The 55,423-nt window shown below is 67.2% G+C and carries 51 protein-coding genes, 1 tRNA gene and 1 other RNA gene (2 of these 53 running past the window's edge); 24 read left to right on the forward strand and 29 right to left on the reverse strand.

All coding sequences use genetic code 11. The features are described 5' to 3' along the window. Positions 1-231: the 3' portion of a photosystem I iron-sulfur center protein PsaC gene (gene psaC / locus ACLNEE_RS07710; protein WP_006850103.1), read on the forward strand. Its footprint begins 15 nt before the window's first position; the window shows 231 of its 246 coding nt (coding positions 16-246); its start codon lies beyond the left edge, outside the window; the stop codon is at positions 229-231. Positions 232-451: 220 nt separating this feature from the next. Next, the gene (glmS, locus tag ACLNEE_RS07715; protein WP_411423247.1) at positions 452-2,386 is read left to right on the forward strand and encodes a glutamine--fructose-6-phosphate transaminase (isomerizing); all 1,935 of its coding nucleotides are present in this window, start codon (positions 452-454) and stop codon (positions 2,384-2,386) included. Between the two features lie 31 nt (positions 2,387-2,417). Here glmS and ACLNEE_RS07720 read toward each other — a convergent pair whose 3' ends face one another. Beyond that, the gene (locus ACLNEE_RS07720) at positions 2,418-3,881 is read right to left on the reverse strand and encodes a mannose-1-phosphate guanylyltransferase/mannose-6-phosphate isomerase (RefSeq protein WP_411423246.1); all 1,464 of its coding nucleotides are present in this window, start codon (positions 3,879-3,881) and stop codon (positions 2,418-2,420) included. A 96-nt stretch (positions 3,882-3,977) separates the two neighbouring features. Then, on the reverse strand, positions 3,978-4,577 hold the full coding sequence (rimM, locus tag ACLNEE_RS07725; RefSeq protein ID WP_411423245.1) for a ribosome maturation factor RimM: 600 nt from the start codon (positions 4,575-4,577) through the stop codon (positions 3,978-3,980). 50 nt (positions 4,578-4,627) lie between these two features. On the opposite strand from rimM, the gene ACLNEE_RS07730 reads away from it, so the two are divergent. Further along, positions 4,628-4,807 (forward strand): NAD(P)H dehydrogenase subunit NdhS, encoded by a 180-nt coding sequence (locus ACLNEE_RS07730; protein WP_412006955.1) that lies wholly within the window; start codon positions 4,628-4,630, stop codon positions 4,805-4,807. Here ACLNEE_RS07730 and ACLNEE_RS07735 read toward each other — a convergent pair. From ACLNEE_RS07735 to rnpB, 4 genes are all read right to left on the reverse strand, one after another. Then, entirely contained in the window at positions 4,785-5,570 is a 786-nt protein-coding gene (locus ACLNEE_RS07735; protein ID WP_411423243.1) for a ribonuclease III domain-containing protein, read from the reverse strand. The two genes, ACLNEE_RS07730 and ACLNEE_RS07735, sit on opposite strands and share 23 nt — an antisense overlap. 317 nt (positions 5,571-5,887) lie before the next feature. Beyond that, entirely contained in the window at positions 5,888-6,313 is a 426-nt protein-coding gene (locus ACLNEE_RS07740) for a hypothetical protein (protein ID WP_411423242.1), read from the reverse strand. 239 nt (positions 6,314-6,552) lie between these two features. Beyond that, positions 6,553-7,296 (reverse strand): MBL fold metallo-hydrolase, encoded by a 744-nt coding sequence (locus ACLNEE_RS07745; protein ID WP_411423241.1) that lies wholly within the window; start codon positions 7,294-7,296, stop codon positions 6,553-6,555. 522 nt (positions 7,297-7,818) lie between these two features. Next, positions 7,819-8,226, reverse strand: an RNA gene (gene rnpB / locus ACLNEE_RS07750) — RNase P RNA component class A. A gap of 188 nt (positions 8,227-8,414) precedes the next feature. On the opposite strand from rnpB, the gene ACLNEE_RS07755 reads away from it, so the two are divergent. The 3 genes from ACLNEE_RS07755 (at position 8,415) to ACLNEE_RS07765 (ending at position 9,519) form a co-directional block, all read left to right on the forward strand. Next, positions 8,415-8,488: transfer RNA gene (locus ACLNEE_RS07755), tRNA-Arg, on the forward strand. Positions 8,489-8,644: 156 nt separating this feature from the next. After that, positions 8,645-8,974 carry a hypothetical protein gene (locus ACLNEE_RS07760; protein ID WP_411423240.1) on the forward strand — a complete coding sequence of 110 codons (330 nt, stop codon included), beginning with the start codon at positions 8,645-8,647 and terminating at the stop codon, positions 8,972-8,974. Positions 8,975-9,039: 65 nt separating this feature from the next. Further along, positions 9,040-9,519 carry a hypothetical protein gene (locus tag ACLNEE_RS07765; RefSeq protein WP_411423239.1) on the forward strand — a complete coding sequence of 160 codons (480 nt, stop codon included), beginning with the start codon at positions 9,040-9,042 and terminating at the stop codon, positions 9,517-9,519. 12 nt (positions 9,520-9,531) lie between these two features. On the opposite strand, the gene ACLNEE_RS07770 is transcribed toward ACLNEE_RS07765, so the two are convergent. Both ACLNEE_RS07770 and ACLNEE_RS07775 read right to left on the reverse strand, forming a co-directional pair. Beyond that, on the reverse strand, positions 9,532-12,066 hold the full coding sequence (locus ACLNEE_RS07770) for a glycogen/starch/alpha-glucan phosphorylase (protein ID WP_411423238.1): 2,535 nt from the start codon (positions 12,064-12,066) through the stop codon (positions 9,532-9,534). Further along, positions 12,063-14,492 carry a phosphoketolase family protein gene (locus tag ACLNEE_RS07775; protein ID WP_411423237.1) on the reverse strand — a complete coding sequence of 810 codons (2,430 nt, stop codon included), beginning with the start codon at positions 14,490-14,492 and terminating at the stop codon, positions 12,063-12,065. The genes ACLNEE_RS07770 and ACLNEE_RS07775 overlap by 4 nt, the downstream gene beginning before the upstream one ends. 132 nt (positions 14,493-14,624) lie before the next feature. Between ACLNEE_RS07775 and ACLNEE_RS07780 the strand changes: the two genes are divergently transcribed. Both ACLNEE_RS07780 and ACLNEE_RS07785 read left to right on the forward strand, forming a co-directional pair. Further along, complete coding sequence (locus ACLNEE_RS07780; protein WP_411423236.1) at positions 14,625-15,980, forward strand: cation:proton antiporter; 1,356 nt, start codon at positions 14,625-14,627, stop codon at positions 15,978-15,980. Then, a complete protein-coding gene (locus ACLNEE_RS07785) occupies positions 15,961-16,542 on the forward strand; it encodes a methyltransferase family protein (protein ID WP_412006956.1) in 582 nt (193 codons plus the stop codon). The genes ACLNEE_RS07780 and ACLNEE_RS07785 overlap by 20 nt, the downstream gene beginning before the upstream one ends. On the opposite strand, the gene ACLNEE_RS07790 is transcribed toward ACLNEE_RS07785, so the two are convergent. Further along, positions 16,502-16,816: a hypothetical protein gene (locus ACLNEE_RS07790; protein WP_411423234.1), complete on the reverse strand. Its 315-nt coding sequence runs from the start codon at positions 16,814-16,816 to the stop codon at positions 16,502-16,504. The genes ACLNEE_RS07785 and ACLNEE_RS07790 overlap by 41 nt on opposite strands. A gap of 50 nt (positions 16,817-16,866) precedes the next feature. On the opposite strand from ACLNEE_RS07790, the gene ACLNEE_RS07795 reads away from it, so the two are divergent. Continuing rightward, the gene (locus tag ACLNEE_RS07795; RefSeq protein ID WP_411423233.1) at positions 16,867-17,853 is read left to right on the forward strand and encodes an alpha/beta fold hydrolase; all 987 of its coding nucleotides are present in this window, start codon (positions 16,867-16,869) and stop codon (positions 17,851-17,853) included. On the opposite strand, the gene ACLNEE_RS07800 is transcribed toward ACLNEE_RS07795, so the two are convergent. Continuing rightward, on the reverse strand, positions 17,783-18,958 hold the full coding sequence (locus ACLNEE_RS07800) for an FAD-binding oxidoreductase (RefSeq protein ID WP_411423232.1): 1,176 nt from the start codon (positions 18,956-18,958) through the stop codon (positions 17,783-17,785). The genes ACLNEE_RS07795 and ACLNEE_RS07800 overlap by 71 nt on opposite strands. A gap of 17 nt (positions 18,959-18,975) precedes the next feature. On the opposite strand from ACLNEE_RS07800, the gene ACLNEE_RS07805 reads away from it, so the two are divergent. Further along, positions 18,976-20,406, forward strand: a complete 1,431-nt coding sequence (locus ACLNEE_RS07805; RefSeq protein WP_411423231.1) for a four-carbon acid sugar kinase family protein — start codon at positions 18,976-18,978, stop codon at positions 20,404-20,406. Here the strand turns inward: ACLNEE_RS07805 and ACLNEE_RS07810 are convergent. After that, on the reverse strand, positions 20,315-21,712 hold the full coding sequence (locus tag ACLNEE_RS07810) for an APC family permease (RefSeq protein ID WP_411423230.1): 1,398 nt from the start codon (positions 21,710-21,712) through the stop codon (positions 20,315-20,317). The genes ACLNEE_RS07805 and ACLNEE_RS07810 overlap by 92 nt on opposite strands. Before the next feature lie 49 nt (positions 21,713-21,761). Between ACLNEE_RS07810 and ACLNEE_RS07815 the strand changes: the two genes are divergently transcribed. After that, entirely contained in the window at positions 21,762-22,469 is a 708-nt protein-coding gene (locus tag ACLNEE_RS07815) for a GAP family protein (RefSeq protein ID WP_411423229.1), read from the forward strand. Positions 22,470-22,496: 27 nt separating this feature from the next. On the opposite strand, the gene ACLNEE_RS07820 is transcribed toward ACLNEE_RS07815, so the two are convergent. Continuing rightward, entirely contained in the window at positions 22,497-22,799 is a 303-nt protein-coding gene (locus tag ACLNEE_RS07820) for a hypothetical protein (RefSeq protein ID WP_411423228.1), read from the reverse strand. A gap of 103 nt (positions 22,800-22,902) precedes the next feature. Between ACLNEE_RS07820 and htpX the strand changes: the two genes are divergently transcribed. Beyond that, entirely contained in the window at positions 22,903-23,832 is a 930-nt protein-coding gene (gene htpX, locus ACLNEE_RS07825; RefSeq protein ID WP_411423227.1) for a protease HtpX, read from the forward strand. Between the two features lie 53 nt (positions 23,833-23,885). Here the strand turns inward: htpX and ACLNEE_RS07830 are convergent, their stop codons facing one another. The 6 genes from ACLNEE_RS07830 to ACLNEE_RS07855 form a co-directional block, all read right to left on the reverse strand. Further along, the gene (locus ACLNEE_RS07830; RefSeq protein WP_412006957.1) at positions 23,886-24,899 is read right to left on the reverse strand and encodes a methyltransferase; all 1,014 of its coding nucleotides are present in this window, start codon (positions 24,897-24,899) and stop codon (positions 23,886-23,888) included. A 97-nt stretch (positions 24,900-24,996) separates the two neighbouring features. Next, positions 24,997-25,722 (reverse strand): oxygen-binding di-iron domain-containing protein, encoded by a 726-nt coding sequence (locus ACLNEE_RS07835; RefSeq protein ID WP_411424590.1) that lies wholly within the window; start codon positions 25,720-25,722, stop codon positions 24,997-24,999. A gap of 85 nt (positions 25,723-25,807) precedes the next feature. Beyond that, positions 25,808-26,542 (reverse strand): NYN domain-containing protein, encoded by a 735-nt coding sequence (locus ACLNEE_RS07840; protein WP_411424589.1) that lies wholly within the window; start codon positions 26,540-26,542, stop codon positions 25,808-25,810. Continuing rightward, positions 26,539-27,912, reverse strand: a complete 1,374-nt coding sequence (locus ACLNEE_RS07845) for a (Fe-S)-binding protein (RefSeq protein WP_411424588.1) — start codon at positions 27,910-27,912, stop codon at positions 26,539-26,541. Before ACLNEE_RS07845 ends, ACLNEE_RS07840 begins: the two co-directional genes overlap by 4 nt. A 34-nt stretch (positions 27,913-27,946) precedes the next feature. Further along, complete coding sequence (locus ACLNEE_RS07850; RefSeq protein WP_411424587.1) at positions 27,947-28,951, reverse strand: NAD(P)-dependent alcohol dehydrogenase; 1,005 nt, start codon at positions 28,949-28,951, stop codon at positions 27,947-27,949. A gap of 4 nt (positions 28,952-28,955) precedes the next feature. Then, positions 28,956-29,333, reverse strand: coding sequence for a nuclear transport factor 2 family protein (locus ACLNEE_RS07855; RefSeq protein WP_411424586.1), 378 nt, complete (start codon positions 29,331-29,333; stop codon positions 28,956-28,958). A 658-nt stretch (positions 29,334-29,991) separates the two neighbouring features. Between ACLNEE_RS07855 and ACLNEE_RS07860 the strand changes: the two genes are divergently transcribed. From ACLNEE_RS07860 to ACLNEE_RS07885, 6 genes are all read left to right on the forward strand, one after another. Further along, complete coding sequence (locus tag ACLNEE_RS07860) at positions 29,992-30,627, forward strand: NADPH-dependent F420 reductase (RefSeq protein WP_411424585.1); 636 nt, start codon at positions 29,992-29,994, stop codon at positions 30,625-30,627. Between the two features lie 42 nt (positions 30,628-30,669). After that, complete coding sequence (locus tag ACLNEE_RS07865; protein ID WP_411424584.1) at positions 30,670-31,260, forward strand: short chain dehydrogenase; 591 nt, start codon at positions 30,670-30,672, stop codon at positions 31,258-31,260. Positions 31,261-31,528: 268 nt separating this feature from the next. Then, the gene (locus tag ACLNEE_RS07870; protein ID WP_412006958.1) at positions 31,529-31,918 is read left to right on the forward strand and encodes a hypothetical protein; all 390 of its coding nucleotides are present in this window, start codon (positions 31,529-31,531) and stop codon (positions 31,916-31,918) included. Between the two features lie 374 nt (positions 31,919-32,292). Continuing rightward, positions 32,293-34,329 carry a carbohydrate porin gene (locus ACLNEE_RS07875; RefSeq protein WP_411424360.1) on the forward strand — a complete coding sequence of 679 codons (2,037 nt, stop codon included), beginning with the start codon at positions 32,293-32,295 and terminating at the stop codon, positions 34,327-34,329. A 378-nt stretch (positions 34,330-34,707) separates the two neighbouring features. Next, the gene (locus tag ACLNEE_RS07880) at positions 34,708-36,510 is read left to right on the forward strand and encodes a carbohydrate porin (protein WP_411424361.1); all 1,803 of its coding nucleotides are present in this window, start codon (positions 34,708-34,710) and stop codon (positions 36,508-36,510) included. 139 nt (positions 36,511-36,649) lie between these two features. Beyond that, complete coding sequence (locus ACLNEE_RS07885; protein ID WP_412006970.1) at positions 36,650-37,105, forward strand: nuclear transport factor 2 family protein; 456 nt, start codon at positions 36,650-36,652, stop codon at positions 37,103-37,105. Here the strand turns inward: ACLNEE_RS07885 and ACLNEE_RS07890 are convergent. The 3 genes from ACLNEE_RS07890 to ACLNEE_RS07900 all read right to left on the reverse strand — a co-directional run bounded on the left by ACLNEE_RS07890 (position 37,084) and on the right by ACLNEE_RS07900 (position 39,988). Beyond that, a complete protein-coding gene (locus ACLNEE_RS07890; RefSeq protein ID WP_411424358.1) occupies positions 37,084-37,515 on the reverse strand; it encodes a hypothetical protein in 432 nt (143 codons plus the stop codon). The two genes, ACLNEE_RS07885 and ACLNEE_RS07890, sit on opposite strands and share 22 nt — an antisense overlap. Before the next feature lie 7 nt (positions 37,516-37,522). After that, complete coding sequence (locus ACLNEE_RS07895; RefSeq protein ID WP_412006959.1) at positions 37,523-38,344, reverse strand: hypothetical protein; 822 nt, start codon at positions 38,342-38,344, stop codon at positions 37,523-37,525. Between the two features lie 201 nt (positions 38,345-38,545). After that, positions 38,546-39,988 (reverse strand): NADP-dependent isocitrate dehydrogenase, encoded by a 1,443-nt coding sequence (locus tag ACLNEE_RS07900; protein ID WP_411424356.1) that lies wholly within the window; start codon positions 39,986-39,988, stop codon positions 38,546-38,548. A gap of 69 nt (positions 39,989-40,057) precedes the next feature. Between ACLNEE_RS07900 and ACLNEE_RS07905 the strand changes: the two genes are divergently transcribed. The 5 genes from ACLNEE_RS07905 (at position 40,058) to ACLNEE_RS07925 (ending at position 46,097) form a co-directional block, all read left to right on the forward strand. Next, positions 40,058-40,516 (forward strand): hypothetical protein, encoded by a 459-nt coding sequence (locus ACLNEE_RS07905; RefSeq protein WP_411424355.1) that lies wholly within the window; start codon positions 40,058-40,060, stop codon positions 40,514-40,516. 79 nt (positions 40,517-40,595) lie between these two features. Continuing rightward, entirely contained in the window at positions 40,596-41,309 is a 714-nt protein-coding gene (locus ACLNEE_RS07910; protein ID WP_411424354.1) for a biliverdin-producing heme oxygenase, read from the forward strand. 75 nt (positions 41,310-41,384) lie between these two features. Continuing rightward, positions 41,385-42,425 carry a glycosyltransferase family 1 protein gene (locus ACLNEE_RS07915; protein ID WP_411424353.1) on the forward strand — a complete coding sequence of 347 codons (1,041 nt, stop codon included), beginning with the start codon at positions 41,385-41,387 and terminating at the stop codon, positions 42,423-42,425. Positions 42,426-42,452: 27 nt separating this feature from the next. Further along, entirely contained in the window at positions 42,453-44,855 is a 2,403-nt protein-coding gene (locus ACLNEE_RS07920; RefSeq protein ID WP_412006960.1) for a UvrD-helicase domain-containing protein, read from the forward strand. Between the two features lie 9 nt (positions 44,856-44,864). After that, on the forward strand, positions 44,865-46,097 hold the full coding sequence (locus ACLNEE_RS07925) for a tRNA nucleotidyltransferase/poly(A) polymerase family protein (protein ID WP_411424630.1): 1,233 nt from the start codon (positions 44,865-44,867) through the stop codon (positions 46,095-46,097). On the opposite strand, the gene ACLNEE_RS07930 is transcribed toward ACLNEE_RS07925, so the two are convergent. The 6 genes from ACLNEE_RS07930 to ACLNEE_RS07955 form a co-directional block, all read right to left on the reverse strand. Beyond that, a complete protein-coding gene (locus ACLNEE_RS07930) occupies positions 46,094-46,756 on the reverse strand; it encodes a HupE/UreJ family protein (protein ID WP_412006961.1) in 663 nt (220 codons plus the stop codon). The two genes, ACLNEE_RS07925 and ACLNEE_RS07930, sit on opposite strands and share 4 nt — an antisense overlap. After that, positions 46,753-47,382, reverse strand: a complete 630-nt coding sequence (locus tag ACLNEE_RS07935) for a HupE/UreJ family protein (RefSeq protein WP_411424628.1) — start codon at positions 47,380-47,382, stop codon at positions 46,753-46,755. Before ACLNEE_RS07935 ends, ACLNEE_RS07930 begins: the two co-directional genes overlap by 4 nt. Positions 47,383-47,385: 3 nt before the next feature. Then, positions 47,386-48,408, reverse strand: coding sequence for a HupE/UreJ family protein (locus ACLNEE_RS07940; RefSeq protein WP_412006962.1), 1,023 nt, complete (start codon positions 48,406-48,408; stop codon positions 47,386-47,388). Beyond that, positions 48,405-49,307 (reverse strand): peptidyl-prolyl cis-trans isomerase, encoded by a 903-nt coding sequence (locus ACLNEE_RS07945; RefSeq protein WP_412006963.1) that lies wholly within the window; start codon positions 49,305-49,307, stop codon positions 48,405-48,407. Before ACLNEE_RS07945 ends, ACLNEE_RS07940 begins: the two co-directional genes overlap by 4 nt. Then, positions 49,307-51,316, reverse strand: a complete 2,010-nt coding sequence (locus tag ACLNEE_RS07950; protein WP_411423415.1) for a DUF3604 domain-containing protein — start codon at positions 51,314-51,316, stop codon at positions 49,307-49,309. Before ACLNEE_RS07950 ends, ACLNEE_RS07945 begins: the two co-directional genes overlap by 1 nt. A 79-nt stretch (positions 51,317-51,395) precedes the next feature. Next, entirely contained in the window at positions 51,396-53,258 is a 1,863-nt protein-coding gene (locus ACLNEE_RS07955; RefSeq protein ID WP_411423416.1) for a DUF3604 domain-containing protein, read from the reverse strand. A gap of 222 nt (positions 53,259-53,480) precedes the next feature. On the opposite strand from ACLNEE_RS07955, the gene kdsB reads away from it, so the two are divergent. Then, the gene (kdsB, locus tag ACLNEE_RS07960) at positions 53,481-54,236 is read left to right on the forward strand and encodes a 3-deoxy-manno-octulosonate cytidylyltransferase (protein ID WP_412006964.1); all 756 of its coding nucleotides are present in this window, start codon (positions 53,481-53,483) and stop codon (positions 54,234-54,236) included. A gap of 2 nt (positions 54,237-54,238) precedes the next feature. Here kdsB and ACLNEE_RS07965 read toward each other — a convergent pair whose 3' ends face one another. Then, positions 54,239-54,814, reverse strand: a complete 576-nt coding sequence (locus ACLNEE_RS07965) for a KdsC family phosphatase (RefSeq protein ID WP_411423418.1) — start codon at positions 54,812-54,814, stop codon at positions 54,239-54,241. A 20-nt stretch (positions 54,815-54,834) separates the two neighbouring features. Beyond that, positions 54,835-55,423, reverse strand: the 3' portion of a protein-coding gene (gene kdsA, locus ACLNEE_RS07970; protein ID WP_411423419.1) for a 3-deoxy-8-phosphooctulonate synthase. Its footprint extends 233 nt past the window's final position; the window shows 589 of its 822 coding nt (coding positions 234-822); its start codon lies beyond the right edge, outside the window — the gene reads right to left on this strand; the stop codon is at positions 54,835-54,837.

The following is a 55,423-nucleotide window of genomic DNA, read 5'->3' on the forward strand; positions in this document are numbered from 1 at the left end:
AAGATCTACGACACCTGCATCGGCTGCACCCAGTGCGTCCGCGCCTGCCCTCTGGATGTGCTGGAAATGGTTCCCTGGGATGGCTGCAAGGCCGGCCAGATCGCCTCATCCCCCCGCACCGAGGACTGCGTCGGCTGCAAGCGCTGCGAAACCGCCTGCCCCACCGATTTCCTCTCGATCCGCGTCTACCTCGGCGACGAGACCACCCGTTCCATGGGCCTGGCCTACTGAGGACCAGGCCTGCGGATTCCGGACGCTGCTCTGCATGGCGGCCTGGAATGGCGGCCTGTCCATCGCCTGGCGATCCCCGCGCCGAACGCTCGCGGTCACCGGCTGACCCCTCCCGTCGGATCCGCAGCGGATGGCAGCGCCATCTCCCATACGGATGGCAGGGCCATCTCCCATAAGCTCAGGCCCGGCCCGCTGCCGGGCTTTTTTTTGCTCCTGCCCTATGTGCGGCATCGTTGCCCTGATCGGTTCACGGGAAGCGGCCCCCCAGCTGCTCGAGGGTCTGCGTCAGTTGGAGTACCGCGGCTACGACTCTGCCGGCATCGCCACCGTCGAACTCGCTCCCTCCGGTTCGGCAGGCGTTGACGGGGAGCCGCCTGGACGGCTGCACTGTCTCCGGGCTGAGGGCAAGCTGGTCAACCTCACGGCCCGCTATGAGGCCGAGGGGGCGCCGGGGCACTGCGGCATCGGCCATACCCGCTGGGCCACCCACGGCAAGCCGGAAGAGCGCAATGCCCACCCCCATCTCGACGGGCGGGGTGAGCTGGCCGTGGTCCAGAACGGCATCATCGAAAACCATCGCAGCCTGCGGGAGCAGCTGCAGAGCGAGGGGGTCGTCTTTCGCTCTGACACCGACACCGAGGTCATCCCGCACCTCCTCGCCAGGCAGCTGGAGCGACTGCAGGCCTCCGGCCAGCCCGCAGACGCCAGCCTGCTGCTGCGGGCGGTGCAGGAGGTGTTGCCCCAGCTTCATGGGGCCTACGCCCTGGCTGTCGTCTGGGCCCAGGCACCCGGTGCCCTCGTGGTGGCCCGCCGGGCGGCACCTCTGCTGATCGGGCTCGGCGAAGGTGAATTTCTCTGTGCCAGCGACACCCCTGCCCTGGCGGGTTTCACCCGCACCATCCTCCCCATGGAGGATGGCGAGGTGGCTCTGCTGACCCCGCTGGGCATCGAGCTCTACGACGGCAGCGGGCGCCGGGTGCAGCGCACACCGAGCCTGCTCAGCGGCACCGAGCACGTGGCTGACAAGCGCAGCTTCCGCCACTTCATGCTCAAGGAAATCCATGAGCAACCGGAAACGGCGGCCCTCTGGGTGGCGCGCCATCTGCCGGAGCCCACCGAGGGACGTCTGGTGGCGCTGCCTCTCGATCCGGGGTTATACGAGGGGCTCGAGCGGGTTCAGATCCTGGCCTGCGGCACGAGCCGGCATGCCGCCCTGGTGGGCGCCTACCTGCTGGAGCAGCTGGCCGGCATCCCCACCAGCGTGTTCTATGCCAGTGAGTTCCGCTATGCGCCACCCCCGCTGAGCCGGCACACCCTCACGATCGGGGTCACCCAGTCGGGCGAGACCGCGGACACCCTGGCGGCCCTGGCGATGGAGCAGGAACGGCGTCGCCTGGTGGCCGACCCGGCCTTCGCGCCCAGGCTGCTGGGGATCACCAACCGGCCGGAGAGCTCCCTGGCCCGGATGGTGCCCCACATCCTCGACATCGGCGCCGGCATCGAGGTGGGCGTCGCCGCCACCAAGACCTTCCTCGGCCAGCTGCTCGCCTTCTACGGGCTGGCCCTGGCCCTGGCCGAGCGGCGCGGGGGCGCCAGCGGCCCCGGCGGGCCCCGGCAGCTGCGCGATCTCGTGAGTCAGCTGCGTCAGCTGCCTGCCCTGCTGGAGCGCCTGGTGGCCGACCACGACCAGCGCTGTGAGGCTCTGGCGCACCTGTTCGCCGATACCCAGGATGTGATCTTCCTCGGGCGCGGGATCAATTACCCGATTGCCCTCGAGGGGGCCCTCAAGCTCAAGGAAATCAGCTACATCCATGCCGAGGGCTACCCGGCCGGGGAGATGAAGCATGGGCCGATCGCCCTGCTCGATGCCCGGGTTCCCGTGGTGTCGATCGCCATGCCCGGCACGGTGTTCGACAAGGTGCTCAGCAATGCCCAGGAGGCCAAGGCCCGTGATGCCCAGCTGATCGGCGTGGCCCCCGAGGGGCCCGACACCGGCCTGTTCGATGTGCTGCTGCCGGTGCCGGAGGTGGATGAACTGCTGAGCCCCCTGCTCACCGTCATCCCGATGCAGCTGCTGAGTTACCACATCGCCGCCCACCGCGGTCTGGACGTGGATCAGCCCCGCAACCTGGCCAAGAGCGTCACGGTGGAGTGAGGGGGCAGGGCGGCGGCAGCGGCGAGGCCCCTCAGGGTCGCAGCAGGGCGTCACTGCGTCCGTAGCGGTCCTCGAAGCGCACGATGTCGTCCTCGCCCAGGTAAGAGCCGCTCTGCACCTCGATCATCTCGACGGGGATCTTGCCGGGGTTGCTCAGCCGGTGCCGGGCACCCAGTGGGATGTAGGTGCTCTGGTTCTCCCCCACCAGTTCCTCGGTACCGTCCTTCTCCACCACCGCCGTGCCCTTCACCACCACCCAGTGCTCGGCGCGGTGGTGGTGCATCTGCAGCGACAGGCTGGCGCCGGGGTTGACCACGATCTTCTTCACCTGCCAGCGCTCACCCTCCACGACCCCGTCGTAGGAGCCCCAGGGTCTGTAGATCTTCCGGTGCGCCCTGCTCTCCCGGGCCCCCTCCCGCTCCAGCAGCCCCACCACAGCCTTGACGTCCTGGGCCCGCTCCCGGTGGGCCACCAGCACCACGTCGTCGGTTTCCACCACCACCAGATCCTCCACGCCGAGACCCACCACCAGCCGGTGCTCGCTGCGCAGGTAGCAGTTGCGGCTCGCCTCGCTGATCACCCGGCCGCGCAGCACGTTGCCGTCGCCGTCGCGGTCCGCCGTCTCCCACAGGGCACTCCAGCTGCCCACATCGCTCCAGCCGGCCTGCAACGGCAGCACGCTGCCCAGGGAGGTCCTCTCCATCACGGCCACGTCGATCGCCACATTGGGGCAGCCGGCGAAGGCCTCCCGCTCGAGCCGCAGGAAATCCAGGTCAGCCGCGTCGTGCTCCAGGGCCGAGCGACAGGCGCTCACCACCTCCGGGGCCAGCCGTTCGAGCTCCGCCAGCACCGCACTCGCCTTGAACAGGAACATGCCGCTGTTCCAGGTGAAACGGCTGGAGGCCAGGAAGCCTTCCGCCGTGGCGCGATCGGGTTTCTCGACGAAGCGCTGGATCGGCACGGCCTGCGGCTGGCTGAGTGCGCCGGTGGCGAGGGGTTCCGCTGCCTCGATGTAGCCGTACCCGGTCTCCGGGGCGGTGGGCACGATCCCGAACGTCACCAGCCGGCCAGCCTCGGCCACCTCGAGCCCCGCCACCACCGTCTGGCGGAACCGCTCGGTGTCCCGCACCACATGGTCCGCGGCGAGCACCAGCAGCAGCGGATCCTCCCCCTGCGCGGTCGCCTGAAGCGCCGCCACCGCCACCGCCGGTGCCGTGTTGCGCCCGATCGGCTCCAGCAGGATTCCGGCGGGTTCGACCCCGATCTGGCGCATCTGTTCCGCCACGATGAAGCGGTGGTCCTCGTTGCAGATCAGCAGTGGCGGAGCCAGCCCGGGCAGCCCGGCCAGCCGCTGATGGGTCTGCTGCAGAAGGGTTTCCTCACCACTGCTGCCCAGGGCCCAGTACTGCTTGGGATAGCTCGCCCGGGACAGCGGCCACAGGCGGGTGCCGGTGCCACCGCACAGGATCACGGGAACCAGGGTGCTGGAGCTCATCGGACCAAGGCGTCGGACCCATTCAAGGGCAGGTTCAGGTTCCAGGCCCAGGTTCGGGGGTACGTTCGGGGGCCGGCGGGCCGATCTGCTGCCGCCTCAGAGCTCCAGCAGCCCCGGCGGTGGGGTGATGCCGATCCAGCCTCCGTCCAGGTTCACCTCCGGCACGATCGCCGCCACGAAGGGAATCAGCAGGAGGCGACCTCCGGCCTCCACCTGGAGCAGGTCCTGGCCGGCATGCACCAGGTCGGTCACGGTGCCCACCCGGGCGCCCGTGTCCAGCAGCCGCACCTCCAGGCCCACCAGGTCGAGCAGGTGGAATTCGCCGCGGGCCAGCCGGGGGCGATCCCTGGCGCGCACCAGCAGGCTCTGGCCCACCAGGGCTTCGGCGGCCTCGCGGCTGTCCACCTCCGCCAGGCGGACCACGAAGAGCTCCTTGCCCGGCAGCTGCCGCCCGCTCTTCAGCTCCACGGCCCGGGCCGCGTCCTGACCCCGCTGCAGCCAGCGGCGACCCGGCCGGGTGAAGCGCTCCGGAAAGTCGCTCATCGGCAACACCCGCAGTTCCCCTTTCAGCCCCTGGGCCGCGACCACTTTGCCCACCACGAGCAGGTCGTCCTCGGTGGCCTCCAGCGGGATCGGGCTCTCCGGGCTCCCCAGCTCCGGAGGGGGGGGTGCCGGATCATCTGGATGGGGATCCATGCCGCTGGAGGCTGCTGCGGTCGATAATGGCTTCACGCCGGACCCCTGCCATGCCCGACCTGCCGATCCTGCCGGGCTCCACCGTGGTGGTGAGAGACGCCCGATCCATCTACAACGGCTACAAGGGCTTCGTGCAGCGGCTCAGCGGCAGTCAGGCGGCGGTGCTCTTCGAGGGCGGTAACTGGGACAAGCTGGTGACCATCCCCCTCAAGACCCTGGAGCAGGCCTGATCGTCGCCAGGGCGAGCCGGGCGGCGTCCTGCTCCGCACTGCGGCGGGATGGGCCCCAGCCTTCCAGATCCATGGGCTCTCCCTGCAATGTCACCCTGCAGCGGAAGCGGCGGGGGTCGCCGTGGGCCCTGGAGTGTTCCTCGCAGGCGTAGACCGGCAGCCCCAGGCCCTCACCCTGGCTCCACTCCTGCAGGGCTGATTTCCAGTTGTGGCGATCCGGATCGGCCAGGAGCTCGCTGCAGCTGCGCTGCCAGTGGGGCGTGAGCCAGCGATGCACGGGGTCGAGGGATCCCCAGCTGGTGTACAGCCCTCCGATCAGGGCCTCGCAGAGTTCGGCCCGCACCGTGGCCAGCCCCGCCCTGTCGCCCCTGGCCATTGCACCGATCCGCCACACGCTCGGGATGCCGCAGCTGGTCGCCAGGTCCGCCAGCCACCGGTCGCTGACCAGCTGGGCCCGCAGTGCGGCGTGGCGGCCGACGCTGAGGGCGCCATGGTGGGTCCGGAGGTACTCGGATGCCGCCAGCCGCAGCACCGCGTCACCCAGGAATTCCAGCCGCTCGTGGTTGGGGCCCAGCAGCGCCGAGGTGTGGGTGAGGGCCTCGTCGATCGGGGCCAGGGCGCCATCGTCGCGGCCGGGACCACCGGGGGCCTCCGGGTCCAGCCCGAGGCCCGCCAGGAAGGCGAGCAGCTGTCGGCGGCGTTCGGGGGTCACGTCGCGGATGGAGGAGGGCAGTGGCCGATCGCCGATGGTCGAGGGGTGCACCGGCGGGTGACGCCAACGGGGCTCAGGGTCCTTTCGAACCTAGCCGCGGGGCAGGGTACAGCCGATGGGGGGCATCCCATCCCCGGGCAGGAGGCAGGTGGGGGTGGTCCCGGCAGCGATGACATGATCTCTCGATGCAGGTTGATGCTGATCAGGCTCAAGCGTGAGAGGTTGGTTCATCCCATCCGCGAAGCCATCCCATCCACCAATCCACCCCATCCACTCTCATCCACCCAATCCGAGCGGCGGTGGCTGTTCTGCTGACGTGTGGACCGTTTGGCCTGCCTGTGGGCATCAGCCGCTGATGGTGTGGCATGTCAGCGGTAATGCTCCAGAAAACCCTTTCTGACAGCCTCACACTGGATAGGGGTCAGGGGTTTTCCTTCGAATTGGCCTGATTGTTCCACCGCGGCCATCTGGCGTCTGGCGCGTACTTGCTTGTCACTGGAAAGATTCAGCAGTGCCTCGTTGGCGAGCTGTTCCAGAGCCTTGAAACGGGAGCTGAAGATGTCATCCGCCCGATAATTACGGCGGCAATAGCGCACGGCTCCCAGGTTGGTCCCGATGCGTGAGGCTGGATCGCTGCCCTGAGACATGGGGGAAGGGATCGGCGATGGCCCGGCGATGGGCTGGGCGATGGCTGCGGCGCCATGGCACCCAACCCATGCCAGGAGAAGGAGGGGAGTGCCGCTGATGCAGGTTCTGGTGAGAAGGCGAAGCTTCGCCATGACCGGTGTGTTCATGATCAGATCCCCTTGGCTTCCCCGAAGGCCGACTTGCTCTGGATTACGCGGGCTTGCTCAGACTAGGCACACTGACAAGCACGCTGTAAGTAAGCACAGTCTGGGTAGGCAGGCACAGTAGCGCCGGTTTTTGGGAGCTCTTCCGTTGGCTTGGCTGTGATGCTGGCCCTGCTGCGCGGGAACCCAACCCTTGGGCATGAAGGTTGGTGAGGAGTGCACTCAGGTATGAGGTCTTTTCTTCATGTCGAGAGAACCATCCCTTCGCGTGCGAAAAGAGCGTCCGGAAAAATATCCTGACATAATTTCTCGGCGTTTTCCAGATAGTCGTCGTCGTGGTCGGGGTCGTGATGGGTGACCACCAATTGTCTGACATTGGCTCTTATGGCAACTTCGGCGGCCTGCTCAAAGCTGCTGTGACCCCAACCCCTTTTGGTGGCAAGCTCTTCGTTGGAATATTGACCGTCATGAATCAGGATGTCTGCGCCTTGGGCAAAGGTCACAATATTTTCGTCAATTGCGTCGCCGTGTTCGATGTCTGTTGAAAATACGATGGAGCGGCCGGCCCGTTCGTAGCGATAGCTGTAGGCGTCTCCGGGGTGTCTGTGCTTGATGGCTTTGATTGTGACAGGGATGCCGTCGGGCGGGATGAAGGTGTGAGAGGAGCTATCGAGCAAGATGAAATCAAAGTTGGCACCCATGTCCCGCATTGAAACGGGAAAATATGTTTCCTGCATCTGAGTTGCGAAAATATCTTTCAGCGTGTGGGCGCGCCGCTTCCCGCCTTTGGCCAGGATCTTGATCGTGGTGGTTGGGTCATAGGCTGGGCCGAAGAATGGGAATCCTTGGATGTGGTCCCAGTGAAAATGTGTGAATGCAATGAAGATCTCCTTTTGATCGGTCCCCATCGCGGTGAAATCGGCGCCGAGCTTTCTGATCCCTGTTCCTGCGTCAATGATGCCAATTCTCCTTGTCTCCGGGGCCATGATTTGGAGGCATGTTGTGTTGCCTCCAAACCTTGTGTACTGTTCTCCGGAGACGGAGATTGATCCGCGGACTCCGTAGAATTTAACCTGCATGGAACTGGAGTCTTGGTGGCAGTCGTTCCATTATGGAGTCAAACCCAATGTGCTGTACGGTTCCAGCCCAGCACCCGTGGCGTGTCGATTCGGGGCCTTGTGCCGCAAATCACGACCTCTGGTGAACGTTTGCCTTCCCGCTTCGCTTCGCCGAGGAAGCTCCTGCGCCAGAAGGCTCAGCGTTGCTGACTCCTTGGCAGAAGTGCTCCCCCCCAAGCCGCCATTTCGTCCATCAGGTTTCCCATCTCAGCCTGCCGCGATTGGCCGGCATGGTGTGTTTGATTGATCCAGGCTGGGTTGCGGTGTGATGTCAGCCCGGATGTCTTGCGGCGATCCACCGCAGCACGTCCGGCCCCGTGGGTCCATCCCCTGGGGGGCTCGGGCTTGCTCCTGCGCTAACGGCGAGGACCCATCTGGCGGTGGCGTAGGGGTGAAAGCAGGGCGTAAGCCGGGTTCTGTTCCAGGCAGGGCGAAGCCCTGCCTGGGGTGATCATCTGTCTGGGACCGCCGTTGCCGGCGGCCTCGAGCGGCGCACTTGGGTCGGGACGGGTGTCATGGCCAACCCTTGTCCCTGGGCCTTGCTCCCGGCCGGGGTTTACCGAGCCAGCACCTCTCGATGCTGCTGGTGCGCTCTTACCGCACCTTTGCACCCTTGCCTGTGCACAGGGACGGGCCCCGGCCATCGGCGGTGTGTTTCTGTGGCACTGTCCTCACGGTCACCCGCACTGGGCGTTACCCAGCAAGCCTGGCCATTGGGGAGCCCGGACTTTCCTCAACCGGGCTGGTCTCGGACCCGAAGGCCGTCCACCACCCGGTCGCGATCACCTCGCCTGCTTTCCCCCCCATGATGCCTGCTCGAAGGAACCCGGCTGGAGGGAGGCCTTCTGGAGGTCCTGGCTGGTTGGGGTGTGGTCGCTTCGGTTGGGTGTGCTCGCAGGGCGACCGGTGCGGGCGACCGGAGCGGCCGACCGGATTGGCCCACCGGCGCGCCCTTGGAGCCCGGGCCCGCGCATAATGGCGGCCCCGGGGCTGTAGCTCAGCCGGATAGAGCGACGGTTTCCTAAACCGTAGGTCGTGGGTTCGAGTCCCGCCAGCCCCGTCGATCATCAGCCGCCGCTCAGCTGGCGAAGGCTCAGCGGTGCGCAGCTCGGCTGGGCCCGGGCACGGCCGCTGGGCGTTCGGTAGTTGGCGCTACCGGTGGTGGCCTGTTCATCCTCAGCACCGTCGCTAGCGTGGCTTCAGCCGCCGGACCGCGATGACGCCATTGCACGATCTGCGCCTTCGTCTGCTGGTGCAGCAGGAGAGCGAGCGCATTGCCGATGGCCAGCTCGACGAGCTGGACCTCTCGGTGGTTCAGGCCCGTTGCCTCTGCTGGCTGGCGTTGCTGGCCGAGGCCCACGAAGAGCAGGCGGGCGATGCCGAGCGCCGTGGGGATACCGAGCAGGCGATGGGGTGGTTCGCCGATTCGATGCGGCTGCGGGATGTCATCCAGGTGGTCAGCTCGATCGAGATCCCACTGCCGGCCGCCAACGGTGAGGAGGATGACTCCGGCGACCTCTCCGGGGCTGGCCCCCTGGCCGCCTGAGCCCGGATCAGTCAGCCCTCCGGGGCTCGGTGTCATGATGGAGCCTGACATCCCTGGGGAGCGCGGTGCCCGAAGAGCCCTGCCAGTGCCCTGATTGCCAGCGTTTCTATCGGGAACACGACCGATTGATCCGTGAGAATCCAACGCTGAGGCAGCAGCAGGAGCTCAACTGGGCCGCGCTGCAGTCCTTCCGGACCCTGGCCGGCCGGGTGATGGAAGAACTCCAGAAGCAGCAGGATGCGGCCGGTGAGGCCGCCTCCCCACCCGCGGCCAAGGCCGAGCCGGGTGGGGCCGCCGTGGCCCCCGGTGACGCCTCCGAACCCGATGCCCTCCAGCAGGCCATGGCCGATCTGGAGAACATCAATGCCCATCTGTTCTCGATCGAGGCGCTGATGGAGCGCATCTTCGACGTGCGCATGCCGGAAGAGGTGGAGCAGAAGTTCCGTGAGGTGGCCGGTGAACTGGCCCCGGATCCCCTCAATGCGGACCGGTTGCGTCTCAATCGGCTGCTCCACCAGACCCCGGACCTGCCCGATCGGGGCTGAACCGGGAGGGCCTCAGCCCGGTTCGTCCTCCATCTCGCACTTGATCGTCACCGGGAAGGGCTCGGCTCTCCAGATCCGTTCGGCGTACTCGGCGATCGAGCGGTCCGACGAGAAGAAGCCGCTCCGGGCGGAGTTGAGCAGGGACATCCGGTTCCAGCGACGGCGATCCGCCCAGGCCGTGTTCACCTCGGCTTGGGCGCGCAGGTAGTCGTTGAAGTCGGCCAGCACGAAAAAGGGATCACGTCCGGTGAGGTTCTGCAGCAGTGGGCGGAACAGTTCGCCGTCACCATTGCTGAAGTGTCCCTGCTCTACCAGACGCAGCACTTCGGTGAGTTCCGGCATCGCACTGATCAGCTCCCAAGGGCGGTAGCCGGCATCGTGCAGCGCCATGATCTCCTCGGCGGTCTTGCCGAAGAGGAAGAAGTTGTCCGCGCCGACCTGCTCGCGGATCTCCACATTGGCGCCATCGAGGGTGCCGATCGTGAGCGCCCCATTCATGGCGAACTTCATGTTGCCCGTTCCTGAAGCCTCCTTGCCGGCTGTCGAGATCTGCTCGGAGAGGTCGGAGGCGGGATACACACGCTCGCCCAGCTTCACGTTGTAGTCCGCCAGGAAGATCACCCGCAGCCGGCCCTCCATGTCGGGGTCGGCATTGATGGTTTCGGCGATGCCGTTGATGAAGCGGATGATCAGCTTGGCCATGTAATAGCCCGGCGCTGCCTTGCCCCCGAAGATCACCGTGCGCGGTGCCAGATGGTCCCCCTCGCCGTTCTTGATGCGCAGGTACTGGGCAATCACCTGCAGGGCATTGAGGTGCTGGCGCTTGTATTCGTGGATGCGCTTGACCTGGACGTCGAACAGGGAGGCCGGATCCACCAGCACGCCGGTGTGACGGTGAATGTAGTGACTGAGCTGGTTTTTCACCGCCAGTTTGGTGGCCCCCCAGCGCTCCAGGAAGCTGGTGTCGTCGACGTAGTTCTCGAGCTGGCGCAGCTGGCTCAGGTCCTGCACCCAGCGGTCCCCGATCACCTCATCCAGGAGTCCGGAGAGCTGGGGGTTCGCGAGGGCCACCCAGCGTCGCGGGGTGACCCCGTTGGTCACGTTCGTGAACTTCTCCGGCCAGAGGTCGGCGAACTCCGGGAAGAGCTGGGTCTTCACCAGCTCGCTGTGCAGCGCGGCCACGCCGTTGACGTGGTGGGAGGCCACGGTGGCCAGATGGGCCATCCGCACCGATTTGCCCCCCTCCTCATCGATGATCGAGACGCGCTGCAGCACGGCCTCGTTGCCGGGGTAGCGGATGCGCACCTGCTGCAGGAAACGGCGGTTGATCTCGAAGATCAGCTCCAGGTGGCGGGGCAGCAGCGAGCCGAACAGCTCGAGGCCCCACTTCTCCAGGGCTTCGGGCAGCAGGGTGTGGTTGGTGTAGGAGAGCGAGCGGGTGGTGATGGCCCAGGCGTCCTCCCACTCCAGATGCTTGTCGTCGATGAGCAGGCGCATCAGCTCGGCCACCGCGATCGCCGGGTGGGTGTCGTTGAGCTGCACGGCCCAGTGGTCCGGAAACTCCGCGATCGGCAGGCCCCGTGCCTCGAGGCTGCGGATCATGTCCTGCAGGGAGCAGCTCACGAAGAAGTGCTGCTGCTTCAGCCGCAGTCGCCGACCTTCAGCCGTGCCGTCATTGGGGTAGAGCACCTTCGAGAGGGTCTCACTGCCCACCTTCTCCTCCACGGCGCCGTAGTAGTCGCCGATGTTGAAGGCATAGAAGTCGAAGCTCTCGGTGGCATCGGCGCGCCAGAGGCGCAGGCGGTTGCAGGTGTTCACCCGGTAGCCCAGCACCGGCACATCGTGGGGGATGCCGATGGCGTGTTCGGCCGGCACCCAGCGCACCCGGTACTGGCCGTGCTCGTCCTGGTAGCTCTCGGTGCGGCCGCCGAAGCCCACGAAACAGGCCTGGTCGGGCTGGGGCAGCTCCCAGGGCCAGCCGCCCTTGAGCCACTTGTCGGTGATCTCCACCTGCCAGCCGTCGCGGATCAGCTGGTCGAAGATGCCGAACTCGTAGCGGATCCCATAGCCGGTGGCAGGGATCTCCAGCGAGGCGAGGGATTCCAGGAAGCAGGCCGCTAGACGGCCCAGGCCCCCGTTCCCCAGCCCGGGCTCCTCCTCCACATCGAGGATCAGGTTGATGTCGTCGATGCCGAAGCGGCGCAGGGCTTCCGCGGCCGCATCCTGAATGCCCAGCATCAGCAGGTTGTTGCCGAGCTGGGGGCCGATCAGGAACTCGGCCGAGAGGTAGGACACCACCCGCGTCGGTGCGGCCCGCAGCGCCTCGATCCCGGCCAGGTAGCGGGTCATCAGCCGGTCGCGCACGGCGTAGCTGAGGGCGACGTAGAGGTCGTGGCGGGTCGCTGTGGGCGCCAGCTTGCCGAGGCTGTAGAAGAGGTGCTCGGTCATGCCGTCGAACACGTCATCCGGTTCCGGACCACTCCGGTCGGGGTCGGCATAACAGCCCGGGGTGGGCAGGCGCAGGGTCTTGGGTTTGATGGTTGTCATGCTTGGGGGGGTGTCCAGCGCCAGTTGGTGACCTCAGGAGCGTCCATGCCGTGCTGGTGGGCGTAGGCACGGTTGGCCAGGATGGCGTCCTTCATCTGTTCCTTGACGTGGGCGGCGCGGGAACCGAGGCTCGGCACCCGGTCGATCACGTCGATCACCAGGTTGAAGCGGTCGATCTGGTTGTTCATCGCCAGCTCGAGCGGCGTGTTGATGTTGCCCTTCTCCTTGTATCCCCGCACGTGCAGGTTGGCGTGGTTGGTGCGGCGGTAGGTGAGCCGGTGGATCAGCCACGGATAACCGTGGAAATTGAAGATCACCGGCTTGTTGGTGGTGAACAGGCTGTCGAAGTCCCGATCCGAGAGGCCGTGGGGATGCTCGCTGGGCTGGGTGAGGGCGAACAGCTTCACCACGTTGAGCACGCGAATCTTGAGCTGGGGAATCTCCCGGCGCAGGATCTCCACCGCCGCCAGGGTCTCCTTGGAGGGGATGTCGCCGGCGCAGGCCATCACCACATCGGGATCATCGGGTTGGGTGCCGCAGTCGTCGTTGCTGGCCCAGCGCACGATGCTGATCCCCTTGGCCACGTGGGCGCGGGCCTGCTCGAGGTTCATGTACTGCAGATGCTTCTGCTTGTCGGAGACGATGATGTTGCAGACGTTGGTCTCCAGCATCGCCTCCTCTGCAACCGCCAGCAGGCTGTTGGCATCCGGCGGCATGTAGACGCGCACCACATCGCCGCTCTTGTTGCCGGCCAGGTCGATGAAGCCCGGGTCCTGGTGCGTGAAGCCGTTGTGGTCCTGGCGCCAGACCGTCGAGGAGATCAGACAGGTCCAGGGACCGATCGGTGCCCGCCAGGGGGCATGGAGGTTGCAGGATTCCAGCCACTTGGCGTGCTGGTTGAACATCGAGGCGATCACGTGCGCGAAGGCCTCGTAGGTGTGGAAGAAGCCGTAGCGGCCGGTGAGCACGTAGCCCTCCATCATTCCCACCAGGGTGTGCTCGGAGAGCATCTCCACCACCCGGCCGCTGCGGGCCAGCTCACTGCCGTTGCTGTCCTCGGGCAGCAGGTCCTCCATCCACACCTTCTTGCTCACCTCGTAGATCGCCTGGAGGCGGTTCGAGGCGGTTTCATCGGGGCCGAACACCCGCAGCGAATCGGGGTTGAGGCCGATCGCATCGCGCAGCAGTTCCCCCAGCGGGTAGGTGTTCTCCGCCTCGACCCGGCCCGGAGTGTCCACCGTCACCGCGTAGGACTCGATCGGCGGCAGCTGCAGTCTGTGGCGCAGCAGCCCGCCGTTGGCATGGGGGTTGGAGCCCATCCGCCGCAGCCCCTGGGGGGAGAGGGCCTGCAGCTCGGGCAGGAGGGTGCCGTGCTCGTCGAACAGCTCCTCGGGCCGGTAGCTGCGCAGCCAGGTCTCGAGCATCGCCAGCTGCTCGGGATCCTTCTGCGGGCCCGGCAGGGGCACCTGGTGGGCGCGCCAGAAGCCCTCCAGTTTTTTGTCGCCCAGGGCGGCGGGTCCGGTCCAGCCCTTGGGAGAGCGCAGCACGATCATCGGCCAGTGGGGGCGCTGGGCTTCGCCGCTGCGGCGCGCCTCGGCCTGGATGGCCTGGATGCGGCCGACAGCTTCCTCCATGGCGGCGGCCATGGCGGCGTGCATGGCCATCGGTTCGCTGCCCTCGACGAACAGCGGCTCCCAGCCGTAACCGCGCAGCAGGCTGGCCAGTTCCTCGCGGGGGATGCGGGCCAGCAGGGTGGGGTTGGCGATCTTGTAGCCGTTGAGGTGCAGCACCGGCAGCACCGCCCCGTCGCTGATCGGGTTGAGGAACTTGTTGATGTGCCAGCTGGTGGCCAGCGGTCCGGTTTCCGCCTCGCCGTCACCGACGCAGGCCAGGGCGATCAGATCGGGGTTGTCAAACACCGCCCCGCAGGCGTGGGAGAGCACGTAGCCCAGTTCACCGCCTTCATGGATCGAGCCGGGGGTTTCCGGGGTGCAGTGGCTGCCGATGTGCCCCGGAAACGAGAACTGCTTGAAGAAGCGCCGCATCCCGGCTTCATCGCGGGATTTGTCGGGGTAGACCTCGCTGTAGCTGCCGTCGAGGTAGGTGGGTCCGAGCACCCCAGGTGCGCCGTGGCCCGGCCCCGACAGGTAGATCATGTCCAGGTCCCGCTGGCGGATCAGCCGGTTGGCATGGGCCCAGATGAACGCCTGCCCCGGGCTGGAGCCCCAGTGGCCCAGCAGCCGGTTCTTGATGTGTTCGGGTCTGAGCGGCTCCTGCAGCAGTGGATTGTCCTGCAGGTAGATCATCCCCACCGCCAGGTACTTCGCCGCTCGCCACCAGCGGTTGATCCGCTCGAGCAGCTCGCCGTCCACTCCCTCGGGGGGAGTCTGGAAAACGGACCCCGTTGTGACATCCGACGCCTGCATGGCCTGTCTCTCCCTGGTGACCGTGGTTGGACGGTAGCGACGGTTGCCACGCCGGCCCCCTCCCGCTGCCTAGAGATCTGCGTCCGAACACCGGGCGACGGGCCTACGGTCAGCGGCGCCTGAACACTCCCTATGACCCTGCCAGCGCTGTTGCTAGAGGTGGGCAGCCACCAGCTCGAGGTCGCCGAGACCCTGATCTCGGTCGGCGAGTTCCTCGTGATCTTCGTGGCGGCCCGGCTGCTGGCCGAGCTGATGGTGCGCGTTCAGCTCCCCACGATCCTGGGGGAACTGGTGGCGGGGGTGCTGATCGGGGTTTCGGGCCTGCACCTGATCGTGCCACCCGAGACCCAGGCGCAGCTGAGCGGCTGGGGTCTGGCCCTGCTCGGTTCGCTCGCCGACCTGGCGCCCGAGACCGTGCAGGATCTCTATGCGGAGACCTTCCCCAATCTCCAGTCCGTCTCCCAGATCGGCCTCTACGCCCTGCTGTTTCTGACAGGCCTGGAAAGCGAGCTCGACGAACTCGTGGCGGTCGGGGTTCAGGCCACCACGGTGGCCGTGACCGGGGTGGTGCTCCCCTTCGCCCTTGGCACGGCCGGCCTCTACTACTTGTTCGACGTGCCGTTGATTCCGGCGGTGTTTGCCGGGGCGGCGATGACCGCCACCTCGATCGGGATCACCGCCAGCGTGTTCGGCGAACTGAAGTTCCTCAAGACCCGCGAAGGGCAGACCGTGATCGGAGCCGCGGTGCTCGATGACATCCTCGGCATCGTCATCCTCGCCGTGGTGGTGAGTCTGGCCGGTGGCGGCGGCTTCGCTGTCGGCCCGGTGATCAAGCTGGTTGCGGCCGCAGGCGTGTTCGTGGCCGCAGCGCTCTTCCTCAGCAGCAAGGCCGCCCCTGTCTTCGACTGGGTGCTGGATCGGCTCAAGGCCCCGGGCGAGGTGGTGGTGGCCGCCTTCGTGGTGCTGTCCCTCTCCTGCTTCGCAGCCCAGGCGATCGGCCTGGAGGCGGCCCTGGGAGCCTTCGCTGCGGGCCTGATCCTCAGCGGCTCGCGCCACACCCATGCCATCCAGGGCACGGTGCAGCCTCTGGTGGCCCTGTTCGCCACCATCTTCTTCGTGCTGATCGGCACCAGCATGGATCTCTCGGTGCTGAATCCGCTCAACCCCGAGAACCGCGAAGGGCTGGTGGTCGCCGCCTTCCTGCTCACCGTGGCGATCGTGGGCAAGGTGGTGGCCGGCTGGAGCTACGTCAGCAAGGAGAAGACCAACCGTCTGGTGGTGGGCCTGGGGATGATGCCCCGCGGCGAGGTGGGCCTGATCTTCCTGGGGCTCGGCAGCCAGGCCGGCCTGCTCACCAAACCCCTCGAGGCGGCCATCCTGTTGATGGTGATCGGCACCACCTTCCTGGCGCCGATCCTGCTCCGCCTGGTTCTGGGCGGGACGCCAGGAGGCCCCGATCTTGATCCCCTTGCCGAAATCCCCACCTGACCCCCCCCAGGCAGAACACGCCGCGGAGCCGGCCCCGGGGCTGCTTCGCCGCTGGGGCCTGAGCTGGAGCGGCTGGCGGGACAACCGGCGCGGCGAGTGGTGGCTCCTGGCCCAGCTCGTCCTGATTGCGGCCCATCTGCTGCCCCCCTGGCCCAGCCCCGGGGCCTGGGGCTACGCCTGGCCCCTGCCAGTGGCGATCGCTGGAGCCGTGCTGTTCCTGCTGGGGCTGGTGCTGGCGGCCCAGGCCTTCTGGGGGCTCGGCCCCAGCCTCACACCCCTGCCGGAACCGATGCCCGGGGCGGCCCTGGTCACGTCCGGGTCCTACGCCCGCTGCCGCCATCCGCTCTACCAGGCGGTGCTCCTCTGCTCCCTGGGGGTGACCCTGGTCTTCGGCAGCCTCCTCCACCTGGCCCTGTTGTTCGGCCTGGCAGCCGTGCTGGGCGGCAAGGCCAGGCGGGAGGAGCGGGCCCTGCAGCGGCTCCATCCCGCGTACGTCGCCTACCGCCAGAGCACGGCGGCGATCATTCCCCATCTTCCCTGGCTCGACTGGCGAGAGCTGTGAACAGGCCCCAGCCCACGGCGATCAGTCCGAGGCTCGACGCCCAGCCCGGCCCCAGGGCCAGACCCAGAGCCAGGTCGGTCGCCGTGCCCAGCAGCAGGGCCAGCAGCAGGCTGAGGCCCAGCAGCACCAACTGCTGGGCGTACTGGGGCAGGGGCCCTGCCGCCAGGGCCTGCTCGAGCCGGCTGAGCGGCAGGGTGAGCGGCAGATAGAGCGCCAGGGCCCAGAGGGCGATTCCCGGGAGCACGGCGCTCCAGTCAGCACTGGCGAGGGGCAAGGGAGATCGGGCGGGCTCCCTAGCATCGACCCTCCCCGCCGGCCCCCGTGGTGTCCGACCAGCCGATCGCCCAGCCCTGGAGTCACCGGGGTCATGCCGTCCACGCCGTGGTGGCGGCCCCGGCCCAGCCCCGGGGGCCCGCCGTGCTGCTGGTGCACGGCTTCGGGGCCTCCACCGACCACTGGCGCCACAACATTCCGGCCCTGGCGGTCAGCCATGAGGTGCATGCCCTCGATCTGCTCGGCTTCGGCCGCAGCGCCAAGCCGGCGGAGCTGGCCTACGGCGGAGCCCTCTGGCGCGACCAGCTCGCCGCCTACGTGGCCGAGCGGATCGGCCGGCCGACCGTGCTGGTGGGCAATTCGCTCGGGGGGTTCGCCGCCCTTGCCGCGGGCGTTGCCCTCGGGCCCCAGGCGGCCGGGGTGGTGCTGCTGAACGCCGCCGGGCCGTTCAGCGATGAGCAGGCACCGCCGCGGGGCTGGGGGGCCATCACCCGCCAGACCATCGGAGCGGCCCTGCTGAGAAGTCCTGTGCTGCAGCGGTTGCTGTTCGAGAACCTGCGCCGGCCCGCCACGATCCGCCGCACCCTGAACCAGGTGTACATCGACCGCACCAATGTCGATGACGCCCTGGTGGAGGCGATCCGCCGGCCTTCACTGGACCCTGGGGCGTTCGGCGTGTTCCGCACGGTGTTCGACATCCCCCGCGGCCAGCCCCTCGATGAACTCTTCGCGGAACTCGCCTGCCCCCTGCTGCTGCTCTGGGGTATCCGCGATCCCTGGATCAACGCCGCCGGGCGTCGCCAGGCCTTCCAGCGCCACGCCCCCGCCTCCAGCACCACCGAGGTGGTGCTGGAGGCGGGCCATTGCCCCCACGACGAGGTGCCCGAGCTGGTCAACACGGCCCTGCTGAACTGGCTGGACGACCTCGGAGGCTCAGGCGGTGACGCCGCCGGTGTGGCCAGGGCCGTCAGTGCCGGGGAGCCACCCCCGGCAGCCGGCCTCGCGCCAGTTGCTGCTTCGGATCGAACTGCCGCTTGATCGCTTCGATCATGGGGCGGGAGGGGGCATCCAGCCAGGCGGGAAGCGTCGACCCGGAGGGTTGCTGCAACACCGTGAGGTAGCCGCTCCGGGCCCGGCAGAGCTGACGCAGGGCCTCGATCCGGTAGGCGGGCACGGCCTGGGCTCCGGCCCAGCCGCAGCCCAGGCCGGAGCCGGCGCCCAGTTCCAGATCCAGACCGTCCAGGGCGGGATCGGCCAGCATCCCGGCGGTCTGGTCGGGCTTCACCCCGAGCCGCAGCAGCCAGCCCGGCGTGCTCGGATCCCCCCGGCCGGCGGCTGTGGGCACGGCTGTGGGGAGGGCGGTGGCGGTGGCCAGCTCTTCCGGCTCCAGTGTGCGGAGCTCGAGCCCCGGCGCCTTCTCCCGGATGCAGGCGAGCTGTTCGTCGAGGGTCTGGGCGCTGATGCTGGCCAGGCTCACCACCAGGGACGTGCCACCGCCACGTCGCTGCCAGTCGACGCGCTCGGGGGTGAGGCTCGAGTCGAGCAGCCAGCGGCAGAACGTCGCCAGCGGCTCCAGCGCACCGGCCAGCCGGAGGCCGCGGCGCTGGGGCGGGATCGGTTGGGTGCGCAGGGTGGCCGCCGTGATCAGGGCCAGGGATCCCCAGCTGCCGCAGAGCAGCCGCATCAGGTCGTAGCCGGCCACGTTCTTGACCACCTTGCCGCCGGCCCGGGCGCGCACGCCGTCGCTGCGCACGAGCTCGATGCCGATCAGCTGGTCGCGCACCCCGAGGTAGCGGTGGCGGTAGCCCCTGGCCAGGCCGCGGGCCAGCAGGCCGCCGATCGAGCCGCTGCCGGCTCCGGAGGCGTCGCTCCCCCAGGGCCAGTCCAGGGGTAACCACTGCCCGTGGTGGGCCAACGCCTCCTGAACCACCACCAGTGGGGTGCCGGCCTCCACCGTGATGGTGAAGTCGCCGGGATTGTGTTCAAGGATCCGGTTCAGCCGCGCGCAGCTCAGCACCGTGTGGGGCTGGGCCACCGGCGGCCCCCAGTCGATCCGGCTGCCCAGACCGGCCGGCAGCCAGGCGTCACCCTGCCGGTGCAGGTCACGCACCAGCTCCTGCAGCTCGTGGGGCTCCGGGGTCATCACGGCACGATGGTCCCATGAAGGTTGTGGTGCTCGACGACGACCCCACCGGATCGCAGACCGTGCACGGCTGCCCGCTGCTGCTGCGCTGGGATCCGGCCACGCTGCGGCGGGGACTGGCCCACCCCTCGCCGCTGCTCTTCGTGCTGGCCAACACGCGCGCGCTGGCGCCGGCCGCGGCGAGGGAGCGGGTGGCCGGGATCTGCCGGGCCCTGCGCCAGGCCGTGGCGGCGGAGCAGGCCGAGGGCCGTTGCCACCACTGGCTGATCGTGAGTCGCGGCGACTCCACCCTGCGCAGCCACTTCCCGCTGGAGTGCGACGTGATCGCCGCGGAGCTGGGTGCCGCAGCCGGGGAGGATCCGGCCGGCTTCGATGCCACGTTCCTGGCGCCGGCCTTTCTGCCGGGTGGCCGCACCACCGTGAACGGCGTGCATCGGCTGAACGGTGAGCCGGTGCACACCACCCCCTTCGCCCGGGACGGGCTGTTCGGCTACGGCAGCAGCGATCTGGCGGTGTGGGCCGAGGAGAGGAGTGGCGGCCGGATCAAGGCGGCCAGCGTGGCGCGTCTGGGGCTGGCGGCACTGGATGCGGCGGCGGCATCGCCCCAGGGCCACAGGGCGCTCTGTGCCCGGCTGGCGGCGCTGGATGGCAACAGGCTGGTGGCTGTGGATGCGGAGCGGCCGCGGCAGTTGGCGGCCCTGGGAGCCGCGGTGCGGGAGCTCACGGCGCCCGCTGCCAGCGAGGGCTGGGGCCGGCCGCGGCGGTTCCTGTTCCAGGGCGCCGCCAGCCTGCTGAACGGTCTGGTCGACCTGCCGCCCCAGCCCCTGGAGGCGGCCGGCCTGGCCGGCTTGCGGCGGCGGGGGGGCGAGGGGGCGCTGCCGGGGCTGGTGCTGGTGGGCTCCCATGTGCCCCTGGCCGATGCCCAGCTGGAGGTGCTGCTGCACGAGCCTGGTTGCGCGGCGTTGGAGCTGCCGGTGGCCCGGCTGGCGCGGCTGCTGGAGGGGCCGGCGCCGCGGGAGCTGCTGGCTTCGCTGGAGCAGGCCTGGCGCGAGCAGCTCCAGGCCTGCCTGGTGGCCGGCCGCACCCCGGTGCTGCACACCAGCCGCGGCGAGGTGTTCTGTGCCAGTCCCGCCGAACGGCGGCGGCTGGGGGAGGCTCTGGCGGCGCTGATGGCCCGGCTGGCCGGGTCCCTGGCCCCGCAGCTGGGGTATGTGATCAGCAAGGGGGGCATCACCACCCAGGCGCTGCTGAGCGAGGGGCTGGATCTGGTGGCCGTGGAGCTGCAGGGCCAGCTGTTGCCCGGCCTCTCACTGGTGCTCACCCCGGCTGAGGCGCGCGTGCCGGGGCTGCCGGTGCTCACCTTCCCGGGCAACCTGGGGGAGGCGGGCACGCTGCGGCAGGCGTGGCGCTGGATGGAGGGGTCTCCGGCTGCCGCTGCTGGGGGATGAGCAGACCCACTCCGGCCAGGGCCAGGGCGGCGAGGCTGTTGGTGGTGTCCTGCAGCAGGGCGGTGGCCAGGAACGCCGTGGACACCAGCGCGATCAGCAGCGGCGCCAGCGGGTAGGCAGGCAGCCGGAAGGGCCGGGGCAGCTCGGGTTCCCGCCGCCGCAGGGTGATCAGGGCGGCGATCCCCACCAGGGGCAGGCACACGTAAAGGAAGGCGGCCATGGCGAGCAGGTGCTCGAAGGAGCCGCCCAGCACCAGGGCGGCGGTGAGGGCCAGGGTGAGCCCGAGGGCGCCGGTGGGGGTGCCGCCGGCGTTCACCGCCAGGGCCGCTGTGGGGAAGAGACCGTCGCGGCTGAGGCCGTAGAGGATGCGCGGGGCGGCCATCACCACGGTGTTGATCAGCCCCAGCAGGGCTACCAGGGCCACCCCGTGGATCAGCAGGCTGCCGCCCGCACCGGCCAGCAGCCGGGCGGCATCGGCCGCCGGCAGGTTCGAGCCGGCCAGCTGAGCGGGCGTGAGCACGTGCAGCAGGGCAGCGTTGATCAGCAGGTAGAGCGCCAGCACCGCCAGCACGCCGCCGATCAGGGAGCGGGGCAGGTCGTGGCCGGGATCGGTGAACTCCTCCGAGAAGTAGATGGGGCTGGCCCAGCCGTCGTAGGTGGTGATCACCGGCTGCAGGGCGGCCAGCAGGGCCAGACTGAGGCCGCCCCAGGCCAGCGGTGGCAGGGCCGGCGGGGCTTCGAGGGCGCTTGCCGGCCCGGCGATCTCCGCACCGCCGGGCAGCAGGAAGCAGGCCAGCACCAGGGCGAGGAAGGCCGCCGCCTTGGCCAGGCTGAGCAGTTCCTGGCTGGCGCTGCCGGCCTTCACACCACGCCACTGGATCAGGCCGAAGCCGGCGATCGCGAGCAGGCTGATCAACCGGGGTGGCAGGCCCAGAGCCGGAAGCAGCAGGGCCAGCAGCTCACCGGTGGTGGTGGCTACCCAGGCCAGGCCGATGCAGTGGGCCAGCCAGTCGGTCCAGCCCACCAGGCCACCGGCCCGCAGGCCGAAGGCCCTTTCGGCGTAGACATACCAACCCCCGGCCCGGGGCAGGCTGCTGGCCAGCTCGGCCACGCACAGGGCCCCGAGGCCGGCGTAGAGGCCGCCCAGCAGCCAGGCGGCCAGGATCAGCCAGGGGGCGCCCAGCTGGGCCGCCACGAGGCCGGGGGTGACCAGGATGCCGGCGCCGATGGTGCCCCCCACCGCGCCGGCCAGCCCGAAGCCCAGGCCCAGCACCTGCTGCAGCTTGCCGGGGGCCGGGGTGCTCATGGAGGGAGTCTGGCGGGTTCTGGTACGTTGCCGCCCGGACTGTCGGCCGATGCTCCCTTTTCACTGGCTCACCCAGACGATCGCCTTCGGGCTTGGGATCGCGTTCAGTCCGATCAACATCGCCCTGGTGGCCCTGCTGATGCTGGGCCGTCAGCCCCTGCGGCGCTGTGCCACCTACCTGGGGGGATGGGTGCTGGCCAACGGCGGCGCCCTCGGCGTGGTGGTGCTGATCGGCAGCCGCTTCAGCTGGGCCCTGCATCTCGGTACCAGGGCCCAGGTTCAGCTGGATCTGCTGGGGGCCGGGGCGCTGCTGGGGCTGGGACTGTTCCAGCTCACCCCAGCCGTGACGCTGGGCGAGGAGAACTGGGCGATGCAGCTGATCGCCCAGCTGCCGGAACTGGAGTGGCTGCCGCTGCTGGGGCTCGGAGCCGGATGCGCCCTGGTGAGCCCGGAGAACCTGGTCTTCTACCTCAAGGAAGGGGGGATGCTGCTCACCAACCACACCAGCCTGCGGGGTGATCTGGAGGTGGGCGCGGTGTTCGTGGCCGTGACCACCTCGCTGCTGCTGCTGCCGCCGCTGGCCTGGTGGCTGAGCGGGGGCAGGGCGCGGGAAGCCTTCACCGTCCTGAACGACTGGTTGATCCACCGGGCCGAATGGCTGGTGGGGGTGCTGGCCATGCTGCTGGGGCTGTATCTGGGCTGGCAGGGCCTCGAAGGCCTGCACCACATCACCGTGATGGCGGTGCGCCAGGGGTGAGTGGGGCTGCGTTCAGCTGGATGGGGCTCAGTAGAGCTTCCTGCAGGTGGTGGTCGGGGTGAGCTTCATCAACGACCACAGGGCGCCGTACTGGGCGGCGGAGACGGCCAGTTCCTCCTCCATGCGCCTGCCCATCGGTGTTCCGGGTGCGGCGGTGGCGCCGAACTCGTTGTTGATCAGGGCCAGTCCCTGGCACATCGTCTCGATGTCCGGGTTGAGATCGCTCTCGGCTCTGGCGGCAGGCACTGGAAGGAGCATCGGCAGCACCACCACGGCCAGAGCGAGCCGGCTCAGGAGCGTGGAGGCAGCGGTGCCGGTGGTGGCAGACATGGGGCGGCACGGAGAGGCCATGCCCGGAGGCTAGGGGGGAGCCGCGGCGCTGACGCAGGGGTGGGCCGTTTCTAGGTTTCGGACAACCAGACCGGTGACGGCGATGGCGTTGCGATCGGCCCTGTTCCTGCTCACCAACCTGGCGGTGGTGGCCACGATCTCCCTGTTGATCACGCTCGGGGTGGCGGTGGGCTGGCTGCCGCCCGATCTGCCGCTGGGCCCGTTGCTCTCGGGCTGTTTCGTGTGGGGGGCCGCCGGTTCCTGGCTGGCGCTGCAGGGGTCGCGGGAGGCGGCGAAGCAGGCGATGGGGGTACAGCTGCTCGATGGCCGTGAGGGCCCTGAGGCCCAGTGGCTGGTGCAGACCGTGACCGCGCTGGCCGAGCGGGCCTCCGTGCCGATGCCCGAGCTGGGCGTCTACGCCTCGCCCGAGTGGAACGCCTTTGCCACGGGGCCATCGCCCGAGCGGGCTCTGGTGGCCGTCTCGAGCGGCATCCTCGACGGCATGCCGGCGCCGGAGCTGGAGGCGGTGCTGGCCCACGAGATGAGCCATGTGGGCAATGGCGACATGGTCACCATGGCCCTGCTGCAGGGGGTGATCAATGCCTTCGTGATGTTCCTGGCCCGGGCGCTTGCGCTGCTGCTGCCGCGCCGGAGTGACGACGACGGCCGCCGGCCACCACCGCTCACGGCCCTGATCTGGCCCCTGGAGGTGGTGCTCGGCCTGGCGGGCAGCCTGGTGACCGCCTGGTTCTCGCGGCACCGGGAGTTCCGGGCCGACGCCGGGGCCGCCCGACTCACCGGCGGCCCCGACGCGATGGTGAAGGCGCTTGAGCGTCTCGGTGCCACCCAGCAGCTGCTGGATCGGCGCGATCCCCCTGCCCTGGCCCCCTTCAAGATCGCCGGGCCCGCCGGTCTGCTGGGCCTGCTGGCCACCCACCCGCCGCTGGAGCAGCGCATCCAGGCTCTGCGGCAGGCCAGTGCCGCCCCCGATCCAAGTTCCCCCGGCGGGGTGCGCCCCGCTTCGGCCGGCTGAGCGGCTGAGCGGGGCGGCGCTCCCGGCGCAATCCTGAGGCCGCCGCGAGAGAACTACTTGACGCCGATCACCATCGCATCGGGCCCCACCAGCGGCTCCACCCGGGTGGAGGAGAAGCCGGCCTCGCGCATCCAGCCCATGCAGTCGGCGCCGGTGTAATCGAAGCCGCCGGGGGTTTCGATCAGCATGTTGAGGCTCATCAGCAGACCAAACGCATTCTTGGAGCGGTCGTCGTCGATGATCGCCTCGTACACCACCAGGGCACCGCCGGTGGGCAGGGCCTCGAAGGCCTTGCCGATCAGCATCCGTTTGGTGGGCAGGTCCCAGTCGTGCAGGATGTGGCCCATCAGCACCACATCGGCCGCGGGCAGGGGTTGCTGGAAGAAATCACCGGCGGCGAAGTGCAGCCGTTCGGCCAGGCCGTGGCGCTCCACATAGCTGGCGAAAATCGGTTCCACGGGCGCCAGATCGAAGCCGATGCCGCTCAGGTGGGGCTGGGCGAGGGCGATCTGCACGGCGAGATCCCCCTGGGCGGTGCCCACATCCACGAAGGTGCGGACCTGCTGCCAGGGGAAGGTGCGGGCGATCGTCTGGTTGGCACCGCGGCTGATCCCCGACATGGCGGCGAGGAATTCCTCCAGGCCCTGGGGGTCGGCGTAGAGCACCTCGAAGAGGCCGGGGCCGCCGGTTTTCAGCTCGTTCTGGGGTTCGCCGCTGCGCAGGGCCTCGCTGAGCTGCCCCCAGGAGGGATAGAGGCGGTGGTTGGCCATCTCCAGCAGGCCGCCCACGTAGGTGGCTTTCGCCCGATCGAGGAAGAGATCCGTTTCCGGAGTGTTGGCGTAGGTCCGGTCGGTGCGCCTCAGGAAGCCCAGGGCCACCAGGGCATCGAGGAAGTCGCGGGCGGAGCGTGGGTGGAGCCCCAGCCGGGTCTGGAGAGCCTCGAAGGCCAGCGGTCCGTCCGCCAGCTGGCTGAATACGCCGAGTTCCACGGCACTGAGGAGGGTCTTCGAAGCCCAGAAGGCCAGGCCGGTCTGGAGGATGGAGTCCGGGGAAAGGGGGGGGGTCATCAACGCCAGGGGCGAAGGGAAGGGCGGTGCCGAAGCCACCGCCATGCCCCGAGGATGGCCACGCCGAGCCCTGCTGCGCCGGCTGCAAAATGTGAAGTCAAGGCTGGGCGAAGACGCTCTGAATGGCCCCTGCCAGGTCCTTCAGCATCTTTCCGCTCGCGCCTGAGTGGGAAGAGCCATGCATGAGGGCCAATGTCTGAGGCTGAAGCTCTGATAGTCCAGTCAGGAGTGTGTCTGTCTGTGGGGTGTAGGGCATGTAGAAGGCCAGCGGACCCTGCTGCATCTGCCGCATCGCCGCAAGCGATGGTTCGATCAGGTCGTCAGAGGTGACAGCGGGGGCATCGCCGAAATGATGGAAGAGATCGGAGCAGAACAGGGTTTTCTCGGTCTCCTCAAACAACAGGCCTGCGTCCCAGCCATGGGGCAGGTGGGGCGTGGGATGAAGGCGAAAACGATATTTCCCTGTGGACAGCACATCGTTAGGCATCATGCCCCGGGCTGGTTTGATGGCGTAGTCGTCGACGCTGACCACTTTCCCAGCGAAAGTACAGACTGGCTCAGCATCTGGCGCCGATTCCAGCCAGTGATTCAGGCCTCCAACTTCGTCGGATTCAAAATGGCTCCATGCCACATAGCGAAGCCTGGCCGGATCAATCAAGCTGGACACGGCCTCCCTGAGCATGGGAAACATCCCCTTCATGCCCGCGTGAAACAACAAGGGCTGCTCGTCGCGAACCAGAAAGTGGTTGAATTGCATGTCGAGATCTGGCGCATAGATTGATAGGCGGAATGTATCTGGCGCGATTTCGGTGATGTTGGTCATTTCGGATGGGCCTCTGGGTTGAAAACGATGACATGTCGCCACTGGGGCCTGTGCGCGTCGATCGCCGGCTCACCTGCTCGTGGGCTCACCCCCCGCGCAGTCGCACTGAAAGATGCATCTGGGAGCTGCCTGGACTGATCGGCACTTCCTGCACGGTGAGGTAGTTCTGCGCCTTCACCAGTTCGCTCAGTTTGCGGAAGCCATAGTTGCGGGCATCGAAGGACGGGTCGTTCTTCTGCAGCAGGCTGCCCACCATCCCCAGCGGTGCCCAGCCGTCGTCCTGGGTCACGGCCGTGATCGCTTCGCACAGGAAGGGTTTGAGCGGCGGCGCGTCACTGTCGCCCTGGCGGCCGCCGCCGCCGGAGCCGGAGCTGCCGCCGGAGCGCTTGAGGATGTCGGTGTAGAGAAAGCGGTCGCAGGCGGCCACGAACGCCTTCGGGGTCTTGCGCTCCCCGAAGCCGATCACCAGCAGCCCCTCCTCGCGGATGCGGGTGGCCAGCCTGGTGAAATCGCTGTCGGATGACACCAGGCAGAAGCCATCCACCCGGCCGCCGTGCAGCAGATCCATCGCATCGATGATCAGGGCCGAATCGGTGGCGTTCTTGCCGCTGGTGTAGCTGAACTGCTGCACCGGCTGGATGGCGTGCACGTTGAGCACCTCCTTCCAGCTGCTCAGCTGGGGCGTGGTCCAGTCGCCATAGGCCCGTTTCACCGTGGCGGTGCCCACCTGCGAGACCTCCGCCAGCAGATCGCTGATCACCGCCGCCTGGGCGTTGTCGGAATCGATCAGCACCGCCAGGTTCGGGGCTTCGCGGCTCATGCCTCCACCCCGGCGCGCCAGCTCTGGTCCAGCAGCTGGATCGGGTGCTGCACCGGCAGCGCGGCGGCCGCTTCACCATCGAGGTGGCGGCGCAGCTGCATCGTGCAGCCGATGTTGGCGCTGCTCACCAGCTCCGCGCCGGTGGCGGCCAGGTCGGCCGCCTTGATTCGCCCCAGCTCAGCCGCCTCCTGGGGCTGCACCAGGTTGTAGATGCCGGCGCTGCCGCAGCACACGCCCGCCTCCATCGGCTCCGCCAGGCGCAGGTGGGGGATGGCCCGCAGCAGCTGTCGGGGCTGGGCCTCGATGCCCTGGCCGTGGAGCATGTGGCAGGCGTCGTGGAACGCCACCGTGAGCGGCCGCTCCGCGCTGGCCTGGGTGCCATCGGGGTGGGGCAGCGGCTGCAGGCGCTGACGGAATTCCTGGCTCAGCCCCAGCCGGGCCAGGAATTCATGGATGTCGGCCACCGGCGCCGGGAAATCGCCGCTGGCCAGGCGGTCGTAGGCCTTCATCGTGTGGCCGCAGCCCGAGGCCGCCACCAGCACCGCCTCGAGCGGTTCGGCGCCGCCCGGCCGGCCCGGCCCCAGCACCGCCTCGAAGCTCGCCACCAGCGCATCGGCCAGGGCCCGGGTGTGGGCCTCTTCGCCCTGGTGGTGGGTCACGGCGCCGCAGCAGCCCTGCTCCGGCGGGATCACCACTTCAATGCCGTTGGCGCTCAGCACCCGCACCGCCGCCGCGTTCACCTGGGGATCGAACAGCCGCTGCACGCAGCCCAGCACCAGCCCCACCCGGGCCCGGCGCTCCCCCCGGGCCGGCACCACCACGGGGAAGCCGTCGCGGAACGTCTCGGGGGCCAGGGGGGGCAGGAGTCGCTCCATCGCCTCCAGCTGCGGCCCCAGCAGGCGGGTGAGGCCACTGCGCCGCGCCAGACCCTGCAGCGGCGTGCCGGCGTAGGCCCGCAGCGGCGCGAGGGCGATCCGCAGGCGGCGGGGGTAGGGCAGCAGCGCGAACAGCAGCCGGCGGAAGGCCTGGGCGGCCGGACTGCGCAACTCGGGCGCGTTGAGCTTCGGGCGGGTGGCCTCGATCAGCTGGTCGTAGCGCACCCCCGAGGGGCAGGCCGTCACGCAGGCCAGGCAGCCCAGGCAGCTGTCGAAGTGCCGGGCCACGGTGGCATCGAGCGCCAGCTCACCCGCTTCGATCGCCTTGAGGGCGTGAATGCGGCCGCGGGGCGAATCCATCTCCGTGCCCAGCACCCGGTAGCTGGCGCAGCTGGGCAGGCAGAAGCCGCAGTGCACGCAGGGGTCGGTGAGGGGCGCCTGCAGTGCGGCCCCGGGCGCCGCAGCCGCGGAGGTTCGGACGGGCGTGGTCTCCATGGCCTGAGTCTGCACCGCTCCACTCCTCGGTGACTCAGGCCGGCCCCTGCAGGACAAACCGGTACCGCACATCCCCGTGACGGAGGCGATCGATCGCGGTGTTGATCTCGGCCATCGGCAGCACCTCCACCAGCGCTTCGATCTCATGCCGCGCGCAGAATTCCAGAAACAGGGAGGTTGCTGCCGGGGTGGAGGTGAGCGAGGAGCGGAAGGAGAGGTTGCCCTTCACAAAGGGCAGGACTTTCAGCGGAATGGGGGAAGGACAGAGCCCCAGCTGGTGCAGGCAGCCCTGGGGGGCAAGTGCTCCCACCACCGCATCCCAGTCGAGGGCATGGTCACTGGTGTTGAGGATCAGGTCGTAGGAACCTGCCTGCTGAGCAAGCTCCGGCAGCAGCACCACGTGATGGGCCCCCAGGCCGCGGATCTCGTCGGATTTGGCCGCGTTCGTGGTGATGCCGGTCACCTCACAGCCCCAGGCTCTGGCCAGCTGAACGGCGAGATGGCCCAGCCCGCCCACACCGATCACGGCAACGCTGGCGGTGGGGGAAATGCCGGCACTGAACAGGGGTTCGAACACCGTGATCCCGGCACAGAAGAGGGGGCCCGCACTGGCGGGATCCAGGGCCTTCGGGATCGGGATCACCCAGTCCTGGTGCGCTTTGACATGACTGGCAAAGCCACCGGGTCGGCCGACCACGGTCATCTCCAGGTTGTCGCAGAGGGTCTGCCTTCCCGACAGGCAGTAACGGCAGTGCCGGCAGGTGCCGGCGACGAAACCGAGGCCCCGCACACTGCCGATCAGGGCTGAATCCACCCCATCGCCCACCTCCACGACCCTGCCGATCACCTCATGCCCGGCCACGGCAGGTGGTGCATCGCTGGGGCGCACTTCGTCGATGTGCAGGAGGTCGCTGTGGCAGAGACCGCAATACAGCACCTCCAGCAGCACCTCGTCGGGGCCTGGAGGAGCCAGTTCGATCGGCAGACGGCGCAGTGGACCGCTGGCTTCCGTGTTGCCCCAGGCAAAGGTCGTGGCCATCGAATCAGAGGGCTCCGAGATAAGACTGCGCAACGATGCAATCGTTTTCAATCACAAAGGTATCCACGCCCTGCACGATCCGCCCGCTGCCGCTGGAGGCGGTCCAGGTCATCAAGGCGAAGCGACCCGCCACCGTGAGGCTGCTCCCCTGGGGAACGAAGCCCTCGAAGTTGGCCAGAACGTCCTGGAACATGCCACGAATCGCTTCCAGCCCCCGGTAAACGCGGTCCGGTCGGATCACCACGGCATCTTCCCCGTAGTTGGCGAGGATGGCCTCGAGATCACCACGGGCGAACGCGGCACCATTGCGGGCCAGCACCGCCCGGGTCTGGGCCTCCTGCGCCTGGAAGTCCGTCTCGGCAGGATGGATGACATCGTCCATGGGTGTCGGGCCGGGGCGTGGCGGGACAGGGTGCTTCCCACCCTAGGGAGGCTCCACCAGCCCGGGCCATTCGATGTGATGGGGTCCGCCACTTGAAGACCCCCGCGACCTATCGAAGGCTCCACTCCTCTGTGCGGCCCGAGGTGATCTTGCCGGCGGGCCAGGAGTCTGAGTTCCTCTCAATGCCAGATTTTATGCCACTGCAGAAGCCATGTTCTATCGCCAGCCGGGTGGCTACAACAAAGGATTGACGGCTTTTGTGAAGACCGCGCAATAATTTTTGGAGTATGCCGATCTTTTGGGCAAGCCCTTGTTGCTCAGAGCTTCTCTAGCCCAATGCCTTCAGATGACAGCTGATCTCTCCTCACCGCGATACCTCTCCTCCGCAGACCGTCATCCGGTCGGGGATCCCTTTCTGCTTGCGCCGACGACCCTGATTGAACGAGCTGGATCAGGTAAGGGACCGGATCTGATCTCCCACGTCCATCCTGAGCCCCTTCGCTCCTTGGCATGGTCAGCGGAGGTGGGCTGGGGGGAATCTGAAGTGGGGATGCTTAGGGTTGCCCCCCTCAACGATCTCTGTGCATGGGTTGACCGAAGCCTGCAGATGACTGAAGGTAGTGACATACCTTCTCCGATCAACCAGGCAGTACAGACCATGAACATTGCCATCGTGGGTTCAGGGAATATTGGAGGGGCTCTAGGTCTCCATTGGGCCAAGGCAGGCCATCAGGTGATGTTTAGCGGCTCCCGCAACCCGCAGAAGCTGGATGCCCTCGTTCAGAAGGCAGGTGCGAAGGGGAGTGCGGGCTCAGCTGCTGAGGCCTGCCAGTTTGCCGATGTGGTGCTGCTTGCGGTTCCCTGGCCAGAAGTCGAGCGCGTTCTAGCAGAGCTTGAACAGACTCTTCACGGCAAGATCCTGATTGATGCCACCAATCCCTTGACCACAGACTTTATTGACCTGGCGATCGGCTTTTCCGACTCCGGGGGAGAAGTGATTGCCCGCAGACTTCCTGAGGCCCATGTTGTCAAGGCATTCAACTCTGTGGGCGCCAACATCATTCAGGCAGAGTCGAAGATGTTTGGGGGGATTGTTCCTACACTCTTCTACTGCGGCAATGATGTCGCAGCCAAGCAGGTTGTGGCCGGACTGATCGCTGACAGTGGCTTTGATCCCGTTGATGTAGGGCCGATTCGTAGTTCCCGATTCCTTGAGCCCCTGGAGCAGCTCTGGGTGGAAGTCATCAAGTCGGGGATCCAGGAAGAGTTCATCATCTCCTTGCTGCGTCGATGAGGATTGTGGCCAATTACAACGTCAATCCATTATTCAGGGTTCATGCGTATTCTGCTTGTTGGTGCAACGGGAACGATCGGCAAAGCCATTCTGGATGTGCTGCAGGATCGGCATGAAGTTGTGGCGGTCAGCCGCTCATCCGCCCCCCTCCATGTCGATCTGGGTGATCCAGCATCCATTCGATCTCTGTTCAATCAGCTTGGAACGCTGGATGCGGTTGTTGGTGCGGCGGGTGCTGCACGCTTCAAGCCCTTCCCCCTGCTGAAGGACGAAGACTATGCATTCTCACTCCAAAACAAGCTGATGGGACAGGTCAACCTGATCCGTTACGGGATACCAGCCTTGAGCGATGCGGGCTCCATCACAGTCACCACGGGTCTGTTGGCTCAGCAGCCCATGGTGGGCAGTGCGGCCGTGAGTCTGGTGAATGCGGCCTTGGAAGGTTTCGTACGTGCTGCTGCTTTGGAAGCGCCACGAGGCATCCGGATCAATGCGGTGTCCCCTCCCTGGGTCCGGGTGGCGGACCAGAGTCCAGGGGCGCCTGGGATGGCAGGGCTTTCGGCGCATCAGGTTGCCCTGGCCTATCGGGTCCTTCTGGAGGGCGATCAGACGGGCCAGGTCGTCACGCCATGAGACTGCAGCACTGGGGGCCCGATTCCATTGGCCGCCGCAGGCAACATGGCCAACTGCCTCGAGCCTGCAATGCCGAGGTTGCTCCAGCTGATCCTCGAAATGCCTGTAAATTTCCTTGTGTTGACCGGGCAGGACCTTGTAGGGCTTCTTATATCTTTGCTTTGGCCGGATCTCCTGATGAAGTTCTGGCTCCCCTCTGGCTCCCCTCTGGCTCCCCTCTGGCTTCGTGATCCTGGCATGGCCAGGCGTGACCGACGCGACTTAGCCCATGACCGAAAATGATCTGATTGATGCAATCTTTGCCATTTACGATCGCTACTGGAATATCATTCAGTGGTGGGGAAGCGTTTCCTTTGGATTGATCGCTGTTGCTCACTTTGCCGCCGAAAAGCTGAACGTCTATCTGCTGCTGCTGCTTGTGATGCTCTACAGCCTCTTCACGGGCTGGGTGGCGTTGGACTACTTCTTTAATGTTCAGATACTGTCGGGATTTAATGCGGACTTGGCCGAGTTTGGCGGCTTGGCCCATCATGGCAGCAGGGCACTCCTTGAGAGCAAAACCGTCTACAAGGGCGTTGCATTGCAGAACATTGCTGTCGCGATAACCTTCTGTGGGAGCATCTCTTATCTTGTGTATTCCTATGTCTCTCGGAGGTGATCCCGCCTTTGCGTGCTTGGGCGGTCGTCATATCTGTCTGTATCGTGGGAGGTCGTTGGCGAAATGATCGGTTCGCTTCCTTTCTCCAGGGTAACCCTATGCTGAGCCTGCTGTTTTTCGGTTCTGTGCTGGCGCCATAGGGGATAAAGGTTCACGGCAGCAGCGGGCGGCAACAGCGGGCGGGGCCCATGGGATTGCTGTGATCGCACATCTATGTCTTCCCATGGCGATTTGTGTCCCTTTGCGGACCCGGTCACCGGTCATCATGAAGCTTTGATGGTCTGCATGGCTCAGCTTTGCTGACCATTTTTAGGGTGGAGCGACGAAGCCTCTTGCATGGCCTCAAGCCATCTTGGCTTGAGGGGGTCTTTGCCTTGGCACTCAAGATGGGTTACGAAACATCATCCCCACGTTCTGAAATTGCCCCTGTCCGCCGCTCGAGCGCGGGCGCCGTCTGGATGGGTATGGCCTTGCTCTTGACCGCGGTGATCCTGCAGGTTGGCAAGGCTGAAGCCGAGACTTCCTCCAGCGATCCCCCCCGCGGAGAGCCTTTGGCTGGTTCTGCTGCTCAGCTGGGGCCTCAACTGTTGCTGGCTAGCCCTCGGCTGAGCGATGGGATCGCAATGGATGCCCCATTCGACGGCCTGCAAGAACAGGTCCAAACCGCGGAGAGCTCTCTCCCTTCAAGCTGGGCTGACGATCCATCAGTCCCGCTGGCAGTCCCGCCTGCAGTGGCTCTGCAGCATATCGATAACTCGCCATCATATCCCGGTCTGGCGGAACCATACAGCCTGCAGACAGTTTACCAAGCCGATCGGAATTCCGATCCAAAATCCCCAAAGTTAGAGGTAGCTGATTCGGCCCCCAAGGCTGACTCTGAGTTGCCCAGCAATCCATTTGGAATTGTTCCTCTTCAAGAAGGAGAAGTACGATCCAGAGCACTCCACTGCGACGCCTTGGAGCACCTGAAGACGCCACGCACCTACCGGCGTCTTGACAGCTATTTCAGGCCAGACTTTCTCAAGCCCAGAGGTTCTGAAGCGAACCTGATGGAGCGCGATTATCTGACTGGTAATTGGGGCGGAGCTCGTGATCAACTCTATGAGCAAGGAATTGAATTCTATGGATGTATAGCCGTTGATCTCGCGACCGACCTGGTCAGCAATGCAAGGCCAAATAATCGAGTGCTGGTTCCCAAGGAAACTGCCTTTGGCACTCCCAGCAGTGGTGTGCATCGCAGTGAGTACAATATTGTTCAGATATACGGCTTGGACTTGTACTCCAGGCTGATCAACAAGAATTGGAAGGGTGGTCAGCTTCATTTCTCAGCAACGTGGCCAGAAAGCGAGCCTTTGTATGCCTATAGAAATCGACTGAATGCAACGGGAACCGGGCAGATCCATGGTCACTTCTATACGAATCAGGGCGTTGGCGACCCTACCTATGTGGATCAAGGGGTTCGGCTGTTTGAGCTTTGGTTTCAGCAGCGCTATGGACCCGGCCAGCAGTCTTATGTGAGATTTGGAAATATCTTTCCGATGATCACGTTTAATCGCTCGATTTTGTCTGGAATGATGAACTTCTGGACATTCACCGAGCCGTGCATGTTGGGAACGACCTACTTCACGGGCAATGCCCCATGCTATCCGCAGGCGCCACTTTCATTCCAGTGGTATCACAAGCTGGGGCCGTCCATGGACTTTGAGATGCAAGTATCCCAGGGATACTACGCTTCAACTGGGCGCAATAATATCCGTGGAGTGCGCTGGAACTTTGATAAGGGAGATGGCGTAGAAGTCATGAGTGAGCTGACCTGGCTGGGAGGTACCTACTCCGGCAATCCCAAGGACTATGGCAAGCCTTGGTATGTGAAGGCCGGGGTCATGTTTCATTCGGGCAAGATCTACTCCAACAGGTTCGACATCAATGGCGATCCCGCTGCGATCACAGGGCTTCCCAGACAGGAGCTCCAGGGTAATCAGCAAGTCTATTTATCTACAGAGGCCATGCTCTACAGAGAGCCCAATAGCTACAATCGCGGCTTGACAGGATTCTTTCGTGTTGGTGGGGGATTTCACGATGACCGGAATGTTGTGAAGAACTGGGCTGTTCTTGGTTTGGGGTATGAAGGTCTGCTGAGGAATCGTCCCCATGATGTCCTGTATGCCGGCTGGGGGGTTGTTCGCGGGACCGATGGATTTGTTGATTATCACAAGGAGAAGGCAACCTGCACCAAGATTCCTGGATGTGATATCGATGGCATCCAGCATGCATTGGAGTTTGGATATAGTTTCTATCTCAGCCCGTGGTTTACGGTGACCCCCACATTGCAGTATATTATAAATCCAAACCTGAGGTCAGATCTGGGCAACATCCTAACCCTCGGTGTTGCCACAAGGATATCGTTCTGATGGTTGTGCGCCACGGGACCCGCCCAGACCTGTCCCTACGCTCTGTGGTCATCATCGGACATGGATCCGCTGCCACTGTGAATCGGTAGTGGGACTTCTTCCGGTCTTGCCAATGTGTTGGAGCCATGTCTTTGCATCGATGCGCGTTCCTTGTCCGGGTTGCTCTCCGCTTGCAGCTGGCTTTCGTGTGTGTCTTAATGGGCAGATATTTGCTGTGGGTGTGTGGAGAGACAGGCACTAGTCCGTCAATCCCTCCGTGGCTCTCCTAAGCCCCTTTTGCATGGATGGCAACGGTCCATGCATGGCCTTGCTCTGCTGGCTCTGCTAGCCCAACCGGCCGTAGCGCAGGAGGTTCAGCGAGATTCCACGTTGGACATCGTGCAAGGCCAGAGCACATCAGTGCTCGGTCCTGAACTGCGTGTCACCTCCGACGAGGCCAGCGAGGCCAGGGAGGCTGATGAAGCCGAGCTGATGTCTGAGCTGTTTCTTCCGCAGCAAGCGGGCACAGAAGGCGAGAAAGTTGCTCGCTTCGAACCTCCTTCGGCTTTTTCACCGGGCGAGAGTGGTGATTTCCTGAGTACTGAAGACCAATGGGAAGAGTTTGTCACTGCTGACATCGGGGCGCCATCTTCTCAAGACGATGATGAGCAGGGAGAGTATTTCCCAAATCCCTTCGGTCTCAAGATTCCGAAGCATCGAGGCCATTTTGACTTCAGTCAGAAGAAGCACTGTGATGTGTTGCGTCACTTGAAGGTTCCGCCGACGCCACGGCGCTTGGATGCCTACATGAGGCCTGAGTACATTCTTTCCAGGCCCAAATCCCACGACTTTGCCACCAATGACCAACTTCTTACTGATTCTGGTCGGCAGAGGCTTTACGAGAAGGGGATTGATGTCTACGGATGCTATGCATTGGATTCGCTTGTAGATATTAAAGATAATCTTTCAGATATCCCCGTGGTTCGAGGGACTGGCCCTTTCCATGACTGGCAGGGGAACTCCCAGGGCATTCTGGGAATCGACATCTACTCACGGTTGGTTAGTAACACTTGGAAGGGCGGCCAGATTCACTTATCGTTTACTTGGCCGGAGGCCCTCAATGGGGGACCAATCTACTCCTATGGCAATACCCTGAATCCGGCTGGCCTCGGCACTCGCCAATATCAGGGTTACTTTTATACCGATGTGGGGCGCAGTCGAGAAGACAATCCCATTATGCAGGGTGCTCGAATATTTGAGTACTGGATTCAGCAGGCATGGGGCAAGAACGGTCTCAACTCCATCCGATTGGGTGCGATCAATCCATGGATTACATTTAACAAGTCCCTTGTTGCTGGAATCTTCAGTTTCTGGGCCTTTGATGAGCCGGGTGTCATTGGCACCTCTCCCAGTACGGCGAACGGTCCCTTGGTTGTGACGGCGCCACCAGGCCTATCCATTGAAGGGGTGATTGGTGACAACCTGACGCTGAAGGCGATGGTTGCCAGTGGCTACTGGGATCCAAGTGGTGGTATCGATAATCGTAGGGGTTACAAGCAGTACTGGAACCTGGATGAGTATGGCCTTGAGTTCTTCTACGAGGCCACATGGCGAGGTGGAACCTATAGCACCAAGACGAATGACAATGGTATCCCTTGGTTCATTCGTATTGGTGGCCAGAATCACACCGGAAAGGGCCTTGATAATCTTTATGACATTGATGGAAACTACTTTTTCCTGACCAATCGTCCCCGCCTTGAGTATCGAGGTAACAGCCAGTACTATGCCATGGCTGAAGCGATGCTGTATCGCGAGCCAGGTAGCTTCAACAGGGGGCTATCGGGCTTCATCAAGGGGAAGTGGAGTCCCTGGCAACGGCGCGGCAGCACGACCAAGGGTGTTTATGGGGGCCTCGCCTACGAGGGCATCTTTGGCCGTGATCACGATATCTTTTACATGGGCTATGCGCACATGATGGTTAATGATGGCGTTGTTGAGCGCAGTCTCAACCAGACGGCATGTACTGAGGTCCCCGGCTGCAAGGTGAGTGACTTCCAGGGCGTCTTTGAGGTTGGCTATAGCGCTCAGATCACCCCATACTTCTTTATTCAGCCCAAGCTCTATTACATCTTGAATCCGAACGTCCGCCGCGACCTTGGCGATCTCTTTTCCTTTGGCCTCGAACTTCGCGTTTCGCTGTAGCTGGCCTCGCCCGACAGCAGATTCACCGGGCTCGGCTGCCGTCCCCTGCGAGCGTGCCCGCCGATGGCGGCCTTGATGGCGACTTTCGTTTCTCCGACTACGCTGGTCTGTGCTGAAGCGCTGGAACCAGTTCCCGCCCATGACGGATTCATCACGGCCTCCTGCTGATGTCCACGCGACATCTCCGTCTTCTGCACATCCAGGCACGGAGGCAGGACGGCTGGTTCAGGCCTATGTGAAGAGCTTCAACGCCCGAGATGCCCAGGGGATGGCCGCGGTGTTCTCCCCAGATCTCGTCACGATCCACCCCGACGAGCCTGCTGTGGATGTCACCTCCGCAGCGCCGTTCCTGGAGAGGATGCTCGCCCTCTGGCCCCGAGACCTGCACTACGACCTGCGTCGCCTGTCGGATCGCTCGCTGGACGATGGCATGAGTGAGGCGTGGGCCGAACTGGTCATCGGTGCTCCGCGACAGCCGCCCCTTGCTGCTGAGGTCGTCATTTACCGTGTTCGTGAGGGGCGCGTGGTTCAGCTGACGGTGTACAAGCTGATGCACCCCAGCCACGTCGCCTATCAGCCGTCCTCGTCGAGTTGACGGCTCACCCAGGCAATCAAACCTTTGTAGCGGTCGATGGCGTGCTGCTGGACCGCTGGCGTCAACTGCTCAAGCCACATGCGCAGGGGGCCCTCGAGCCAGTTGTCCCCGACAAACATCTCGAATCGGCCGGAGCCGTCCAGAGGGCCCCGTACGGGAATGATCATCCCGCCACTGAGTGCTCCGTCTTCAGCGAGATTGATCAGGCCGTAGGTGTACTGGAACTGGCCATCGTGACGGGTCCAATCCGCGATGTACTCATGGCCATTGGTCGGTAGTTGGCACCAACTCAAGTCGCCAAGGTAGGTGAGGTCATCGCGGCCCCAGAACGCTGAAGAGTCGTTGCTGGCGAGATCCGTTCGCAGACCCCTCACGCTAGGAGGCTCGGTAGGAGGCTGAAAGTTCGTCATCGCTGGATTACCCCTTTTTGATGATTTTGTAGTCTGACAGGGAGACGCGGAAGGCCTTCATCGAGGGCACATGGGTGATGGTGAGCAGGCCGGGTGCAACATCTGTGCCATAGGATTTCTCGGGGACCTGCAGGCTCTTGGTGTAGTTGCCCTTCTCGTCCAGCAGTGCCTTGCTGACATAGGCTTCGTAGCCAATGGCCTTGCCCTCATAGGTGATGTAAAGGAAGTTGCCCCTGAATGGGCCCCCTGCAAACTCGGGCGAGTTGCCGGGGTCGGCTGCATGGGCATGGCCCTTCAGGGCTTCGGTGTCCCAGTGGAAGCCGCTCCCAGGCAACACCATGTAGCCCTTGGGAAGCTGTTCTGCAGACGGAGCCTCGTAGAACGCCTTTTCATTCTGTCCGCCCGTTGGGTGAACAAAGGGGAAGTGGATGTCAAATTGCGGCTTGTCCCATACTTTTTCTGGTGCGTGTCCATAGGGCAGCCAGCTGATGTCGAGTTTGTCGATGCCGGTGGCCTTGGCCACTGCTTTGGGCATCTCCAGGGTCGTCACCATCGTGTCATTCATCTTGCCTTTCCCCTCCGCGCCTGCCGGCTGGCAGATCAGCCACTTGGCTCCTTTTGAGGCTGCATCCGCCTGGCAGTTCTGGGGCAGGCCGTTGAGGGCGGCTTCGGAAATCAGCACGCCGATTTCCTGGCTCTCCCCATCGCCCTTCAGGATCCCGTAGGCCCGCACGCTGCCCTCACCCATCGCCATTTCCGTGCCCAGCTCCGTGGTGCAGGGGGCGGCCTCGCAGGCTTTCACTGGTGTCAGAGAGGCCTCCTCGGTCATGGCCTGCTGCTCAGGCTTCTGTCCGCAGGCCGTGGCCAGGGCCAGCAGAGATCCTGCGAACGTCAGTCCCAGAACCTGGAGGCGGGTTCCCATGGCGGGATCGTTGTGACTGCTGAAACGGTAATCAGGGATTTCGCCCCGGCATGGTCCAGCCAGGATTCGACACGAAGCCGCCGCGTTGCCCGGGTGATCGCCGGGCGATCACCCCCCGAAGTGGCGTACCACCGCCTCGGCGAAGCCCGAGCAGCTCACCGGCTCCACCGGCGGCTCCATCAGCCGCGCCAGGTCGTAGGTCACTTCGCCGCCGGCGATGGCGGCGCTGATCCCCTGGGTGATCAGGTCGGCGGCCTCCTGCCAGCCCATGTACTCGAGCATCATCACGCCGCTGAGGATCACCGAGCCGGGGTTGATGCGATCCAGGCCGGCGTGCTTGGGCGCGGTGCCGTGGGTGGCCTCGAAGATGGCGGCGTTGTCGCCGATGTTGGCGCCGGGGGCCATCCCCAGACCCCCCACCACGGCTGCGGCGGCATCGGAGATGTAGTCGCCGTTCAGGTTGAGGGTGGCCAGCACCGAATACTCCTGGGGCCGTGTCTGGATCTGCTGGAAGATGCTGTCGGCGATGCGGTCGTCCACGAGCACCATGCTCTTCCACTTGCCGTAGCCGTGGCTCTCGCCGATCGAATCGAGCACCTGCTTCACCTCGGCATCGATCGCGGCCTTCTTTTCCGCCGTGAGGCTGTCGTAGCCGGGTTCGATCAGGCGGGCGTTGTCCTGGATGCTGAGCGAATGGTTGCGCTCGAGGTTGTCGAGAATCCAGGACTCACGCTCGGTCACGCAGACATCGCGGAATTCGGTGGTGGCCAGTTCGTAGCCCCAGTCGCGGAAGGCCCCCTCGGTGAACTTCATGATGTTGCCCTTGTGCACCAGGGTCACGTGGCGCTTGTTGCCCTGCAGGCTGAGGGCATGGCGGATCGCCTTGCGGATGTGGCGCTGGGTGCCGTGCTTGCTCACCGGCTTGATGCCGATCCCCGAGCCCTCCGGGATGCGGCGCTTGCCGAGCTTGCCGTTCGCGGGGATCACCGTGTCGTTGAGGTGCTGGATCAGCTCCAGGCACACGGGATCGGAGGCTTCCCACTCGATCCCCATGTAGATGTCCTCGGTGTTCTCCCGGTAGACGATCACATCGAGATCCTGGGGCCGCTTGTGGGGGCTGGGGGTGCCGGCGTAATAGCGGCAGGGGCGAACGCAGCAGTAGAGATCGAAGATCTGGCGCAGGGCGACGTTCAGGGAGCGGATGCCGCCCCCGACCGGCGTGGTGAGCGGCCCCTTGATCGCCACGCCGTAGGCGCGGATGGCGGCGAGGGTGTCCTCCGGCAGGTACTGGTACGTGCCGTAGAGGTCGCAGGCCTCATCACCCGCGTAGACCTTGAACCACTCGATGCGGCGCTCGCCGCCGTAGGCCTTGGCCACGGCCGCATCTAGCACCCGCTGGGTGGCGGGCCAGATGTCCACGCCGGTGCCGTCACCCCGGATGAACGGGATGATCGGATCGTTCGGCACCACCGGCTGACCGTCCTCGAAGCGGATGGCGGTGCCGGCGGTGGGGGCGGTGAGTTTCTCGAAGGTCAGGGGGCTGGTAGCCATTCCTGCGGCACGGTCGGTCGTCCGACCCTAGGTTTCGGGGCAGCGTTGGTTCTGCTCAGGGGAAACGGCATGAACGCCGCCGATCAGGCCGGAAATCTGGAACTGGCCCAGACGATTGCGTCCGTGGCGGCCCTCTTCCGGGCCCACTTCCCCGATGCCCGCGCCAACCTCACCCCCTGGCGCGACGATCCCTGCACCCGGGAATTCGCCGACCGGGAGAGCGTGGATCTCTCGTTTCACCTGCCCGGCTGGAGTCCGCGCAGCCAGTGCCGCTCGTTCCTGGTGCAGCTGCGCCTGGAGGCTGCCCCCGGGGGGAGCGGCTCCGGCGGCACCAGGCGGCGGCCGAGGCTGCTCGGGGTGCTGATCCGGGGGCTCACCTATGAGTCCGAGCGGTGGCGGCTGGCCACCGTGGGCGACTGGTGCCCCACCGGCAGCCACCTGCCCGACCCGCACGCCGCGGCCAAGCTGCAGCAGTTCTGCCGCGAGCTGTTCGACCTGTTCGAGGGTGGCCGGGCCTGCGCTGCGTAACCCTTCGCAATCTTGCGGCCGGCACGGCAAACAGCGCGCCTACGGTTGGTCCTCGCCAGTGCCGTGCCGTCGCGTCGTCATGTCCGTTGCTCTCGCCTCCCAGCTGCGTGAAGGGACCAAGAAAGCCCACACGATGGCCGAGAACACCGGCTTCGTGAGTTGCTTCCTCAAGGGCGTGGTGGACAAGGCCAGCTACCGCACCCTGGTGGCCGACCTCTACTTCGTGTACTCCGCCATGGAGGAGGAGCTCGCCAGGCTCCGCAGCCATCCCGTGGTGGGTCCGGTGGCCTTCCCCGAGCTGAACCGCCGCGAGACCCTCGAGCAGGACCTCGCCTACTACTTCGGTCCTGACTGGCGCAGCTCCGTGAAGGCCACCCCGGCGGCCCAGGAGTATGTGGCGCGGCTGCACCAGGTCGCCCAGGAGAGCCCCGAGCTGCTGGTGGGCCACCATTACACCCGCTACATCGGCGACCTCTCCGGCGGCCAGATCCTCAAGAACATCGCCCAGAAGGCCATGAACCTGGGCGATCACGATGGTCTGCGCTTCTACGAGTTCGACGCCATCCCCGATGAGAAGGCCTTCAAGGTGAACTACCGCGCCACCCTGGATGCCCTCCCCATCGATCAGGCCACGGCGGACCGCATCGTGGCGGAGGCCAACCACGCCTTCCACCTCAACATGAAGATGTTCCAGGAGCTGGAAGGCAACCTGATCGCCGCCATCGGCAAGGTGCTCTTCGGCTTCCTCACCCGGCGCCAGCGCACCGGCAGCACCGAGGCCGTGGCCGCCTGAGGTCGCTCAACTGAGGCCGGCACGCTGACAGCGTCCCCGGCTGCGTCAGAGTCGGGCGGCGTCCGCGCCCGGCCCTTGCGATCGCTTCGTTTTCTCGTGCCCGGCACCGGCGGTCGCCTGCGCGGCGGCGGCCTGCTGGTGGAGCTGCAGACGGCCCGGCTGCTGCAGCAGCTGGTGCCCACCGAGGTGGTCACCTACCGGCGGCGGGAGCCGGATCACCCCTTCCTGGCCGATCTGCTGCGGGCTGAACCGCCCGATGGCGCTGCCGCTCGCAAGGTGCTCTGGATCGTGAGCTGGGGCTTCGAGGTGCCGCGCCAGCTGCGGGCCCTGCGTGGCCGGGCCGTGGCCTACCACGCCCACAGCAGCGGCTACGGCTTCGCCCTGCCGTCCGGGGTGCCGGTGCTGGCGGTGAGCCGCAACACCCTCGGCTACTGGGGCCAGTGGGCCAGCCGCAACCCCCTGGCCCTGGTGCCCAATGCCCTCGATCCCCAGTGGCTGCAGCGGGGCCGGCGCGACGGCTCCGGCACGCGGCCCATCGATGTGCTGGTGCAGCAGCGCAAGAGCAGCGCCTACCTGCTGGAGGTGCTGGTGCCGGCCCTGCGGCGCCGGGGCCTGCGGGTGGAGGTGCAGGCGGGCTGGGTCGACAACCTGGTGGATCTGTTCAACAGCGCCACGGTGGTGCTCTACGACTCCGCTGACCACTGGCGGGTGAGCGGCGTGAGCGAGGGCTTCGGCCTGCCGCCCCTGGAGGCCCTCGCCTGCGGCTGCGTGGTGTTCAGCAGCCTCAACCATGCCCTGGCCGACAGCCTCGATCCCGGCCGCCTCGGCCACCAGCTCGGAGCCGGCACCCTCAGCGCCGATCTGGAGCGGATCAGCGCCGCCGTGGCCGCTCCGGCCGCCTGGCGCGCGCCGGCCCCTGAGCTCGACCTCCTGCTGGAGGCCAGCAGCGAAGCGGCCCTGCTGGAGCGCTGGCGTGAGGCCCTCGCCCGGGTGAACGACCACTGGGACCGCCTGCAGGCCGGCGAACCACCGCTGCAGGCCCCGCCGCTGTGGCAGCTGCAGGCCCGCCGCTGGCAATCGCGGCTGGGGCGGGTGCTGCAGCGGCGCGGTGCCTAGGGTGCGGAACGCATTCCTGGCCCGTGGATGAGCGCCTTCCTGGCCGGCCTCAATGAAGCCCAGCGCAAGGCGGTGGACCACCACACCGGTCCGCTGCTGGTGGTGGCCGGGGCCGGCAGTGGCAAGACGCGGGCCCTCACCCACCGCATCGCCCACCTGATCGGCCACCACGGCGCCGATCCGGCCACGCTGCTGGCCGTGACCTTCACCAACAAGGCCGCCCGGGAGATGAAGGAGCGGCTGGAGCTGCTGCTGGCCCAGAAGCTGGCCCAGAGCCAGTTCGGCCAGCCCTGGAGCACCCTGCCGCTGCTGGAGCAGCGGCAGCTGCGCAGCCGCATCTACCGCGAGGTGATCAAGGACCTCTGGATCGGCACCTTCCACGCCCTGTTCGCCCGGCTGCTGCGCTTCGACATCGACAAGTTCCGCGACCCCGAAGGTCTGAGCTGGACGCGGCAGTTCTCGATCTACGACGAGGGTGATGTCCAGAGCCTGGTGAAGGAGATCGTGACCCAGGAGCTGGGCCTCGATCCCAAGCGTTTCGAGCCCAAGAAGGTGCGCTGGGCGATCAGCAACGCCAAGAACCAGGGCTGGATGCCCGAGCAGCTCGAGGCCGATGCCGGCGGTCAGCGCGGCAAGCTGATGGCCGAGACCTACCGCCGTTACCGCCGTGCCCTGGCGGCCAACAACGCCCTCGACTTCGACGATCTGCTGCTGCTGCCCGTGCAGCTGCTGCGCCAGAACGACCAGATCCGCCACTACTGGCACCGCCGCTTCTGCCACGTGCTGGTGGACGAGTACCAGGACACCAACCGCACCCAGTACGAGCTGATCAAGCTGCTCGTCACCGACGGTCAGGATCCCGAGGCCTACGACAACTGGGGTGGCCGCTCGGTGTTCGTGGTGGGGGATGCCGACCAGAGCATCTACAGCTTCCGCGCCGCCGACTTCACGATCCTGATGGGCTTCCAGGACGACTTCGGCGACGGCGCCGCCGATGAGGCGACCCGCACGATGGTGAAGCTGGAGGAGAACTACCGCTCCACCGCCACCATCCTGGAGGCGGCCAACGCCCTGATCGCCCACAACACCGAGCGGATCGACAAGGTGCTGCGGCCCACCCGCGGCGAGGGCGAGCCGATCACCCTCACCCGCTGCGACGACGAGATCGCCGAAGCCGAGGCGGCGGTGCACCGCATGCGCATGCTTGAGGCCGCCCACAGCGAGCTCCGCTGGGGCGACATGGCCGTGCTCTACCGCACCAATGCCCAGAGCCGCGCCATGGAGGAATCGCTGGTGCGCTGGGGCATCCCCTACATCGTGGTGGGCGGCCTGCGCTTCTACGACCGGCGCGAGATCAAGGACATGCTCGCCTATCTGAAGCTGCTGGTGAACCCGGCCGACACGGTGAGTCTGCTGCGGGTGCTCAACACCCCCAAGCGGGGCATCGGCAAGACCACGATCGAGCGCCTCACCGACGCGGCCAATCAGCTGGGGATTCCCCTCTGGGAGGTGGTGAGCGATGCGGAGGCCGTGCGCTCCCTGGGGGGGCGCTCGGCCAAGGGACTGCTGCAGTTCCGCGAGCTGCTCAGCGACCTGCAGGCCCGCAGCCAGGATGCGCCCCCCTCCGAGCTGGTGCAGCGGGTGATGGAGCAGAGCGGCTACCTGGCGGAGCTCATCGCCGACGGCACCGACGAGGCGGAAGACCGGCGCCGCAACCTCAACGAGCTGGTGAACGCCGCCCTGCAGTACCAGGAGGAGAACGAGGAGGGCTCGCTCGAGGATTTCCTCGCCTCGGCCGCCCTGGCCAGCGATGCCGACAGCAAGGACACCGAGCAGGACCGGGTCACCCTGATGACCCTGCACGCCAGCAAGGGGCTGGAGTTTCCCGTGGTGTTCCTGGTGGGGATGGAGCAGGGCCTCTTCCCCAGCTACCGATCCCTGGAGGATCCCGCCGCCCTGGAGGAGGAGCGCCGCCTCTGCTACGTGGGCATCACCCGCGCCAAGGAGCGGCTGTTCCTCTCCCATGCCAGTGAGCGGCGGCTGTGGGGCGGCATGCGCGAGCCGGCCGTGCCCTCGGTGTTCCTCTCCGAGCTGCCCGAGGAGCTGGTGCAGGGCGACATTCCCCGCAGCGGCGGCGCTGCGATCCGGCGGGAGCAGCGGCTCGACCGGCTCACCCGGGTTGACCGGGAGGAGAGCCGGCGGGTGGCGGCGGGGGGAGCCGGCGGCGCCCCGGCCAACGCCGTGCGCCGCCGCGGCGCCGGCGCCGGCAAGACCTGGGCGGTGGGCGATCGCCTGCGCCACAGCTCCTTCGGGGAGGGCCACGTGACCCACCTGTTCGGCAGCGGCGAGAAGATCTCGATCGCGGTGAAGTTCGAGGGCATGGGCCCCAAGATCCTCGATCCGCGCCTGGCGCCGATCGAGCCCCTCTGAGGCCGCCGCTTGGACGTTCCCGGCATCCCGCAGGCCCTGGCGCAGGCCCTGGCCCAGGCGGCCTCCGCCCAGCGCGTGGCGCTGGTGGGGGGCGCCGTGCGCGATCTGCTGCTCCACCGCGTCCACAACGACCCCTGGCGCGGCGTTCCCGACCTCGACCTGGTGGCGGACGGCTCGGCCATCGCCCTGGTGCGGCGGCTGGAGGCCCTGCTGCCACCGGGGGCGCTGCGGGCGGCGCAGGAGCACGGCGCCTACGGCACCGTGGAAGTGGAGCTGCGGCTCGACGGGCAGACCGTGCTGCTCGATGTGGCCACCGCCCGCCGCGAGACCTATCCGCAGCCCGGCGAGAACCCCAGGGTGGTGCCGGGCCTGCTGGCGGATGATCTGGCCCGCCGTGATTTCAGCATCAACGCCATCGCCCTGGATCTGGCCAGCGGCGAGCTGCTCGATCCCCACGGCGGCCAGGCGGATCTGCAGCGGCGGGAGCTGCGGCTGCTCCATCCCCACAGCCTGCGCGACGATCCCAGCCGGCTGGTGCGCGGCGCCCGCTACGCGGCCCGGCTTGGCTTCCGGCTGGAGGCCGGCAGCCACGAGCAGGCGCGCCGCACCCTGGCGGCCTGGCCCTGGGCCTGGCATTCCGGCGAGCGACCGGGGCAGGCGCCGGCGGCCCTGGGCACGCGGCTGCGCATGGAGTTCGAGCTGCTGCTGCTGCGGGAGCCCTGGCCCGCCGCGCTGGCGATCCTGCAGGACTGGGGCGGCCTGACCCTGCTCGATGCCCGGATCCAGGCTGATCGCCACTGGCGGCGGCGCCTGCAATGGGCCGGCCGCGCCGGTGTGCCCCTGATGGTGGCCTTGGTGGCGGGCGCCGCCGACCCCCTGGCCCTGGCGGAGCGGCTGCAGCTGCCCCACCGCCAGCACCGCCTGCTGGCCCAGTGGCAGGAGCTGCGGCAGCGCCTGGCAGCGCTCCAGCCGGCGGCCGGTGGCAGGGGCGGCCCCGCCTCGGTGGCGGACTGGTGCAGCGCCCTGGAGGCGCCGGGCGGTTCGCCGGAGGCGGTGCTGCTGGCTCTGATCACGGGCACCGCCCCCCGCCGGCCACTGCTGCGCTGGTGGCTGCGCTGGCGGCACCTCAAGGCCCCGCACACATCGGCCGAGCTGATCGCCCGGGGGATGCGCCCCGGCCCGGCGCTGGGGGCGGAGCTGCGGCGCCTGCGGCAGGAGCGGCTGGCCCTGGAGCGGCCCTAACCCCGCAACGTCCAGCCCAGCATCAGCAGGCCCGCCGCCGCGATCCAGCTTCCCAGCACCCGCTGGCCGATCACCAGCCAGGGGCGCTGGATCTGGAGCAGCTGGCCGCAGAGGATTGCCAGGATTCCCGCCACGCCCGACACGGCGCCGGCAACGGCCAGCAGGCCACCGGCGTGGCTCATGGTGGCGCCGTTGCTGCTGCCCTGCAGCAGGCCCAGGCAGCCCGCCGCGATCAGCCAGACCGGCCGGGGCAGGCGGATCCGCAGGGCCACCGCCAGTCCGGCGAGCATGAAGCCCAGGGTGGCCACCAGCCTCATCGCACCGGTTTCCGGCAACCCCAGGCCGATCCATCCCCCCAGCAGCCAGGCGCCCGGCACCACGGCCAGGGCTTGCCGGCAGGTCGCGGCTCCCTGCTGCACGGCCCACAGGCTCAGCGCCAGCACCAGTAGCAGATCGGCCGGGGTGAGCAGCAGATGCACCAGCCCGTCGTAATACCCGCCGAAGCCCGTCTCCATCAGGTGAGCCGCGGCCGGGGCCGGCGCCGCCACCAGCGCCACCACCAGGGCAGCCAGCAGCAGCGCCCGCCCGTGCCGGGGCACCACGCCCTTCCACACGGTGTTGATGACGCGTCTCATGCCGCTGCTGTCGGCAGTGCTCATGCCACCGCCCGCACCAGGAACAGCAGACCCGTGAGGGCCACGCCGGCGCCGGCGGCCTGCACCACGCGCCGCCCGCCTGGCCAACGGCGCAGCTCCCCCAGCAGGATCCCGAGCAGGTGGAGCAGCCCTGTGGCCACCACGAATCCCAGGCTGTAGAGGAGCGCATCTCCCCCCGCCGGCAGTTCGGTGCCATGGGCATGGCCGTGGAACACGGCGAACACCGCCACGATGGCGGCCGCCAGCCAGAGCGGCGGCCGCTGCTCCAGCAGCACCATCAGCCCCATCACCACCCCGGACACGGCGATGCCCACCTCCACACCGGGCACGGGCACGCCCAGCAGGCCGAGCAGGCCCCCGAACGCCATCACCAGCGGGAAGGCCACCGGCAGCACCCACAGCGCCGGCGGACCCAGCACGGCCCCCCAGAGCCCCACCGCCACCATCGCCACCATGTGATCGGCTCCGGAGAGGGGATGGAGCAGGCCGGCGGCCAGCCCGCCGGCCTGGCCCCCTTCCACATGGGCCTGGGCCGCCTGGGGCAGCAGGGCCATGGCCGCCATCAGCCCGGGCACCGCGGCGGAGACCGTGGAGCGGCGATGCAGGGGGCGCGAGGGGAGCGGGGCCATGGCTCAGAAGGCGAACAGCAGCCCTGCGGAGTATTTCAGCGTCCAGTAGGCCCCGGCCGTGCCCACGGCCGTGCCCGGCAGATGCCGGACCCAGGGGGGCAGGGGGAGCTCGAGCTGCCTGAATGAGCGCTTCAGGGCCAGCACCAGCAGCACGAAGAGGTCCTGGCCGATCTCGATGCCGATGTTGAACATCAGCAGGGCCACCACCATCTCGCCGCGGGGCAGGCCCAGCACCGAGAGGCCGCTGGCGTAGCCGAAGCCGTGCAGCAGCCCGAAGACGAAGGCGATCACCCAGGGCCGGCGGATCGTGAAGCTCGTTTCACCGCGCCAGGAGCGGGCGATCTCCAGGCCGATGAACAGGATCGAGAGCGCGATGGCCACATTCAGCGGCGGGCCCGGCACCCTCACGATGCCGATTGCCGCGGCCGTGAGCGTGAGGCTGTTCGCGATGGTGAAGGCCAGCACGGTTTTCAGCAGCATCCAGCCGTTGTCCACGAGCAGCAGCAGACCGAGCACGAAGAGCAGGTGGTCGAACCCCAGCAGGATGTGTTCGATGCCGAGCCGCAGGTAGGCGAGGGCACCGCGCGGACCACCGTCGCGGGCACCCAGCACCACCGAGGGCTGCTCGGCTTTGAGCAGGTGGGTCTCCAGCTCGGCGCCGACGGGCTGGAAGCGCACCAGCACATCGGTGTCCACCGCCTCGAGGCCATCGACGGCCAGGGGCTGCCCCACCAACGGCGGGGCGCAGGTGAGGGTGGAGCGGTAGATCGAGGCCGTGGCCTGCCGTTCGCTGCCCAGCTGCCCCTGCTGGTGGCAGCCCTCGGGGAAGCGCGGTGCGATCGGCAGCTGCACGCCCTGCTGCAGCGGCAGCTTCCAGAGCACCGCGTAGCTGGCGGACTCGCTGGTCGAGCTCTGCTCGGTCAGTTCCAGGTACCCCGGCAGCAGCTCATGGGCGTGCAGGGCCTGGGGCAGCACCAGAGCGAAGCCGCACAGTACGGCCGCCAGAACGGCTCGGAGGCGCCTCATGGCGCCTGGGGGCCGGCCCCCGGCCATGTGGGCCGCGTCACCCGGTATTTGCCCAGAAGCTGGCGGTAGAGGGCCTGCTGATTTTCCTGGCTGCGGGCGGCCCGCCACTCCCGTTCCACCTGCTGCCGGATCTGATCCAGCGGCGGCAGCGCGCCGGGCTCCAGGCTGTCCACCATCACGAGATGCTGGCCATAGCCCGACGGAATGGGCCCCACCCAGCGGCCCTGGGCCTGCTTCACCAGGGCGTCGGCGAAGTCGGTGCCGAACAGGCCGGCCACCTCGCCCTTCGGCATGGCCGTCACCTGCGTGGGCTGGAGCACCAGGGGATCGCCGAGGGAGGCCACATCCGCCGGGGGCTCCGGCCCATTCAGGCGCTCCAGGAGCCGCTGGGCGTCGGCCGCAAGGGCCTCGCCACGCCCCTGGGGATCCAGGAAGATCTGACGGAAGCCGATCTGCGGCTCGGTGCTGAACCGCTCCGGATGGGCCTTCAGGAACGCCTGCAGCTCCTGGTCGCTCGGCTGGCCCTGGGACTCCTGGTCGTCGGCGAAGAACTCCATCTTCTGCCGCAGCCGGCGGCGGATGATCGTGTCGTCGCGGTCGAGGCCGAGGGCCTGCGCTTCCCGCACCAGCAACTCGGTGCGGATGTGATCGTCGATCAGCGCCTCCAGCTCGCTGCGGCTGGGGGGACGCTGCCAGGTGCGGGTGAAGGCGGCGGCAAGGGCCCCGGCCCGGGCTTCGCTCACCACGATCTCGCCCCCCGGGGCCGCGCCCGGCGGACGCAGCAGGCCATGGAGCAGGAAGATCGCGCCGCCGAGCGCCACGAACCGCACGATCGGCTCCCGCGCGACCCGCTGCAGCCGACCCTGGGGCTGGCTCTCGTCGCCGCTGGTGCTGGTCATCAGCTGGGGGAATACCAGATCGGTGAGGTCCAGGCGCGCTCCTGATGCTTCATCGGCACCTCCGGCGCCATGCTGATCCCGAAGCGCATGGCGTCGTAGGCGGTCCAGCGGGGGGTGGGGATCTCGATCACCCGGGCGTAGTACACGGCCCGCTGGGAGGCATCGAACTGCGGATCGCGCCAGAAGGCCGCCAGCTCCGGAGCGCCGATCGTGTTGGTCCAGCTGGCGGTGGCCACATCCACCGTGTCGCCCACCGGCGGCAGCGTGCCGTTGGCATCTGGCTTGCGGTCGCCGGCCCACACCACCTCATGGATGCGCTCGTGGCTGCGGCCGGAGCGGTCGCTCCAGATCTTGATCACCTGGATGCGATCCAGGTTGGCGCCCTCGGGATCCTTCAGGGCGGCCACCAGGAAGGTGGGGGCGCTGTCGCCATGGCTGCCGGCCTTGGCGGCCTGGGCCAGATCACCACCCATCGGCACCCCCTTGCGGTAGCCGGCATCGGCCAGGCTGCCGCGGCGCAGATCCTCCGGCTTGAAGCCCCAGCCGCCGAAGAAGCGCACGGTCATGCGGGTGCCGGAGGTGGCGTAGGTTTCGCGCCGTTTCATCGCGTCCCAGAGGGCCTCGCGGCTGTTGGCGGTGGCCCACACCGCCGCATAGCCGGCCGCTTCGTACTGCCAGGTGTAGCGGGTCTTGCCGAACCCCTGCTTCGACAGATGTTTCCAGCGATCGGCGCGGGGTTCCTGGTTCACGTGCTTGCCGAAGAAGTTCTCCTCCTCAATCGCTGTGAGCGAGTTGTGCACATCGGTGCCGCCGATGAAGCCGAACCGGAACGGATTCACCCCCAGCTTCTGCTCCTGGAGCAGCCCCTGGGCCAGGCCACCGCGCAGGTACATGAAGGGCCGCATCTCGGGGGATTCCGGCTTGTCTTCCAGGGTGAGATTGCCGTACTCCCAGCCGCTGATGCCGAAGTTGGCGAATTCATCGTTGGGCGAGAGGCTGGGATGGGTTTCGCTCGATCCCTTGGTCTGCATCATCTCCTGCAGGGGTTCCCAGCGGGAGCGGCGCTCGGCGTAGCTGCGGCTGAGGGGCGCTCCGCCGAAATCCACCAGCTCGAACATGCGGCCGTTGGAGAGGTTGGCGTTGTGGGGAATGGCCAGCAGCCTGCCGCCGGTCTTCGCTTCGTAGCGGGCCATCCAGTCCCAGAGCTTCTCTGGGTCTTCGCTCTGCCAGGCCGAGAAGGGCAGGATCTGATCGGCGCGGGCCTTGCCGTCGCGGAAGAGCACGTTGCGGTGCAGGTTGTTGCCGCCGGGCACCGAGGTCCACTCGTAGCCGATCATCGCCGTGAACCGGCCCGGATCGTTGTAGCGCTCGGCCGTGGCGGTGTAGGACTGCCAGACCGAGCGCATGATCGGCACCACCACCGCCGGATCCTTCACCGGCGCTGGCAGGGTGCCCTGGGCCTGGGCCGACACCAGCTCGTTCATGGCGTCCTGCTGCTTCTTGCCGCCGGCCTTGAGGGCCTCGCCCCAGCGCCTGAGGGTGGCATCGGCGCTGAGGGCCGGGTTGCCCGCCGCCACCTGCTCGATCACCCCCAGCCCTTCGGCATGGTCGGAGATCACCAGGAAATCCAGGGGGCGTGAGAGTTTCACCGGCTGCCCGGTGGAGGACACCACCTCCTCACCGCGGGCGAAGCGGTAGGCCTGTTCCGGGCTGAGCCGGTTGCCACCCATGAAGGCGTCGCCGGAATTGGCGGTGTGGTGGTGGGTGTCGCCGAAGAACACCCGGGTGGGATAGGTGCGGCCGGCATAGGGCGAATACGGCTTGGCCCTGGCACCCTGACCCGCCGCTGTGCCGGCGCCGGGGGCGCCATCCAGCGTGTCGGTGTGATCCACCAGGCCCCGCACCGGGATCGCCTCCTCGGCCTGGGGGCCGCTGACGGCCAGGGCCGCGGCCCCCGCCAGGGTGGCGCCCAGGGCCAGGGTGATCCAGGGAAGGGGACGACGCAGCATCGGCAGAACCCAGATGGAAGGGCGGGGATTGAGGGGTTGGCCTGCCGGAACCCCAGCCAGCAGACCCGCACGTGGCCGTTCAGCCCGGCACAGGGGCCAGCCAGATCGGTGAACTCCAGGCGCGCTCCTGCACGGTGGCGGCCACCCCTTCGAGCAGGGGCAGCCCGGCGCGCACCGCGTCGTAGGTGCTCCAGCGGGGGGTGGGAATCTCCAGCACCCGCACGTAATAGAGGGCCCGCACCGAAGGGTCGAAGTGCGGATCGCGCCAGGTGGCTGCCAGCACCGGGGCTCCGAGGTTGTTGGTGTAGGTGGCCCGCTTCAGGTCCACCGTGCTGCCGATCGCCGGCACGCGACCGTTGGCATCGGGGCTGCGCTGGCCGGCCCAGGCCACGTCGTGGATGGTCTCGTGGGTGTTGCCCTGCGCATCCACCCAGCCCTTGATGATCTGGATCCGGTCGAGGTGGGCGCCATCGGGATCCTTCAGCGCCCACACCAGGAACGTGGGCGAGCCCGCTGCCCGGCCCTTGGCGGGCGGCAGGTCCGCCCCCATCGGCACCCCCTGGCGGTACGCCAGCGCGATCATGTCGGCGCGTGTGGCCAGATCGCGCGGATAGTTCCAGCCGGCGAAGAAGCGCACCTTGAGGCGGGTGCCGCTGGTGGCGAAGGTCTCCCGCCGCTTCATCGCGTCCCAGATGTCGGCGCGGGTGTTGGCGGCGGCCCACACCCCCGTGAGGGCACCGGGATTGAGATCGCGGCCCTTGATCCAGCCGCCCACTTCGCCATCGCGGCGCCGGGCCACGCTGCCGTCGGCGGCCCCATGGCTGCCGGCCATGAAGTTGTCCTCGGCGGTGTTGCCAGGGGTGCCGTTGTGGTTGTCGGTGCCTCCCACAAAGCCGTACTTGAAGGGATTCACGCCCAGGCTCTGCTCATGGGCCAGGCCCTGGATCACGCCATCCCGCACGAAATCACCCTTGCTGAAGGTGCGTCCGCTGTAGTCCTGAATCGAGTCGGCATTCTCGAAGCCGGCGAATTCATCCGCACCCCAGAAGGCGCGGTGCACCTCCGAGTTGCCCTTGATCTGCATCATTTCGATCAGGGGCTCGAAATGGCTGCGGATGTCGGCGTAGGCACTGTCGATGGGGGCTCCATCGGGCCTGGTGGCCGCGAACATCATCCCCTTGCTGGCATTGGCGTTGTGGGGAATGGCGAGCACCTGCATTCCCTGGCGCTCCAGCCCCTGGAACCAGGCCCACAGCCCGGTCTCCCGGTTGATGTCGATGTAGCTCATCACTTTTTCGGGCACGTTCATGTCCCGGAAAAAGACATTGCGGTGCAGGTTGCCTCCCTGAGGCGCCGCGCTCCATTCGTAGGCCGGGATGGTGGTGAAGCGCCCTGGCTCGTTGTGGCGCTGGGTGGCGGCGAGAATCTCCTGCCAGCCGCTGCGTTCGGTGGCCTCACCCGCGTAGAAGGGCGGGTGGCTGGGGGTGGAGCCGCGGTTGCTCTTCACCACCATGGTCAGGAACCAGTTCTCGCGATCCTCGTAGGTCTGCAGGCCGCGCAGCTGCTGGATCAGCGGCTGGTCGTGGCCCGGCGCGCCCGGCACCAGCGTGCTGTACATCTCGCCGATGAATTCGGCGTGGTCGGTCACGGCAGCCCAGTCGAGCGGGCGCCGGAGGCGAAACTGCTGGCCGTTCACCTCCACCGTTTCCCCCTTGGCGAAGCGGTAGGCCCCATCCGGAGTGAGCCGCGCGCCGCCGATGTAGGCGTCGAGGGAATAGGCGGTGTGGAGATGGCTCTCGCCGAAGTAGGCGTTCTTCGGCAGATCGGCCGTGGCCTTGCCTGCGGCGACTGGAGCCGGGGCCTTCGCCGCGGCGGGGCGGTGCTGGAACGGAACCAGACCCAGCATCAGCAGCCCAAGGGCCAGGGTCGCCTGTTTCCGCATGCCCCGTGCTTGCCGCATCCCGTTTCAGTGTGTGATGCGCACCGGCCGAAGGGCGGCGCCCGTGCCATTTCGTTGGACTTGCACAGGCTGGCCTGGCTGCCGCGTGGGCGCGGATTCCAGTTGGGTGCCCCATAGGATCGGCCGAGCATTGCCCAGCCCTTGGCCGAGACCTGCCCCGTGGATCCTTCTCTGGCGGCTTCCCCAGGGCGGTCCCCCGTGGTGGTGGCTATCCCAGCGCGACTGGCCTCCTCCCGCCTGCCTGGCAAGGTGCTGGCCGACATCGCGGGCCGGCCGATGCTCCAGCACGTGGTGGAGCGCTGCCGCCTGGCACGGGGGGTGGATGCTCTGGTGGTGTGCACCGACAGTCCCGAGGTGCAGGCGGCGGCCACCGCCTGGGGGGTTCAGGCCCTGCTCACACCCTCCAGTTGCAGCAGCGGCAGCGAGCGCCTGGCTGCGGTGATCCCCACCTTGCTGGCCGCCGGTGGCGGAGCCGCCGAGCACACGCTGGTGATCAATGCCCAGGGTGATCAGCCGCTGCTCGATCCGGCGATCATCGAGGCGATGGTGGAGCGCTTCGCCGCCCTGGGGCGACCGGCGGTGCTCACGCCGGTGCATCCCCTTCCGGCCGCGAAACTCCACGATCCCAACGTGGTGAAGGTCTTGCGTGCCGCGGATGGTCGGGCGATCACCTTTTCCCGCAGCGCCCTGCCCCACGTGCGCGATCTGCCGCCTGAGCACTGGGCGGAGCGCACCACCTACTGGGGCCACGTGGGCCTCTACGGCTACCGGGGCGATGTGCTGGCGGGCTGGAACGCTCTGCCCCCGTCCTCCCTGGAGGAGCTGGAGAAGCTGGAGCAGCTGCGGCTGATCGAGGCGGGTGTACCGATCGCCACCTTCGAGGTGGAGCAGGACTGTCTCTCAGTGGACACCCCGGAACAGCTGGAGCAGGCCCGCCGCCTGGTGGCAGAGGCCGCCTGAGCTCAGCCGTTGCCCTCGCGCCAGCCGCTGCTGTGCAGCACTCCCAGGGCTCCCCGGCTCTGCAGCAGGGCCTCGGCCAGTTCCCGCACGGCGCCGTGGCCGCCGGGGCTGCGCAGCACCCAGTCGGCCCGGCGGCGCAGGGCCCTGTCAGCGTCCGCCGGGGCCACCAGCAGGGCCGTGGCCGGCCGCACCGCCAGGTCGTTGAGGTCGTCGCCGATGAAGGCGGTGGTGGCGGGCGTGGCGCCGAGCTCGGCCTGCAGCTCCTGCAGCCCCGCCAGCTTGTCGCCCACGCCCACCCGGCAGTGCCGGATCTGGAGGTGGCGGGCCCGCTGCTCGATCGCGCCGCTGCGGCCGCCGCTGAGCAGGGCCACCTCGAGGCCGGCGCGCTGCAGCATGCGGATTGCCAGGCCGTCGCGCACGTTGAAGCGCTTCACCACCTGGCCAGCAGCGTCGTAGTGGAGACCGCCGTCGGTGAGCACCCCATCCACATCGCACACCAGCAGCTGCACCGCCGCCAGCCGGCGGCCGGCCGCCAGGCGCTGCAGGCGGGAGCGCAGCGCGGGAAAAGGGGCAGGCATGGGGCTGGCTCCTTCCCGGATCAGAGGGTGCTGACGGCAAGGCCGTCCTGCACCACGGCCCGAAGCGCCATCAGCTGGCGCAGCAGCGCCTCCAGCCGGTGCAGCGGCACCATGTTGGGCCCGTCGCTGAGGGCCTGACTGGGATCGGGGTGTGTCTCCATGAACAGGCCGTCGGCTCCCACCGCCACAGCGGCCCGGGCGAGCGGCGCCACGAACTCCCGCTGGCCGCCCGAGCTGGTGCCCTGCCCGCCTGGCTGCTGCACCGCATGGGTGGCATCGAAGATCACCGGACAGCCGAGCGCCTGCATCTGGGGCAGGCCGCGGAAATCCACCACCAGGGTGTTGTAGCCGAAACTGGAGCCCCGCTCGGTGAGCCACAGCCGGCCGCTCTCCGGCTCCAGGCCGCTTTCGCGCAGCTTGTTCACCACCTGGGCCATGTCCCAGGGGGCCAGGAACTGGCCCTTCTTCACGTTCACCACCTTGTCGGTGCCGGCCACGGCCCGGGCGGCGGCCTCCAGCAGGTCGGTCTGGCGGCAGAGGAAGGCCGGGATCTGCAGCACGTCCACCGCCTCGGCGGCCATGGCCGCCTGCTGGCTCTCATGGATGTCG

Source organism: Aphanothece stagnina RSMan2012 (assembly GCF_046764815.1).
In the GTDB taxonomy this organism is placed as follows: Bacteria; Cyanobacteriota; Cyanobacteriia; order PCC-6307; family Cyanobiaceae; genus NIES-981.

Excerpts from the sequence above, each read along its gene's own strand:
- ACLNEE_RS07910 (WP_411424354.1), top strand. The coding sequence starts at position 40,596 with ATGTCCGTTGCTCTCGCCTCCCAGCTGCGTGAAGGGACCAAGAAAGCC.
- ACLNEE_RS07920 (WP_412006960.1), top strand. The coding sequence starts at position 42,453 with ATGAGCGCCTTCCTGGCCGGCCTCAATGAAGCCCAGCGCAAGGCGGTG.
- ACLNEE_RS07930 (WP_412006961.1), bottom strand. The coding sequence starts at position 46,756 with ATGAGCACTGCCGACAGCAGCGGCATGAGACGCGTCATCAACACCGTG.
- ACLNEE_RS07730 (WP_412006955.1), top strand. The coding sequence starts at position 4,628 with ATGCCCGACCTGCCGATCCTGCCGGGCTCCACCGTGGTGGTGAGAGAC.
- ACLNEE_RS07760 (WP_411423240.1), top strand. The coding sequence starts at position 8,645 with ATGACGCCATTGCACGATCTGCGCCTTCGTCTGCTGGTGCAGCAGGAG.
- ACLNEE_RS07845 (WP_411424588.1), bottom strand. The coding sequence starts at position 27,912 with ATGGAGACCACGCCCGTCCGAACCTCCGCGGCTGCGGCGCCCGGGGCC.
- ACLNEE_RS07840 (WP_411424589.1), bottom strand. The coding sequence starts at position 26,542 with ATGAGCCGCGAAGCCCCGAACCTGGCGGTGCTGATCGATTCCGACAAC.
- ACLNEE_RS07745 (WP_411423241.1), bottom strand. The coding sequence starts at position 7,296 with ATGGCCCCGGAGACAAGGAGAATTGGCATCATTGACGCAGGAACAGGG.
- ACLNEE_RS07945 (WP_412006963.1), bottom strand. The coding sequence starts at position 49,307 with ATGACCAGCACCAGCGGCGACGAGAGCCAGCCCCAGGGTCGGCTGCAG.
- ACLNEE_RS07835 (WP_411424590.1), bottom strand. The coding sequence starts at position 25,722 with ATGACCAACATCACCGAAATCGCGCCAGATACATTCCGCCTATCAATC.
- ACLNEE_RS07890 (WP_411424358.1), bottom strand. The coding sequence starts at position 37,515 with ATGACGAACTTTCAGCCTCCTACCGAGCCTCCTAGCGTGAGGGGTCTG.
- ACLNEE_RS07955 (WP_411423416.1), bottom strand. The coding sequence starts at position 53,258 with ATGCGGAAACAGGCGACCCTGGCCCTTGGGCTGCTGATGCTGGGTCTG.
- ACLNEE_RS07860 (WP_411424585.1), top strand. The coding sequence starts at position 29,992 with ATGAACATTGCCATCGTGGGTTCAGGGAATATTGGAGGGGCTCTAGGT.
- ACLNEE_RS07865 (WP_411424584.1), top strand. The coding sequence starts at position 30,670 with ATGCGTATTCTGCTTGTTGGTGCAACGGGAACGATCGGCAAAGCCATT.
- ACLNEE_RS07940 (WP_412006962.1), bottom strand. The coding sequence starts at position 48,408 with ATGAGGCGCCTCCGAGCCGTTCTGGCGGCCGTACTGTGCGGCTTCGCT.
- ACLNEE_RS07800 (WP_411423232.1), bottom strand. The coding sequence starts at position 18,958 with ATGACCCCGGAGCCCCACGAGCTGCAGGAGCTGGTGCGTGACCTGCAC.
- ACLNEE_RS07820 (WP_411423228.1), bottom strand. The coding sequence starts at position 22,799 with ATGTCTGCCACCACCGGCACCGCTGCCTCCACGCTCCTGAGCCGGCTC.
- ACLNEE_RS07850 (WP_411424587.1), bottom strand. The coding sequence starts at position 28,951 with ATGGCCACGACCTTTGCCTGGGGCAACACGGAAGCCAGCGGTCCACTG.
- ACLNEE_RS07900 (WP_411424356.1), bottom strand. The coding sequence starts at position 39,988 with ATGGCTACCAGCCCCCTGACCTTCGAGAAACTCACCGCCCCCACCGCC.
- ACLNEE_RS07855 (WP_411424586.1), bottom strand. The coding sequence starts at position 29,333 with ATGGACGATGTCATCCATCCTGCCGAGACGGACTTCCAGGCGCAGGAG.
- ACLNEE_RS07885 (WP_412006970.1), top strand. The coding sequence starts at position 36,650 with ATGACGGATTCATCACGGCCTCCTGCTGATGTCCACGCGACATCTCCG.
- ACLNEE_RS07775 (WP_411423237.1), bottom strand. The coding sequence starts at position 14,492 with ATGCAGGCGTCGGATGTCACAACGGGGTCCGTTTTCCAGACTCCCCCC.
- ACLNEE_RS07740 (WP_411423242.1), bottom strand. The coding sequence starts at position 6,313 with ATGAACACACCGGTCATGGCGAAGCTTCGCCTTCTCACCAGAACCTGC.
- ACLNEE_RS07935 (WP_411424628.1), bottom strand. The coding sequence starts at position 47,382 with ATGGCCCCGCTCCCCTCGCGCCCCCTGCATCGCCGCTCCACGGTCTCC.
- ACLNEE_RS07805 (WP_411423231.1), top strand. The coding sequence starts at position 18,976 with ATGAAGGTTGTGGTGCTCGACGACGACCCCACCGGATCGCAGACCGTG.
- ACLNEE_RS07815 (WP_411423229.1), top strand. The coding sequence starts at position 21,762 with ATGCTCCCTTTTCACTGGCTCACCCAGACGATCGCCTTCGGGCTTGGG.
- ACLNEE_RS07770 (WP_411423238.1), bottom strand. The coding sequence starts at position 12,066 with ATGACAACCATCAAACCCAAGACCCTGCGCCTGCCCACCCCGGGCTGT.
- rimM (WP_411423245.1), bottom strand. The coding sequence starts at position 4,577 with ATGGATCCCCATCCAGATGATCCGGCACCCCCCCCTCCGGAGCTGGGG.
- ACLNEE_RS07870 (WP_412006958.1), top strand. The coding sequence starts at position 31,529 with ATGACCGAAAATGATCTGATTGATGCAATCTTTGCCATTTACGATCGC.
- glmS (WP_411423247.1), top strand. The coding sequence starts at position 452 with ATGTGCGGCATCGTTGCCCTGATCGGTTCACGGGAAGCGGCCCCCCAG.
- ACLNEE_RS07720 (WP_411423246.1), bottom strand. The coding sequence starts at position 3,881 with ATGAGCTCCAGCACCCTGGTTCCCGTGATCCTGTGCGGTGGCACCGGC.
- ACLNEE_RS07965 (WP_411423418.1), bottom strand. The coding sequence starts at position 54,814 with ATGCCTGCCCCTTTTCCCGCGCTGCGCTCCCGCCTGCAGCGCCTGGCG.
- ACLNEE_RS07810 (WP_411423230.1), bottom strand. The coding sequence starts at position 21,712 with ATGAGCACCCCGGCCCCCGGCAAGCTGCAGCAGGTGCTGGGCCTGGGC.
- htpX (WP_411423227.1), top strand. The coding sequence starts at position 22,903 with ATGGCGTTGCGATCGGCCCTGTTCCTGCTCACCAACCTGGCGGTGGTG.
- ACLNEE_RS07830 (WP_412006957.1), bottom strand. The coding sequence starts at position 24,899 with ATGACCCCCCCCCTTTCCCCGGACTCCATCCTCCAGACCGGCCTGGCC.
- ACLNEE_RS07950 (WP_411423415.1), bottom strand. The coding sequence starts at position 51,316 with ATGCTGCGTCGTCCCCTTCCCTGGATCACCCTGGCCCTGGGCGCCACC.
- ACLNEE_RS07895 (WP_412006959.1), bottom strand. The coding sequence starts at position 38,344 with ATGACCGAGGAGGCCTCTCTGACACCAGTGAAAGCCTGCGAGGCCGCC.
- ACLNEE_RS07780 (WP_411423236.1), top strand. The coding sequence starts at position 14,625 with ATGACCCTGCCAGCGCTGTTGCTAGAGGTGGGCAGCCACCAGCTCGAG.
- ACLNEE_RS07905 (WP_411424355.1), top strand. The coding sequence starts at position 40,058 with ATGAACGCCGCCGATCAGGCCGGAAATCTGGAACTGGCCCAGACGATT.